The sequence below is a fragment of the Synechococcus sp. CS-1326 genome, from assembly GCF_025128115.1.
Classification (GTDB): domain Bacteria; phylum Cyanobacteriota; class Cyanobacteriia; order PCC-6307; family Cyanobiaceae; genus Regnicoccus.
This window is the reverse complement of sequence record NZ_JAHLYV010000030.1, coordinates 1-54,848: the sequence shown is the minus strand read 5'-3', so window position 1 is coordinate 54,848 and position 54,848 is coordinate 1. Positions and strand designations below refer to the sequence as shown.

General features: G+C 67.2%; 59 protein-coding genes, 1 tRNA gene and 1 pseudogene (1 of these 61 running past the window's edge). 42 read left to right on the top strand and 19 right to left on the bottom strand.

Annotated features, from left to right (window positions below; all coding sequences use genetic code 11):
- Both rsmH and KQ307_RS11905 read left to right on the top strand, forming a co-directional pair.
- Positions 1–399, top strand: partial view of a 16S rRNA (cytosine(1402)-N(4))-methyltransferase RsmH gene (rsmH, locus tag KQ307_RS11910; RefSeq protein ID WP_259728068.1) — the final stretch only. The gene continues 501 nt to the left of window position 1, outside the view; the window shows 399 of its 900 coding nt (coding positions 502–900); the start codon falls outside the window, past its left edge; its stop codon occupies positions 397–399.
- The gene (locus KQ307_RS11905) at positions 399–944 is read left to right on the top strand and encodes a DUF456 family protein (protein ID WP_259702832.1); all 546 of its coding nucleotides are present in this window, start codon (positions 399–401) and stop codon (positions 942–944) included. Before rsmH ends, KQ307_RS11905 begins: the two co-directional genes overlap by 1 nt.
- Here the strand turns inward: KQ307_RS11905 and KQ307_RS11900 are convergent.
- The gene (locus KQ307_RS11900) at positions 922–2,121 is read right to left on the bottom strand and encodes a cysteine desulfurase family protein (RefSeq protein ID WP_259728067.1); all 1,200 of its coding nucleotides are present in this window, start codon (positions 2,119–2,121) and stop codon (positions 922–924) included. The two genes, KQ307_RS11905 and KQ307_RS11900, sit on opposite strands and share 23 nt — an antisense overlap.
- A gap of 167 nt (positions 2,122–2,288) precedes the next feature.
- Here KQ307_RS11900 and KQ307_RS11895 point away from each other — a divergent pair, with 167 nt between their 5' ends.
- From KQ307_RS11895 to KQ307_RS11885, 3 genes are read left to right on the top strand one after another with little or no spacing between them, the layout of a single operon-like run.
- Complete coding sequence (locus tag KQ307_RS11895) at positions 2,289–2,786, top strand: hypothetical protein (RefSeq protein ID WP_259702834.1); 498 nt, start codon at positions 2,289–2,291, stop codon at positions 2,784–2,786.
- A gap of 38 nt (positions 2,787–2,824) precedes the next feature.
- Positions 2,825–3,577 (top strand): response regulator transcription factor, encoded by a 753-nt coding sequence (locus tag KQ307_RS11890; protein ID WP_259728066.1) that lies wholly within the window; start codon positions 2,825–2,827, stop codon positions 3,575–3,577.
- Positions 3,570–4,595: an RluA family pseudouridine synthase gene (locus KQ307_RS11885; RefSeq protein ID WP_259728065.1), complete on the top strand. Its 1,026-nt coding sequence runs from the start codon at positions 3,570–3,572 to the stop codon at positions 4,593–4,595. Before KQ307_RS11890 ends, KQ307_RS11885 begins: the two co-directional genes overlap by 8 nt.
- A 38-nt stretch (positions 4,596–4,633) precedes the next feature.
- Here KQ307_RS11885 and cutA read toward each other — a convergent pair whose 3' ends face one another.
- The 3 genes from cutA to KQ307_RS11870 are packed head-to-tail and all read right to left on the bottom strand — an operon-like array spanning position 4,634 to position 7,252.
- On the bottom strand, positions 4,634–4,945 hold the full coding sequence (cutA, locus tag KQ307_RS11880) for a divalent-cation tolerance protein CutA (protein WP_259702837.1): 312 nt from the start codon (positions 4,943–4,945) through the stop codon (positions 4,634–4,636).
- Between the two features lie 21 nt (positions 4,946–4,966).
- Positions 4,967–6,604 (bottom strand): 2-isopropylmalate synthase, encoded by a 1,638-nt coding sequence (locus KQ307_RS11875; RefSeq protein ID WP_259728064.1) that lies wholly within the window; start codon positions 6,602–6,604, stop codon positions 4,967–4,969.
- Positions 6,605–6,643: 39 nt separating this feature from the next.
- Positions 6,644–7,252: an NYN domain-containing protein gene (locus KQ307_RS11870; RefSeq protein WP_259728063.1), complete on the bottom strand. Its 609-nt coding sequence runs from the start codon at positions 7,250–7,252 to the stop codon at positions 6,644–6,646.
- Between the two features lie 121 nt (positions 7,253–7,373).
- Here KQ307_RS11870 and KQ307_RS11865 point away from each other — a divergent pair, with 121 nt between their 5' ends.
- Both KQ307_RS11865 and KQ307_RS11860 read left to right on the top strand, forming a co-directional pair.
- Positions 7,374–8,966 (top strand): glycoside hydrolase family 57 protein, encoded by a 1,593-nt coding sequence (locus KQ307_RS11865; RefSeq protein ID WP_259728062.1) that lies wholly within the window; start codon positions 7,374–7,376, stop codon positions 8,964–8,966.
- Positions 8,967–9,075: 109 nt separating this feature from the next.
- Positions 9,076–9,519, top strand: coding sequence for a universal stress protein (locus KQ307_RS11860; protein WP_259702840.1), 444 nt, complete (start codon positions 9,076–9,078; stop codon positions 9,517–9,519).
- Positions 9,520–9,534: 15 nt separating this feature from the next.
- Here the strand turns inward: KQ307_RS11860 and crtL are convergent, their stop codons facing one another.
- Both crtL and gyrA read right to left on the bottom strand, forming a co-directional pair.
- Positions 9,535–10,770 (bottom strand): lycopene beta cyclase, encoded by a 1,236-nt coding sequence (gene crtL, locus KQ307_RS11855; protein WP_259728061.1) that lies wholly within the window; start codon positions 10,768–10,770, stop codon positions 9,535–9,537.
- Positions 10,771–10,779: 9 nt separating this feature from the next.
- A complete protein-coding gene (gene gyrA / locus KQ307_RS11850; RefSeq protein WP_259728060.1) occupies positions 10,780–13,389 on the bottom strand; it encodes a DNA gyrase subunit A in 2,610 nt (869 codons plus the stop codon).
- Positions 13,390–13,480: 91 nt separating this feature from the next.
- On the opposite strand from gyrA, the gene KQ307_RS11845 reads away from it, so the two are divergent.
- From KQ307_RS11845 to rsmD, 7 genes and pseudogenes are all read left to right on the top strand, one after another.
- Positions 13,481–14,635: a homocysteine biosynthesis protein gene (locus KQ307_RS11845; protein WP_259728059.1), complete on the top strand. Its 1,155-nt coding sequence runs from the start codon at positions 13,481–13,483 to the stop codon at positions 14,633–14,635.
- A gap of 275 nt (positions 14,636–14,910) precedes the next feature.
- Positions 14,911–15,327 (top strand): CAAD domain-containing protein, encoded by a 417-nt coding sequence (locus tag KQ307_RS11840; RefSeq protein ID WP_259728058.1) that lies wholly within the window; start codon positions 14,911–14,913, stop codon positions 15,325–15,327.
- Between the two features lie 85 nt (positions 15,328–15,412).
- Positions 15,413–16,576: a GuaB3 family IMP dehydrogenase-related protein gene (locus tag KQ307_RS11835; protein ID WP_259728057.1), complete on the top strand. Its 1,164-nt coding sequence runs from the start codon at positions 15,413–15,415 to the stop codon at positions 16,574–16,576.
- Between the two features lie 211 nt (positions 16,577–16,787).
- A complete protein-coding gene (gene trxA / locus KQ307_RS11830) occupies positions 16,788–17,111 on the top strand; it encodes a thioredoxin (RefSeq protein WP_259702846.1) in 324 nt (107 codons plus the stop codon).
- A 49-nt stretch (positions 17,112–17,160) separates the two neighbouring features.
- Positions 17,161–18,177, top strand: a complete 1,017-nt coding sequence (locus tag KQ307_RS11825) for a TIGR00730 family Rossman fold protein (RefSeq protein ID WP_259702847.1) — start codon at positions 17,161–17,163, stop codon at positions 18,175–18,177.
- 13 nt (positions 18,178–18,190) lie between these two features.
- The gene (gene hisH, locus KQ307_RS11820) at positions 18,191–18,820 is read left to right on the top strand and encodes an imidazole glycerol phosphate synthase subunit HisH (RefSeq protein ID WP_259728056.1); all 630 of its coding nucleotides are present in this window, start codon (positions 18,191–18,193) and stop codon (positions 18,818–18,820) included.
- Positions 18,817–19,365: pseudogene (gene rsmD / locus KQ307_RS11815) on the top strand (16S rRNA (guanine(966)-N(2))-methyltransferase RsmD); the annotation flags it as partial. The gene hisH and the pseudogene rsmD, both read left to right, overlap by 4 nt.
- Positions 19,366–19,378: 13 nt before the next feature.
- Here the strand turns inward: rsmD and petG are convergent.
- Positions 19,379–19,489, bottom strand: a complete 111-nt coding sequence (petG, locus tag KQ307_RS11810) for a cytochrome b6-f complex subunit V (RefSeq protein WP_259702849.1) — start codon at positions 19,487–19,489, stop codon at positions 19,379–19,381.
- Between the two features lie 75 nt (positions 19,490–19,564).
- Here petG and KQ307_RS11805 point away from each other — a divergent pair, with 75 nt between their 5' ends.
- The 13 genes from KQ307_RS11805 (at position 19,565) to KQ307_RS11745 (ending at position 30,845) form a co-directional block, all read left to right on the top strand.
- Positions 19,565–19,954: a c-type cytochrome gene (locus tag KQ307_RS11805; RefSeq protein WP_259702850.1), complete on the top strand. Its 390-nt coding sequence runs from the start codon at positions 19,565–19,567 to the stop codon at positions 19,952–19,954.
- Entirely contained in the window at positions 19,951–20,682 is a 732-nt protein-coding gene (locus KQ307_RS11800) for an RNA methyltransferase (protein ID WP_259728055.1), read from the top strand. The genes KQ307_RS11805 and KQ307_RS11800 overlap by 4 nt, the downstream gene beginning before the upstream one ends.
- 33 nt (positions 20,683–20,715) lie before the next feature.
- Positions 20,716–21,804, top strand: a complete 1,089-nt coding sequence (locus KQ307_RS11795) for a serine hydrolase (RefSeq protein WP_259702852.1) — start codon at positions 20,716–20,718, stop codon at positions 21,802–21,804.
- 11 nt (positions 21,805–21,815) lie between these two features.
- Entirely contained in the window at positions 21,816–23,321 is a 1,506-nt protein-coding gene (locus KQ307_RS11790) for a DUF3370 domain-containing protein (protein ID WP_259728054.1), read from the top strand.
- Positions 23,318–24,406 (top strand): magnesium chelatase ATPase subunit I, encoded by a 1,089-nt coding sequence (gene bchI / locus KQ307_RS11785; protein ID WP_259702854.1) that lies wholly within the window; start codon positions 23,318–23,320, stop codon positions 24,404–24,406. The genes KQ307_RS11790 and bchI overlap by 4 nt, the downstream gene beginning before the upstream one ends.
- A gap of 6 nt (positions 24,407–24,412) precedes the next feature.
- Positions 24,413–24,874: a crossover junction endodeoxyribonuclease RuvC gene (ruvC, locus tag KQ307_RS11780; protein WP_259702855.1), complete on the top strand. Its 462-nt coding sequence runs from the start codon at positions 24,413–24,415 to the stop codon at positions 24,872–24,874.
- Positions 24,871–25,473 (top strand): 5-formyltetrahydrofolate cyclo-ligase, encoded by a 603-nt coding sequence (locus KQ307_RS11775; RefSeq protein ID WP_259728053.1) that lies wholly within the window; start codon positions 24,871–24,873, stop codon positions 25,471–25,473. Before ruvC ends, KQ307_RS11775 begins: the two co-directional genes overlap by 4 nt.
- 61 nt (positions 25,474–25,534) lie before the next feature.
- Complete coding sequence (locus tag KQ307_RS11770; RefSeq protein ID WP_259702857.1) at positions 25,535–25,792, top strand: hypothetical protein; 258 nt, start codon at positions 25,535–25,537, stop codon at positions 25,790–25,792.
- Positions 25,793–25,859: 67 nt separating this feature from the next.
- Positions 25,860–26,423 carry a hypothetical protein gene (locus KQ307_RS11765; RefSeq protein WP_259728052.1) on the top strand — a complete coding sequence of 188 codons (564 nt, stop codon included), beginning with the start codon at positions 25,860–25,862 and terminating at the stop codon, positions 26,421–26,423.
- Positions 26,420–26,845, top strand: coding sequence for a SufE family protein (locus tag KQ307_RS11760; protein ID WP_259702859.1), 426 nt, complete (start codon positions 26,420–26,422; stop codon positions 26,843–26,845). The genes KQ307_RS11765 and KQ307_RS11760 overlap by 4 nt, the downstream gene beginning before the upstream one ends.
- Positions 26,846–26,872: 27 nt before the next feature.
- A complete protein-coding gene (locus KQ307_RS11755) occupies positions 26,873–28,177 on the top strand; it encodes a homoserine dehydrogenase (protein ID WP_259728051.1) in 1,305 nt (434 codons plus the stop codon).
- A 230-nt stretch (positions 28,178–28,407) separates the two neighbouring features.
- On the top strand, positions 28,408–29,829 hold the full coding sequence (locus tag KQ307_RS11750) for an ABC transporter substrate-binding protein (protein WP_399235619.1): 1,422 nt from the start codon (positions 28,408–28,410) through the stop codon (positions 29,827–29,829).
- Positions 29,826–30,845 carry an ABC transporter permease gene (locus tag KQ307_RS11745; RefSeq protein ID WP_259702861.1) on the top strand — a complete coding sequence of 340 codons (1,020 nt, stop codon included), beginning with the start codon at positions 29,826–29,828 and terminating at the stop codon, positions 30,843–30,845. The genes KQ307_RS11750 and KQ307_RS11745 overlap by 4 nt, the downstream gene beginning before the upstream one ends.
- Positions 30,846–30,862: 17 nt before the next feature.
- Here KQ307_RS11745 and KQ307_RS11740 read toward each other — a convergent pair whose 3' ends face one another.
- The gene (locus KQ307_RS11740; RefSeq protein WP_259728049.1) at positions 30,863–32,452 is read right to left on the bottom strand and encodes an alpha/beta fold hydrolase; all 1,590 of its coding nucleotides are present in this window, start codon (positions 32,450–32,452) and stop codon (positions 30,863–30,865) included.
- A 35-nt stretch (positions 32,453–32,487) separates the two neighbouring features.
- Between KQ307_RS11740 and KQ307_RS11735 the strand changes: the two genes are divergently transcribed.
- Positions 32,488–33,669 carry an MFS transporter gene (locus tag KQ307_RS11735; RefSeq protein ID WP_259728048.1) on the top strand — a complete coding sequence of 394 codons (1,182 nt, stop codon included), beginning with the start codon at positions 32,488–32,490 and terminating at the stop codon, positions 33,667–33,669.
- Here KQ307_RS11735 and KQ307_RS11730 read toward each other — a convergent pair.
- A complete protein-coding gene (locus tag KQ307_RS11730; protein WP_259702864.1) occupies positions 33,625–33,855 on the bottom strand; it encodes a hypothetical protein in 231 nt (76 codons plus the stop codon). The genes KQ307_RS11735 and KQ307_RS11730 overlap by 45 nt on opposite strands.
- A 90-nt stretch (positions 33,856–33,945) precedes the next feature.
- Between KQ307_RS11730 and KQ307_RS11725 the strand changes: the two genes are divergently transcribed.
- From KQ307_RS11725 to KQ307_RS11715, 3 genes are read left to right on the top strand one after another with little or no spacing between them, the layout of a single operon-like run.
- Entirely contained in the window at positions 33,946–34,767 is an 822-nt protein-coding gene (locus KQ307_RS11725; RefSeq protein WP_259728047.1) for an N-formylglutamate amidohydrolase, read from the top strand.
- 36 nt (positions 34,768–34,803) lie between these two features.
- Positions 34,804–35,739 (top strand): transglutaminase family protein, encoded by a 936-nt coding sequence (locus KQ307_RS11720; protein ID WP_259728046.1) that lies wholly within the window; start codon positions 34,804–34,806, stop codon positions 35,737–35,739.
- Between the two features lie 18 nt (positions 35,740–35,757).
- Entirely contained in the window at positions 35,758–36,486 is a 729-nt protein-coding gene (locus tag KQ307_RS11715) for a peptidase (protein WP_259728045.1), read from the top strand.
- Between the two features lie 20 nt (positions 36,487–36,506).
- On the opposite strand, the gene ychF is transcribed toward KQ307_RS11715, so the two are convergent.
- A complete protein-coding gene (gene ychF / locus KQ307_RS11710) occupies positions 36,507–37,598 on the bottom strand; it encodes a redox-regulated ATPase YchF (protein ID WP_259728044.1) in 1,092 nt (363 codons plus the stop codon).
- Between ychF and KQ307_RS11705 the strand changes: the two genes are divergently transcribed.
- Entirely contained in the window at positions 37,597–38,898 is a 1,302-nt protein-coding gene (locus KQ307_RS11705) for an efflux RND transporter periplasmic adaptor subunit (RefSeq protein ID WP_259728043.1), read from the top strand. The two genes, ychF and KQ307_RS11705, sit on opposite strands and share 2 nt — an antisense overlap.
- Here KQ307_RS11705 and wecB read toward each other — a convergent pair.
- Complete coding sequence (gene wecB, locus KQ307_RS11700) at positions 38,895–40,025, bottom strand: non-hydrolyzing UDP-N-acetylglucosamine 2-epimerase (protein ID WP_259728121.1); 1,131 nt, start codon at positions 40,023–40,025, stop codon at positions 38,895–38,897. The two genes, KQ307_RS11705 and wecB, sit on opposite strands and share 4 nt — an antisense overlap.
- Before the next feature lie 121 nt (positions 40,026–40,146).
- On the opposite strand from wecB, the gene KQ307_RS11695 reads away from it, so the two are divergent.
- Positions 40,147–41,319, top strand: a complete 1,173-nt coding sequence (locus KQ307_RS11695) for a type IV pilus twitching motility protein PilT (RefSeq protein ID WP_259728042.1) — start codon at positions 40,147–40,149, stop codon at positions 41,317–41,319.
- Between the two features lie 22 nt (positions 41,320–41,341).
- On the opposite strand, the gene KQ307_RS14910 is transcribed toward KQ307_RS11695, so the two are convergent.
- Complete coding sequence (locus KQ307_RS14910; RefSeq protein ID WP_399241686.1) at positions 41,342–41,611, bottom strand: hypothetical protein; 270 nt, start codon at positions 41,609–41,611, stop codon at positions 41,342–41,344.
- 28 nt (positions 41,612–41,639) lie between these two features.
- Positions 41,640–42,722, bottom strand: a complete 1,083-nt coding sequence (gene tsaD / locus KQ307_RS11685; protein ID WP_259702870.1) for a tRNA (adenosine(37)-N6)-threonylcarbamoyltransferase complex transferase subunit TsaD — start codon at positions 42,720–42,722, stop codon at positions 41,640–41,642.
- Between the two features lie 76 nt (positions 42,723–42,798).
- Here tsaD and KQ307_RS11680 point away from each other — a divergent pair, with 76 nt between their 5' ends.
- Positions 42,799–43,278, top strand: a complete 480-nt coding sequence (locus tag KQ307_RS11680; protein WP_259728041.1) for a Photosystem I reaction center subunit III — start codon at positions 42,799–42,801, stop codon at positions 43,276–43,278.
- Positions 43,279–43,289: 11 nt separating this feature from the next.
- Complete coding sequence (locus tag KQ307_RS11675) at positions 43,290–43,406, top strand: Photosystem I reaction center subunit IX (protein WP_259702872.1); 117 nt, start codon at positions 43,290–43,292, stop codon at positions 43,404–43,406.
- Positions 43,407–43,464: 58 nt separating this feature from the next.
- Here the strand turns inward: KQ307_RS11675 and gmk are convergent, their stop codons facing one another.
- Positions 43,465–44,094, bottom strand: a complete 630-nt coding sequence (gene gmk, locus KQ307_RS11670; RefSeq protein ID WP_259702873.1) for a guanylate kinase — start codon at positions 44,092–44,094, stop codon at positions 43,465–43,467.
- A gap of 58 nt (positions 44,095–44,152) precedes the next feature.
- Here gmk and KQ307_RS11665 point away from each other — a divergent pair, with 58 nt between their 5' ends.
- Positions 44,153–45,874: an NFACT RNA binding domain-containing protein gene (locus KQ307_RS11665; protein WP_311133734.1), complete on the top strand. Its 1,722-nt coding sequence runs from the start codon at positions 44,153–44,155 to the stop codon at positions 45,872–45,874.
- Positions 45,871–46,662, top strand: coding sequence for a twin-arginine translocase subunit TatC (tatC, locus tag KQ307_RS11660; protein ID WP_259728039.1), 792 nt, complete (start codon positions 45,871–45,873; stop codon positions 46,660–46,662). Before KQ307_RS11665 ends, tatC begins: the two co-directional genes overlap by 4 nt.
- On the opposite strand, the gene KQ307_RS11655 is transcribed toward tatC, so the two are convergent.
- Positions 46,657–47,043, bottom strand: a complete 387-nt coding sequence (locus KQ307_RS11655; protein WP_259728038.1) for a DUF3067 family protein — start codon at positions 47,041–47,043, stop codon at positions 46,657–46,659. The genes tatC and KQ307_RS11655 overlap by 6 nt on opposite strands.
- Before the next feature lie 112 nt (positions 47,044–47,155).
- On the opposite strand from KQ307_RS11655, the gene petC reads away from it, so the two are divergent.
- Genes petC through cobM form a run of 4 tightly spaced genes read left to right on the top strand, consistent with a single transcriptional unit; the run spans position 47,156 to position 50,368 of the window.
- Complete coding sequence (gene petC / locus KQ307_RS11650; protein WP_259702877.1) at positions 47,156–47,692, top strand: cytochrome b6-f complex iron-sulfur subunit; 537 nt, start codon at positions 47,156–47,158, stop codon at positions 47,690–47,692.
- Between the two features lie 44 nt (positions 47,693–47,736).
- A complete protein-coding gene (gene petA, locus KQ307_RS11645) occupies positions 47,737–48,684 on the top strand; it encodes a cytochrome f (protein WP_259702878.1) in 948 nt (315 codons plus the stop codon).
- Positions 48,681–49,565, top strand: coding sequence for a prolipoprotein diacylglyceryl transferase (gene lgt, locus KQ307_RS11640; RefSeq protein WP_399241683.1), 885 nt, complete (start codon positions 48,681–48,683; stop codon positions 49,563–49,565). Before petA ends, lgt begins: the two co-directional genes overlap by 4 nt.
- The gene (cobM, locus tag KQ307_RS11635; RefSeq protein ID WP_259728037.1) at positions 49,562–50,368 is read left to right on the top strand and encodes a precorrin-4 C(11)-methyltransferase; all 807 of its coding nucleotides are present in this window, start codon (positions 49,562–49,564) and stop codon (positions 50,366–50,368) included. The genes lgt and cobM overlap by 4 nt, the downstream gene beginning before the upstream one ends.
- A gap of 22 nt (positions 50,369–50,390) precedes the next feature.
- On the opposite strand, the gene KQ307_RS11630 is transcribed toward cobM, so the two are convergent.
- Positions 50,391–51,284, bottom strand: a complete 894-nt coding sequence (locus KQ307_RS11630; protein WP_259728119.1) for an EamA family transporter — start codon at positions 51,282–51,284, stop codon at positions 50,391–50,393.
- A 75-nt stretch (positions 51,285–51,359) separates the two neighbouring features.
- On the opposite strand from KQ307_RS11630, the gene KQ307_RS11625 reads away from it, so the two are divergent.
- A tRNA-Val gene (locus KQ307_RS11625) sits at positions 51,360–51,431 on the top strand.
- Positions 51,432–51,563: 132 nt separating this feature from the next.
- Here the strand turns inward: KQ307_RS11625 and KQ307_RS11620 are convergent.
- From KQ307_RS11620 to KQ307_RS11610, 3 genes are all read right to left on the bottom strand, one after another.
- Positions 51,564–51,770, bottom strand: a complete 207-nt coding sequence (locus tag KQ307_RS11620; protein WP_259728036.1) for a YqaE/Pmp3 family membrane protein — start codon at positions 51,768–51,770, stop codon at positions 51,564–51,566.
- 25 nt (positions 51,771–51,795) lie between these two features.
- Complete coding sequence (locus tag KQ307_RS11615; protein WP_259728035.1) at positions 51,796–52,497, bottom strand: M23 family metallopeptidase; 702 nt, start codon at positions 52,495–52,497, stop codon at positions 51,796–51,798.
- Positions 52,498–52,617: 120 nt separating this feature from the next.
- The gene (locus KQ307_RS11610; protein WP_259728034.1) at positions 52,618–54,327 is read right to left on the bottom strand and encodes a methyltransferase domain-containing protein; all 1,710 of its coding nucleotides are present in this window, start codon (positions 54,325–54,327) and stop codon (positions 52,618–52,620) included.
- Between the last annotated feature and the right edge of the window lie 521 nt (positions 54,328–54,848).

Genomic DNA, 54,848 nt, shown 5'->3' with positions numbered 1-54,848 from the left:
ATCGTCGAGCAGCGCCCCTGGAGTTCTGGTGCCCGGGCGGCGGGCGGTGGCGGCACCGCCGCGCTCGCCTACCTGGTGGCGGGCTGCTACCCACCGGCCGCCCGGCGCGGCCGCCTGCACCCCGCCACCCGCACCTTCCAGGCGCTGCGGATTGCCGTCAACGACGAGCTGGAGGCACTCGAGACCCTGCTGAGCCGTGCCCCTGACTGGCTGGCCCCCGCCGGTCTCCTGGCGCTGATCAGCTTCCATTCGCTCGAAGACCGCCGCGTCAAGATGGCGTTTCTCGGTGATGACCGGTTGGAGCGGATCACCCGCAAGCCCCTGGTGGCCGATGCGGTGGAGCAGGAGGCCAATCCCCGCAGCCGCTCCGCCAAGCTGCGGGTGGCGCGGCGGAGCTGATGACTGTGCTTGATGGCTTCTGGTGGCTGGCCTTCACGCTGCAGGCGCTGGCCGTTCCAGGCACCCTGCTTCCCGTGTTGCCGGGGCTGGTGTTTCTGCCGCTCGGGGCGGGGGTGTGGGTGTGGGCAGCGGGTTGGAGCACCGCCTGGCCGACCCTGCTGTTCGCCAGCGTGATCCTGCTGCTGGGTTGGGGGGCGGAAGCACTCGGAGTGGTGCTCGGGGCAGCCCGGCTCCAGGCCACCCGCTGGGCCTACATCGGTGCGGGGATCGGCTTGCTGGTGGGCCTGCTGGGGCTGCTGCCGGCCCTGCCCTTCGGCGGCCCGCTGCTGGGCGCCCTGCTGGGGCCGCTGCTGGGGGCCGCCCTGGGGGAACTGCTGAGCGCGTCTGGCGAGCTGGGGCCCTTCGGTTTCCTGCGCCTCAAGCGTTCGCTGATCGTGGGGCTGGCGGTGGTGGCAGGGATGCTGGTGAGCCGGCTGGCGCAGTTTCTGTTGGCGCTGCTGGGGGTGGTTGGGTTCGTTCTGCTCAGCAGGCTGCTGGGGCTCTGAGCTGCTCGGCTGGAGCGTCCGCCGTGCCCGCTCCCATGGCCGCCGCGGGCATCCTGAGCTCCCGCACCGCATCAGCCACCACCTCGATCGCCTGATCGATCTCGGCTGTTGTGGTGCCCCGGCCAAGCCCGAAGCGCACCGAAGCCGCCGCGGCGGCGCGGTCCAGCCCCAGGGCGGCCAGCACATGGGAGGGGCTGCCGGCGCTGCAGGCCGAGCCGCCGCTCACCGCCAGGCGGCGCCGCAGCAGGCTGTGCAGCCGGTTGCCATCCACCCCGGCGATGCGCACATTGAGGTTGTGGGCCAGGCGCTGCACGAGGCTGCCGTTCACCGCCACGCCATCGATCGCCCGCAGGCCGCTGAGCAGCCGCTGCCGCAGGGCGCCGAGCCGCTCCTCGCGCTCCTCCCGGTCGGCGAGGGCCAGGGCGGCGGCCCTGGCCATGCCCACGATCAGTGGCACCGCCAGGGTGCCGGCCCGCAGCCCCCCTTCCTGGCCGCCGCCGTGCTGCTGGGGTTCGAGGCTGATCCCTTCGCGCACCACGAGGGCACCGATGCCCTTGGGTCCGTAGAACTTGTGGGCGCTGAAGCTGAGCAGATCGATGCTCAGATCGTCTGGAACCAAGGGCAGGTGGCCGAAGGCCTGGGCGGCATCGCAGTGAAAAATCACGCCGCTGGCCCGGCAGAGCGAGCCGATCGCCGCCAGGGGCTGGAGCACACCGATCTCATTGTTGGCGGCCATCACGCTCACCAGGATGGTGTCGTGGCGGAAAGCGGCCACCAGATCGCCCAGATCAAGCAGGCCATCGCGGCCCACCGGCAGCACGGTGAGACTGAAGCCGCGGCGCTCCAGGGCACGCATGGTGTCGAGCACCGCCTTGTGCTCCGTGGCCACGGTGATCAGGTGGCGGCCCAGATGCTGCCGGGCTTCCGCCAGCCCCTTGATGGCCAGATTGTTGGCTTCGGTGGCGCCGCTGGTGAACACCAGTCGCCCGCTGGCAACTCCCAGCTGTGCCGCCAGCTGCTCGCGGGCCTGCTCCACCGCCGTGGCCGCCTCCAGCCCAGGCCGGTGCAGGCGGCTCGACGGGTTGGCGAACAGCTCGCTCCAGTAGGGCTCCATCGCCACCACCACCTCCGGCGCGCAGGGGGTGGTGGCCTGGTAGTCCAGGTAGGGGATCGTCACAGGCTCGGCGGGGGGGGGTGTCTTCGGGATGGAAGGTTCCACACCCCAGCTTCCCTTGTAGCAGCGGGACCGCTGGCTGGCCTGGAGCCGCCAGTTGTGACGGCGGATCGCTGCGAGCCGCGCCAGGCTTCAGATCACGGATTCTGAACGGACCTGTCCCCCTGGCCATGACTCGATCCGTGCTGGTTGCCTGCCTCCTGCTGATCTCCGCTTCGGCAGCCCATGGCCAGGGGGCAGAGGTCCGCATCCCTTCCGAGAACAGGCCGCCGGGGATGGCTCTGCTGTTCGAGCGCACCATTCCCGGCGGCCCCCAGGCTCTTGGGGTTTACGGGATCACAGCCGACCCTGCCGAGCCCGGCCTGATGCGGATCAAGGTCTGGGAGGAGCTGCCCAATGACGTGAAGGTGCGCAGCGAAACGATCCGCTGCTCCACCGCGTCGCCGACCCGGGTCACCAACGACGGTCGCCACCTGATCCTGCGGGAACTCAATCCAGGCGGCGCCATCTCCTCCGCCAACCGCATCGACCATCTGGTCTGGTGGGCCACCTGTTTCCCGGAGCAGGCCGGCAAGGATCCGGCCGGTCTCAGGCCCCTGGCTCTGCAGCTCGGCTACAGCGGGTTTCGGGTTGAGCGGGAGGTGATCCTGCCTGGCGGCCTCCGCTGAACCGGGCTGGATAGATTGCCCCCATCACAGCTGGGTTCATGAGTCAAGACCTCCCTGCCACCGCGGCCAGCGCCGCCGATGATCAGCCGACCGCCCCGCCGGCGCCGCCCCGCCTGCTGCTGGTCGATGACGAGCCCGGTCTGCGCAATGCCGTCCAGGCCTACCTGGAGGAGGAAGGGTTTGCGGTCAGCACCGCTGCCGATGGTGATCAGGGCTGGACCGCTGCCCAGGAGTTGCTGCCTGATCTGGTGATCAGCGACGTGATGATGCCCCGCTGTGACGGCTACGAATTGTTGCGGCGGCTGCGGGCCGATGAACGGCTGGGAGGCACCCCGGTGATCTTCCTCACGGCCAAGGGGATGACGGCCGATCGGATCGAGGGTTTCCAGGCCGGCGTCGACGACTACATCCCCAAGCCCTTCGATCCGGATGAGCTGGTGGCACGGGTGCGCAATGTGGTGCGCCGTCAGGAGCGTCTGCTGGCTGAAGCGGCCCGCTATGCCGACGCCGACATCGGCCAGATGGCCAGGCAGATCACCGAGATCCGCTCGCTTCTGCAACTCGGCGGCGGCAAGAAGGCGGTCGCTCCCGTTCACCATGAATTCACCCCCCGCGAGGCCAGCGTGCTGCAGCTGGTGGCCGAGGGGTTGATGAACAAGGAGATCGCCAGGCAGCTGGAAACCTCGATCCGCAATGTCGAGAAGTATGTGAGCCGGCTGTTCATCAAGACCGGCACCACCAGCCGCACCGAGCTGGTGCGCTACGCCCTGGAGAACGGACTGGTTGTCTAGCTGGCCGCCCGGGTGCCCCTGTCCACCGGGTTGGCTGCCGGCCGGCCTCAACAACGGCTGGAGCTACCGCGACCGAATCGCTCCGGGTGATGCAGGCAGGAGCCTGTGCGCTTACTACGCCGGTCGTTACCGCCATTCCAGCCAGGCGCTCTGGCAGGCGCGCCTGGCGGCTGGTGAGATCCGCTGGAACGGCCAGCGGCTCCTGGTGGATCGCCGCCTCGCCACCGGCGACAGATTGGAGTGGGATCGCCCCCCCTGGGAGGAGCCGCCGGTACCGGAGCACTGGTGCACGGTGTTCGATGACGGTGACCTGCACGTGATCAACAAGCCCAGTGGCCTGCCGGTGGTGCCGGCGGGGGGCTATCTGGAACACACACTGCAACGGATGCTGGAGCGCCGGTGGGTGGAGCGTGGCGGCGGCGTGCCCAGGCCCGTGCACCGGTTGGGGCGATTCACCTCCGGGCTGTTGGTCTGCGCTCGTCAGCAGGCCACCCGCGCCTGGCTGAGTGCCCGGCTGCGGCAGACCACGGCCAGCCCGGCCAGTGGTCCGGGCGACGGCGGGCAGCCCTGCCGGAAGATCTACCGCGCCCTGACGGTGCCCGCCGCCCTCCCGCTTGAGCCGGGAGAGTGGCTGGAGGTCAGCACGGCGATCGGTCGCAGGCCTCACCCGCTGTTGGGTGAGGTCTGGTGTGCCGCTTCAGCGGACTCCCCCGGTGCCCTGGCGGCCCGCAGTGTCGTCCGGCTGCTGGAGCGCCGCGCCGATGGCGACCGGGTGGAGGTGACGATCCACTCCGGCCGGCCCCACCAGATCCGTATCCACCTGGCCAGCCTCGGGGCACCGCTGTTGGGCGATCCGCTCTATCTCCCTGGCGGCGGGGCACGGGTTGAGGGGTTGCCGGGGGAGGGGGGCTACCACCTGCATGCGCACCGGCTGCTGATCCGAAGTGAGGGGCAGGGGCATGACCTTGACCTGACGGCCCCCCTGCCGCAGTCGCTCACGGTGGCGAAGGACGGCTGATGGCTTGCCGCGGCGACCCCGCGCCGGGCCGATCGTGATCAGCCCAGGCAGGCCTGCACCCATTCGGCATAGGAGCTGTTGACCTCAGTGGTTTCGACGGCATAGATCGCCGGGGTTTCGTAGGGATGATGGTTCAGCAGGGTGTCGTGAAGCGCGGTGTAGTGATCTGGGCTGGTTTTGAACAGAATCCGGATCTCTGATTCGTGTTCCGTCGTTCCCTTCCAGGCAAAGAAGCTCTCGATCTGCTCCAGCTGGACGCAGGCCGCCAACCTTGCGTCGATGGCCAGCTTCGCCAGGGAACGGGCGTCGTCCAGATTGCCGACGGTGGTGTAGACGGCGAGAAGCGTCATGGGACCCCTGGTCGAGCGCCCTCAGACCCGGGGCCGCTCGGCCAGGGGAAGATCACCCACCGGCAGCGGGGCCAGCTGGGGATGCAGCGGTGGGCGCTCCGTTCCCTGCACCAGTCGGTTGAGGGCATGAACGAAGGCCTGGGCCGCCGCCACCACGATGTCGGTGTCAGCGGCGTGGCCGGAGTAGAGCACCCCCTGGTGGCGCAGCCGGATCGTCACTTCGCCCATGGCGTCGATCCCCTCGGTGACCGACTTCACGCTGAACTCCACCAGCTCATTGGGCACCCTTGCCAGGGAGTTGAGCGCCCGGCAGACAGCATCCACCGGCCCGGTGCCGATCGCCGCCCCGGTGCGCTCGGCGCCATCGGAGCTGATCAGGGTGACGGTTGCGGTGGGCTGCAGGTTGGTGCCGGTGCTCACCTGCACCAGCTTGAGGGTGTAGCGGGCTTCTGGCTGCTGGGCCTGCTCGCTCACAATCGCCTCCAGATCCCGGTCGGTGATCTCCCGCTTGCGGTCGGCCAGTTCCTTGAAGCGGGCGAAGGCGTCATCGAGATCCCGGCGCTCCAGGGTGTAACCGAGTTCCTCCAGCCGCACCCGGAAGGCGCTTCGACCGCTCAGCTTGCCCAGGGAGAGGCGGGTGTCGGTGAGCCCGATCGTGCGGGCGTCGATGATTTCGTAGGTGAGGCGGTTCTTGAGCACACCGTCCTGGTGGATGCCTGATTCATGGGCGAAGGCATTGGCACCCACGATCGCCTTGTTCGGCTGCACCACCATGCCGGTGAGGTTGGAGACAAGCCGGGAGGTTTTGGCGATCTCCTCGGTGCGCACGCTGGTGAGCGGCTCGGTGCTGGCGGCGGGACGACCCAGGAACGGGTTGAAATAGCTGCGGCGCACGTGCAGCGCCATGACCAGCTCCTCGAGCGAGGCGTTGCCGGCCCGCTCGCCGATGCCGTTGATCGTGCACTCCAGCTGGCGGGCGCCGTTCTTGACGGCCTCCAGGAAGTTGGCCACGGCCAGGCCGAGATCGTTGTGACCGTGGACGGAGATCACCGCTTGGCCGATGTTGGGCACGTGCCGATCGATGCCGGCGATCAGGGATCCGAACTCGGCCGGTGTGGTGTAGCCGACCGTGTCGGGAATGTTGATCGTGGTGGCGCCGGCCCTGATGGCGGCCTCGATCACTTCATAGAGATAGTCGGGGTCGCTGCGGCCGGCGTCCTCGCAGGAGAATTCCACGTCGTCGACGAGGGAGCGGGCATAGGCCACCATTTCGGCGGCGATCGCCACCACTTCGGGGCGGCTCTTGCGCAGCTTGTGCTCCAGATGAATGTCGCTGGTGGCGATGAAGGTGTGAATGCGGCGACGGGCAGCGGGGGCCACGGCTTCGGCGCAGGCCTTGATGTCGCCGGGGGTGGCGCGGGCCAGGCCACAGATCACCGGCCCTTCAGGGGTGCCCACCGAGGCGGCAATCCGCTGGACGGCATTGAAATCGCCGGCACTGGCAAAGGGAAAACCCGCTTCGATCACGTCGACCCGCAGCCGGGCGAGCTGGTGGGCGATCGCCAGTTTCTCTTCCAGGTTGAGGCTGGCCCCAGGGGATTGCTCCCCGTCACGGAGCGTGGTGTCGAAGATCAGAACCCGGCCGGGATCGCTGGCCATGACCGCTGCAACTCGAATTGACTATGAGTTGGGGCCACTCTAGGCCGAGGAGGCGATCACGACCTCGCGGCGGGGTGGTTCGGGAGTGCCCGGCAGGTTGCGCAACGACTCAGCCCGTGACGGGTCATGGGGTCGGAGCGCTTCCGATTTCTCGAGGATCGGGCGGAGTTGGTTGAGGTCGACAAACTGATCAGCGGCGTTGCGCAGTTCCCGGGGGGCCAGGCTTTCAGCGTTGAACAGGACGGTCTTGAGGCCAAGGCTGCGCTGCGTCTCAACCAGGCGCTCCAGGTCGCGGCTGCCGCTCATCAGCCAGACCTCATCGGTTCGGTGGGCCACGGCCATCAGGTCGAGGCAGATCTCCACGTCCAGGTTGGCCCGGCCGAACTGGCGTAGCTCCGGGTCAGTGCCGAACTCGCGCAGGGGCTTGGTTCGGACCGTGAAGCCGAGGCTGGTCAGGGCATCACGAAAGGGACGCTGATCGCCGGCATCCTTCAGACCCGCATACCAGTAGGCACTGCTCAGATCCACGCCTGGATCACGGCTGGCGAACTCGATCAGATGGCGGGGGTCGAAGAACCAGCCCAGCTTCTGCTGGGCATAGAACATGCCATGCCCATCGACAACAAGGCACCGTCGGATTTTTTCCATTCCCATGGCCACAACCCTAAAAATCGGTCGGGGTGGTTGGGGCAGGAACAGGTTGAGAAGATTCGACCGGATGTGACTGGTTGCTGAGAATCCTCCCAACTCCGGCCCGTAAGATCAACTGATGGATCGATCCGGGACGATCAACGGCTCGCTGGCCCTCGTCCTCCACGCCCACCTCCCTTACGTTCGCAGCAGTCAGCCGGGCTCCCTGGAGCAGGACTGGTTCTTTCAGGCCCTGCTGGAGTGCTATCTGCCTTTGCTGCGTCTGCTCGAGTGCAGCCAGGCCGATGCCCAGCAGCTGCCTAGGCTCAGTCTCGGGCTCTCGCCCACCCTGCTTTCGCTGCTGAGCGACCCGGATCTGCATCGCCGCTTCCCTGCCTGGCTGGAGCAGAGGCAGAGTCTGCTGGTCAAGGTGCCGCCCGTTCATCTCCCAGCGGCAGAGGCCCTGGGCCGTCAGATGGAGCAGGCCCAGAGCGACTGGTCCAGCCAGGCCGGGGATCTGTTGCGCCGTTTCCGTCTGCTTCAGCAGGCTGGTGTGCTCGACCTGCTCACCTGCGCCGCCACCCATGGCTACCTGCCGCTGCTGCGGCAGACGCCGGAAGCGGTCCAGGCCCAGCTCCTGACCGCCGTTCGGGAGCACGAGCGCCTGCTGGGTGAGCGGCCGCTCGGCCTCTGGCTTCCGGAGTGCGCCTACTACGAAGGTCTTGATCAGCTGCTGCTGAGCTGCGGCCTGCGCTACGCGGTGCTGGATGCCCATGGTCTGCTTCACGGTCTGCCTCGCCCCCGTTACGGGGTGTACGCACCGATCTGTTCGCCGGCCGGGGTGGCGTTCTTCGCCCGTGACAGCAATGCCACGTTGCCGGTCTGGTCGGCCAGTCATGGCTACCCCGGGGATGGGGTGTACCGGGAGTTCCACCGCGATCTTGGCTGGGATCTGCCGATCTCCCAGCTCGAAGCCGCCGGAATCCCTTCCCCTCGCCCGATCGCGCTCAAGCTGCACCGGGTCACCGCTCAGGACTGCCCCCTGGAGCGGAAGCAGCCCTACGACCCCGCCATGGCAGCCAGGCGGGCCGGTGAACACGCTGCCGACTACCTCGGCCAGCGGGTCCGGGAGCTGGAAGGCCTGACGCCGGTCATGGACAGACCGCCGCTGCTGGTGGCCCCGTTCGACGCCGAGCTGTTCGGTCACTGGTGGTACGAGGGACCTGTCTTCCTGGAGGAGTTGTTCCGCCAGGCCCCGGCTGCGGGCCTCAGCTTCACCACCCTGCGGGCGGTGCTTCAGGAACCCCATGCCCTGCAGATCTGCCGACCTTCCCCCTCCAGCTGGGGACAAGGGGGATATCACCATTACTGGCTCAATGAAACCAACGCCTGGGTGGTGCCGGAATGGGATCGGGCTTCAGCGGCGATGGTGCGTCGCGTCAACGAAGGGGTGGCGACGAAAGAGCAGCGGCGGATGCTGACCCAGGCGGGGCGGGAGCTTCTGCTGGCCCAGTCCTCCGACTGGAGTTTCATTCTCCGGGCCGGCACCACCACCGACCTGGCCCGGGACCGGATCCGAACCCACCTGGATCGGTTCTGGCGGCTGCTCCATGCCATCGAATCCGACCAGCCCTTCCCCCTCGGTTGGCTGGTGGCGCTGGAAAAGGAGGACGGCCTGTTCCCGCTGCTGAACACGGCCGACTGGTCCTCGAGCCTGGTGGGTGCCGTCTGATCGGGATCGGGCGCACCGGTTTCAGCCGCCGCTGGTGGTTGGCTGGCTGAATCGCCGGAGTGCCCGATCGCCGGGGGTACGCTGCTGGCTGGAGCGGTGAGATGGGGCCATGTTTGAGCATCTGCTGGTTCCCATCGATGGCTCCCCGCAGTCGCTCAGAGCCGTGGACGGAGCGGTGGCCTTCGCCAGGGAACGGGGAGCGCGGATCACCTTCTTCCACGCCCGCTCGAACGTTCCGATTTCGATCTATGGCGTCGGCGAGCTGATCAATCCCGACACCCTGCAGGATCTGATCAACGCGGCAAAGGAAAGCTCCGATCAGATTCTGGGGCAGGCCCTGGAAGTGGCGAAAGCGGCGGGTGTCGCCGCCACGGCTGATGGGGTCGTTGACGATCTCCCTGCCGAAGCGATCCTGGCCGCCGCTGAACAGCACCGGCCCGATCTGATCTTCATGTCGTCCCATGGCCGACGAGGCCTCTCCGCTCTCCTGCTCGGCAGTCAGACCCAGCGGGTGATCACCAAAGCCTCCCTGCCGGTTCTGGTGTACCGCTGAGCCTCGCTGCTGGCATCAGCCGGCCAGCACGCGCCACAACAGCTCCACTTCCTTGCCCTGCTGCCGCATCAGCCCCCAGCGCACCGGGTTCGGCGCCTGGGCGAACAAACGCAGCATGGCCAGGGTGAGCTCGGGAACCGTGAGGCTGTTCGCCAGGAAGCCATGCCACTGGTGCAGCGGCAGATCGAAGAAGGTGGCGAAGAACTGGCGCAGCTGCGGTTCCGAGAAACGCATCAACTTCTCCAGCCCGAATTGGTACAGCGCCCGTTTGCGTACCAGATCGGCCGGCCAGACCGCTGACCAGGCCGCCTGAGCCACCTGTTCGGCGCCGGAGTCGGGGACGTTCAGCGCCATGGCGATCGCCTTCGCCACGCCCGGCGCCCGGCGCAGCAGCGACCCCACCAGGTATCCCGAGGCGGGGTGAACCATGCTGGCCGCACCGCCGAATCCCACCACCCGCTGCTGCAGATCCGGCAGGGGCAGGTTCATCGGGAACAGGCAGTGCTCCTCCGCTTCGATCGTCTCGATCGCCACACCCCGGAAGTTCAGCCGTTGCTGCAGGCGGCGCTTCAGTTGCCCCGGTGGAAAAGCCGGTGCCAGGGCCAGGGAGGTTTCCTCGACGAAGAACACCCCATCGCCCAGGTCCATGGCGTAGAGGAAGGTGGGGGGCTCCGTTTGCCGCTCCAGGTCGCTCAGGTGATCCGAGCGGAAATCCATCAGCACGAACTGGCCGGGATCCACAGGAGCACCACGGAAGCGGCCGACGATCCCGTAGGCGGCCTGGTAAGCCACCGGACCCAGGCTGGGACGCTGCACGAACACGGGCTGATGGCCACTGGTGTCGACCACCAGCCGGGCCGTGTGCTCCTTGCCCTCCCTGGTGGTGACGCAGGAGCTGTGGGGACCGTGGACAATCGATGCGGCCGTGCCCCGGTGCCAGTGCAGGCCGCCCCGCGCGCAGCCCTCCAGCCAGTGGGCCTGGAGCCTGGCCTTGTCGAACAGGCCATAGGCGTGCTGGTGGGCCACCGGCTCGGCGCCGAAATAGCTGACGCAGTTGGACCAGCGGTGCTCCAGCAGGTGGTCGATCCCATCGGCTTCGAGCTCGCTGGCCCAGACGCCGTAGGTGTTGGGCCAGGCCCGGGTCGGTTCCACGGCGGCCAGCGCCTCGACGGCGAGGCCCTCAGCGCAGAGAGCGGAGGCGATGGCCAGGGCGGCAGGGCCGCAACCGATCACCAGGGCATCGGCGGTCAACTGGCTGCCTCAGGCAATGGGGCTGCCATCGGGCTCCTCGGCCGCCTCTGGATCGGTCGGTTCCCCATCGCTGCTCAGGGCAGGTGGGATCAGCACCACTTCGCTGAGGCGATCACCGCTGTCAAGTTTCTGCAGCCGGACCCCGGTGGCGGCACGGGACTGCTGCGGGATCGCATCGGAGGGCATCCGCACGATCACACCCCGCTCGCTGACCAACAGCAATTCCTCGCCGGCGCCGAGCACCTTGAGGCCCACCAGCACATCACCGGGGCGGCGGAACTTGATCGCCCGCAGGCCCAGGCCCGCCCGCCGCTGCAGCCGGAACTGGTTCACGGGCACCCGTTTGCCAAGGCCGCTGGCTGAGGCAACCAGAACCCAGGGTCCCTCGCTGGCGGCAACCTCCTCGCTGTCAGTTTCCTCATCGGCGGTTTCGGCCTCGCTGCTGGCGATCTGATCGGCCAGCTCGGCCGGCAGCACATCCATGCTCACCAGCTGATCAGCTGGCCGGAGCGCCATCGCCCGCACACCCCGGGCCGTGCGGCCGAGGGGGCGCAGCTCCGCGTCAATCAGACGGAAGTGGATCGTCATGCCCTTGAGCGAGCCGATCAGCACGCTGTCGCCTGGGACGGCCAGCCGCACCCAACGCAAGGAATCGCCCTCCTCCAGAGCGATCGCGATCAGCCCGTTGGAGCGGATGTTGGCGAAGGCGGAGAGGCGGGTGCGTTTGATGTAGCCGCCGCTGGTGAGCATCAGCAGCTGCACATTGTCTTCGAAGGCACTCACCGCCAGCACGGAGGTGATCTGTTCTTCGCGGGGAATCGGCAGCAACTGCACCACGGGGGTGCCCTTGGCGGTCCGACTGGCCACCGGAACGCGATAGGCGGGCACGGCATAGACCACGCCGCGGTCGCTGAACAACAACAGGGTGTCGTGGTCGTTGCAGCTGATGAACAGCCGCACGGCTTCCTCGCCCTGGCTGCGGGTGCCTGATTTGCCGCGGGTGCCGCGGCTGGTGGCTTCGAATTCGCTCACCGGCATCCGCTTGAGATAGCCGTTTTCGGTGAGCAGCACCACCGAGCGTTCGTTGGCGATCAGATCGATGTCTTCAAGGCCGCCCTCGAGATCGAGGATTTCGGTGCGACGGGGTGAGTCGTAGCGCTCGCGCAGTTTTTGCAGTTCGCCTTCGATCAGGCCAAGCACCCGCTCGCGGCGGCCGAGGATGTCCTGGTAGTCGGCGATCTTGGCGACAAGATCCTCATGTTCCAGGCGGATCTTGTCGGCCTCCAGGGCCGTCAGCCGCCGCAGCTGCATCTGCAGGATGGCGTCCGCCTGGATCTCGCTGAGCCCGTGGCGCTCCTGGAGTTGCTGCCGGGCCGTGGCGGCGTCGGCGGCGGAGCGAATCAGGGCAATGATCGGATCGAGCTGGTCGAGGGCGAGCAGCAGGCCGAGCAGGATGTGATCACGCTCTTCGGCCTTGCGCAGCAGATAGCGGGTGCGCCGCTCGATCGTTTCAATCCTGAAGGTGAGAAACACCTGCAACATCCTGCGCAGGTTGAGCAGCACGGGCTCGCTGTTGACCAGCGCCAGCATGTGAGCGCTGAAGTTGGATTGCAGCGGCGTGAGTTTGAACAGATTGTTGAGCACCACCTGGGGGTAGGCATCGCGGCGCAGCTCGATCACGATCCGCATGCCGTCGCGGTCGCTTTCATCGCGGATATCCGAAATGCCATCAAGCTTCTTGTCGTTGACCATTTCAGCGATGCGCTCGATCAGCGCCGCCTTGTTGGTCTGATAAGGAAGTTCGGTGATGATCACCGCATCCCGGTCGGGACGTCCGGTGACTTCAATGGTTTCGATCGAGGCCACACCCCGCATCGTGATCGAACCCCGACCGGTGGCATAGGTTTCGCGGATGCCGCTGCGGCCGAGAATCTGGCCACCGGTCGGGAAATCAGGCCCTGGAATGATCGCCATCAAGGCGCGATCCTCGATTTCGGGATCGGCGATCAGGGCGAGCAACCCGGTGATCAGCTCGGTGAGATTGTGGGGGGGGATGTTGGTGGCCATTCCCACGGCGATGCCGGAGGAGCCGTTGAGCAGCAGATGCGGCACCCGAGCCGGCATCACGGTGGGTTCCTGCTGGGAGCCGTCGAAGTTGTCGATGAAATCGACGGTTTCCGCTTCGATGTCCTCCAGCAGGCTGTCGGTGGTGAGGGCCTGCAGCCGCGACTCGGTGTAGCGCATGGCGGCCGGCGGATCGTTGTCCACAGAACCGAAATTGCCGTGTCCGTCGATCAGCGGCATCCGCATCGAGAAGTCCTGGGCCATGCGCACCAGGGCGTCGTAGACCGCTGTGTCGCCATGGGGGTGGTACTTGCCGAGCACTTCCCCCACCACCCGGGCGCATTTGCGGTAGGGGCGGTCGCTGGTGAGCCCCAGCTCATACATGGCGTAGAGGATGCGGCGATGCACCGGTTTCAATCCGTCGCGAGCGTCGGGCAGGGCCCGGCCCACGATCACGCTCATCGCGTACTCCAGGTAGGAGCGCGACATTTCGATGCGAAGGTCGGTCTGGATGATCCGCCCGTCCGATTCACCGGGCCCTGCTGGATCCGCCATCTCGTAACCCACTGCCTTCTTCCAGGTTAATCGAGCCCGGGCTGGTCGTTTCCGCCGCTGCTCTCCTCACCCTCCCAGACCCTGGCCTTCGATGACCCTGGAGCCCCGCAGCGAATCCGAACTTCAGCAGCGGCAACGATCCGGCGACCTGCGGGTCTGTAGCGGCCCGGTGTTCCGGGCCCTGGTGGCAGCTGAAGGCCTCGCCGCCGCCTATGCCGCCACCGATGTGGTGGTGGCGGCCAATGCCGAGTTCACCGATCAGGCCACCCTGCAGCTGAACCTCGGTCCCGTTGATCCACCGATGCGGATGCGCCAGGTGCAGCTCGACCAGGTGGCCGGCCTGGCGGCGAGTGGCAGCGGCGGCATCACCCTGCCGATCGGCGGGGGGCTGGTTCAGCCGCTGCGGCGTGGCGGTGCCCAGGTGCTGGGAACCCTGCTGGCCGGTGGCGAGGTGGAGCTGCTGGCCACGGGTGAAGCCACCGTTCTTCATCCCAGACGGGAACTGAGGGCCCGCCTCTCGCTCGAGCGGATCGGTTCGGGCCAGTTGCTGCTGCACCGTGGGATCAGTGAGAACGGGGTGGTGGCGATCAGCAGCGGGTCTGGGATCACCCACAGCCCCTACGGACCGTTGCTGGGTCCCTACGCCACGGCGCTCTACAGCAATGGCGGCAGCCGCAGCATCGGGTTGACGATGCCGCGGCTGGCTCTGCTGGGACCCGGGTCGCCGCTGCTGGTGGGAGGCGCGATCGGCTGGGTGGTCGGCGCCGGCCAGGGGCATCAGCCCCAGGCCCGACGCCTGCCCAGTGGCCAGGCGCGCTCACCGGGAGCGGTGGCTGCCATCAGCGTCGATCTGCACCGCCTCCGGCCGGAATGGGTGAGGCCCTGTTTCCTGGAAGGGCAAGGCAGTGGGCTGGTGGTGGCGATCGCGGCGCCGATTCCATTGATCAACAGCACCGTGGCCAGCCAGGCAGCCCTCAGTGACGCGGAACTGGAGGCGCCGGTGCTGGATTTCTCAATCCCGCGCCGCATCAGACCGAGTTTCGGCGCCGTGCCCTACAGCCAGCTTCTGGCGGGGGAGATCGTGGTGGATGGCCGGCGTCTGCGCTGCTTCCCGGCCCATAGTCCGCGCCTGGCCGAGGCCATGGCTGAACAGCTTGTCGAGCAACTCAGAAGCGGCCACTTTCCGCTGCGCCTGCCGCTTCAACCCCTGCCCCGGCGCAGCGGACTGATTCCGCTTGATCCCTGACTGCAGCTCTGAAGCGCCGTAAGCTCACCCGTCGGTTGCGAAGCCAGTGAGCGATGGTTGAACCCTTCACCCCTTCCACCCCACCGGACCAGGGCGGCTGGACCGTCCCTCTTCCCCCTGAACCAGCACCTGAACCAGCACCAGAACCTGGCCCCGAACTAAGCACTGAACCAGGCCCCGACGTCATCAACGACCTGGTCGTCGAGGCCTTGGCTGCCGAACCAGTCGTCGAAGCTGTCGCGGAGCTGAGTTTGCCTCAGGCTCAGGCTGCGGAGGTGATCCCTCCGAGCCTGCCTGGGGGCGAACCAGCTGGTTTCACTGAGCCGGCGGTGGCGGCCACCCTGCTTGCTCCCGCCAGCACAGCCGAGTCTGGGCCGGGGGGAGAGTGGGCCCTGCTGGTGGCAAAGGTCCAGGAGTGGATCGGCGGCGGCGGCCTTGAAGGCACCTTCGAGCGCTACCGATCTCCCCTGAAGATGCTCGGAGCCCTGGTGGGCATCGTGCTGGTGTTGCGGCTGTATGGAGCCGTGATCGGAGCGATCGAAAGCCTGCCCCTGCTGCCGGGGCTGCTTGAGCTGGTGGGGGTTGTCTGGCTGGCCAACTTCTCCGCCACCAAACTGACGCGCGCCCAGGAGCGTCGTCGCCTGATCGAAGGCCTTGAGAAGAAGTGGCAGTCGTTCCGCGGTCACAGCTGAGCGCCGGCCCGATCTGGGTCGCGCCAGGCACGGAGCCCCGCCCCAGTCAGTTGATAGCTTGGCCCGACTGTGACAAGGCCCAGCGGTGACCATTCTGTTAGGCCGCAACCGAACCATCCGGCGCGCTTACGGCATCGATGAGATCGCCCTTGTTCCTGGCGGCCGCACGGTGGACCCTGAGGTCACTGCCAGCCACTGGAGCCTCGGGGGCATCGAGCGCGAAATTCCGATCATCGCCAGTGCCATGGATGGGGTGGTGGACGTGCGGATGGCGGTGGAGCTCTCGCGACTCGGAGCGCTGGGAGTGCTCAATCTGGAGGGCGTCCACACCCGTTACGACGATCCCAATCCCGTGCTCGATCAGATCGCTGCAGTGGGCAAGGACGCCTTTGTTCCGCTCATGCAGTCGATCTACAGGCAGCCTGTCCGGGAGGATCTGATCCGGCTTCGCATCGCCGAGATCAAGCAGCAGGGTGGGATCGCTGCGGTCAGTGCCACACCGGTGGCGGCGATGCGGTTCGCGCAGGTGGTGGTGGAGGCCGGGGCGGATCTGTTCTTCGTGCAGGCCACGGTGGTTTCTACCGAGCACATCGGCCCGGCAGGCCGCGAGAGCCTCGATCTCCAGGCTCTCTGCTCTGGCCTGGGGATTCCCGTGGTCATCGGCAACTGCGTCACCTATGACGTGGCTCTTGAGCTGATGCGGGCAGGAGCCGCCGGCGTGCTGGTGGGGATCGGCCCCGGTGCCGCCTGCACATCCAGAGGTGTTCTGGGCGTCGGCATCCCCCAGGCCACCGCCGTCGCCGATTGCGCCGCCGCCAGGGACGACCATGAACGGGAGAGTGGTCACCGGGTTCCCGTGATCGCCGATGGTGGCATCGTCACCGGTGGAGACATCTGCAAGTGCATCGCCTGTGGTGCCGATGCCGTGATGATCGGCTCGCCGATCGCTCGGGCGGCAGAGGCACCCGGCCGTGGATTCCACTGGGGGATGGCCACCCCAAGCCCCGTTCTGCCCCGCGGAACGCGCATCAAGGTGGGCACCACGGGAAGCCTGGAAACCATCCTTCGCGGTCCGGCCAGCCTTGATGACGGCACCCAGAATCTGTTGGGTGCCCTGCGCACGTCGATGGGAACCCTGGGGGCCCGCACCCTGCGGGAAATGCAGGCGGTGGAGGTGGTTGTGGCCCCCTCGCTGCTCACCGAGGGCAAGGTGTACCAGAAGGCTCAGCAGCTCGGCATGGGCAAGTAGGCGACCAGCGCCTGGCGGTTGTCCAGGGTTGGGTCCAGGCCGGATACTGCTGGACAGGTATTACGCTGAAGCTGTGGGGGCTTCGGCTCGCACACTCCTCACACCTCCCCGCCCGGCGCGTCCGGGCGTTTTGTCTTCCAACGTTCGCGGGCCCGGCGGTAGGGATCGGAAAGCCCGTTGCTAGATTCCGTTCACCTTGTACTTTCCTCGGATGTCCAGCGCTGCAGCCGTCACCGATGCCTCCTTCGAGCAGGATGTGCTCAAAAGTGATGTGCCCGTGCTGGTCGATTTCTGGGCCCCCTGGTGTGGTCCCTGCCGCATGGTGGCGCCGATTGTCGATGAGATCGCCAAGGAGTTCGAGGGGCGCCTCAAGGTGTGCAAGCTCAATACCGATGAGAATCCCAACGTCGCCAGTCAGTACGGAATCCGCAGCATTCCAACCCTGATGGTCTTCAAGGGTGGACAGAAGGTGGACACCGTCGTGGGCGCCGTGCCCAAGAACACCCTCTCCGGCACGATTTCCAAGTACCTCTGAACGGTCCTGATCTGTTCGTCGAGCCTCTTCCTCGCCGCCTCCCCTGGTCATGACCCCGGCGAGCCATAGCCAAAGTCTGCTGATCCAGCAATCTCTGGCCACCATTGAGCGGCTGGGTGATCTGAGTGTCGAGCACGAAGACTGGCTGTTGATCCTCGGCACACTCCAGGACATCGAAGAGGCCATCAGCGTTTTTCAGCCCCACCGCCGCACCCGCAAGATCACGGTGTTCGGCTCGGCCCGCACGGCCCCTGGTACCCCCGCCTACAGCCTGGCCGAGCAGCTTGCCGCTGCAGCCACCGCAGCCGGATTCGAGGTGATCACGGGGGCGGGAGGCGGCGTGATGGAAGCGGCCAATCGCGGCGCCGGTGCTGGACGCAGCTTCGGCCTCAACGTGCAGTTGCCCTTCGAGCAGGAAGCCAATCCCTTCATCAGCGATGCCGAAGGTCGCCTGGTGCACTTCCGCTATTTCTTCACCCGCAAGCTCTTTTTTCTGCGCGAGAGTGATGCCCTGGTGGTGCTGCCTGGCGGCTTCGGCACCCTCGATGAGTTGTTCGAAGCCCTCACCCTGATTCAGACGGGCCGCACTCCGCCCATCCCACTGGTGCTGCTGGCTCCCGAGGACGATCACTTCTGGGGGCAGTGGCAGCGGCAGCTCCAGGCAGGTCTGGCCCAGCGGGGGCTGATTGCCCCTGAGGATCTCCAGTTGCTGCGCCAGGCGCATAGCGCCTCCGAGGCCGTTGCGCTGATCCGGGGCTTCTACCGGGTGTTCCATGCCCTGAGGTCATCGGACCATGGCGTGGAGTTGTTCCTGCATGCCCCGCTGCCCGGGCCGGAGCTGGTTCAGATTCAGCAGCGGTTCGCCGACCTGTCGACCAACGGCCGGATCGAAGCTGCCGAGGGCCACGATGAAGCCGGCGCGATTCGCCCCTGCCTGCGCCTGGATTTCGATCAACGCAGGGTCGGGCGGCTGTACCAGCTGATCGACCACCTCAACGGACTTGATCTGCCGCGTTGCCCGGATCTCCAGCACCCTGAACAGCGCCTCTGCTCCCTTTCCACCTGAGCTTGCCCCCGCCATGAGCCGGATCGGATTGATCGACTACGGAATGGGCAATCTGCACTCCGTGGCCAGGGCCATCGAACGCCTGGGGGGCGAGGTGGCACTGATCCAGAGCGGCGCGGCGATGCAGGGCTGCCATGCCCTGATCCTGCCGGGGGTGGGAGCCTTCGATCCCGCCATGCAACGTCTGGAGAGCTCCGGTCTGGTGGAGCCCATCCTGGCCTGGAGTGATCGGAGCCGGCCTTTGCTCGGCATCTGCCTCGGCCTCCAACTGCTGTTCGAGGCCAGTGATGAAGGCGACGCCAGGGGGCTGGGTCTGCTGAAGGGCCGCGTACGGGCCTTGCCAAGCCAGCCCGACCAGCCGGTCCCCCACATGGGCTGGGCACCCCTGATCGCCTGCCGCCCGACCCCACTGTTGCCGGACGGCAGTCCACCCGCCTGGGTCTACTTCGTGCACTCCTATGCGGCAGTGCCCGAGCAGCCCGCCTGCCTGGCTGCCGCCGTTGCCTTCGGCGACACGGTGGTGACGGCAGCCGTCTGGCAGGACCATCTCGCCGCCTGCCAGTTCCATCCGGAGAAGTCCGGACCCCAGGGTCAGCGCATGCTGCGCCGCTGGCTGACCTGGGTGGAGCGCGAAGACCGGTGACCCTCCGTCTCAGTGGGGGGCGGAAGCTGCTGAGTCCTCAGGGGAACACGGCCCGGCCCACCACCGCTCGGGTGCGGTTGGCGGTGATGAATCTGTTCGCCGCCGACCTGGCCGGCTGCCGTTGGCTGGATCTCTGCTGCGGCAGCGGGGTGATGGGCTGTGAAGCTCTGCAGCGCGGTGCCGCGGCAGTGGTGGCGGTGGATCAGGACCGTCGGATGGCGGCAACGGCCCTGGCGAACCTCACCGCTGTCCAGACCGGGACCGCGGCCACCAGCACGGTGAGAGTGGTCTGCCGGCCGCTGCCAGCCTGGCTGCTGGAGATGACCCCGGCCCGACGGCCCGCAGAGGTGGGCCACCGGGATTTCGATCTGATCTACGTGGATCCGCCCTACCGCTCAGGTCTGCAGGAAACGATCTGCGCGGCGATCGACCAAGGTGACTGGCTGGCCCCTGCCGGGCGGCTGATCCTTGAATGTGGCAGTGAGCTGTCGGCTCAAGCGCCAACCGGCTGGATGCTGGAGGATCGACGCCGATACGGCAGCACCAGCCTGATGCTGCTCAGCCGAGGGCACTGCCCCGGCGGTACTGGTTCCATGCCGCCACGAACAGGCCCACGATCGTGATCGGCACCAGACCCAGCACAATGCCGCAGAGAAGGGGTTCAATCATGGGGAGAAGTGGTTACACGCCTTGGTAGGGATTGTTTCATGATGAGGGCAGCAGTCCTGAAGTTTTGAACGATTCGTGACCGGTGAGATCTCTCCACCTGCGCCAGACAGCACCCCCCGTCAGGGTCTGATCACAGCTCTGGTGCTGCTTGCCGCCTGTGCCTGCGTGCTGCTCTCACTTGTGGTGCTGCCAGCGGCCCGCAGCGACCCCTACACCCGTCAGACCCTGGAGCTCGACGGTTCGGCCGAGAACGGCGGGCGCCTGTTCCGAATGAACTGCGCCGGTTGCCATGGCATCGCCGGCCAGGGGCTGGTCGGACCGAATCTGCAGGGAATCAGCAAGCGCAAGAATGATCGCCAGCTGGTTCGCCAGGTGGTGAGTGGCCGCACGCCGCCCATGCCCCGCTTTCAGCCGGATCCCCAGGCGATGGCTGATCTGATCGCCCATCTGCACGCCCTGGCGTGAGCGCACCGCCGGTTGTCGTGCTGGTCGAGCCGGCCGGCCCGATCAACATCGGGAGCGTGGCCAGGTTGTGTGCCAACTTCTCGATCAACGACCTGCGTCTGGTGGCACCCCGTTGCGACCACCTCGGAGCGGAGGCAAGGCGAATGGCGGTCCATGCCCAGCCTCTGCTGGAGCGGGCGCAGCTCTATCCGGATCTGGCCGCGGCGATCGCTGATTGTGGCCGGGTGGTGGCGACCAGCGGACGTCTGGAACCGGAACCCATGCCGACCGCTCCTGCCGCCGAGGTGCTGGCCTGGCTGCAGGGCGGCCCGGAGCCGGGCGGGAGAGGAGCCCTGGTGTTCGGGCGGGAGGACCATGGCCTCAGCAACGCTGAACTGCTTCAGGCGGGTCGGATCCTGCGCATCGACTCCGACCCTGGCTACCCCTCCTTGAACCTTTCGCACGCCGTGGCGATCAGCCTGCACGGTCTGGCTCAGCGGCAGGCCCCCAACCGGCCATCGGCCGCGGGGCGGCCCGAGCCCGCCGAGCGGGGAGCCCTGGAGAGAGCTTTGCTCGATGCCGAAGCGCTGCTGCTGGAGGTGGGTTTCCTCCTGCCCCACACCGCCCAGGCCCGCATGGCCAAGCTAAGGGGTTTGCTGCAACGGGCCGAGGCCGGCAACGAGGAGGTGGCCCTGCTTCGCGGCATGGTGAGCCAGCTGCGCTGGGCCTGCCGCGCCCGGACCCCTTAACGTCCTGCCAGATCCCTGCGCTTCTGAGCCGCCGTGCGTTCGGGCCGTTCTTCCCGTCCAGGTTCCCCCGGCTGGCTTCAGCCCCTTGCCCTGGTCCTCCGACTCCTGGTGCTGGGCGTCGGTCTGGGGGTGCTCACCGGCACGGTGTTGAAGCAACTCGCCCCCCGCCTGGCCCAGGATGCGATGAACACCCCCAGGCTGAACACGGCCACCAGTCCGGTGGCGTTGCCGCAAAGGGGCCTGCCCCTGGGTCGGTTCGAGCCGAAGCGGGAACTGCCCGCCCTCAGCCAGCGCTGGAAGGCCCTGGCCGCGGCCCAGAAGGATCTCAAGGTGGGCGGTTATCTGCTGGTGCTCGATGACGGCCGCTTCGCCCAGCTCGATCCGGACGTTCCCCTGCCGGCCGCCAGCGCGATCAAGACACCGATCCTGCTGGCGGGCCTGGAGGATCTCGATGCCGGCAAGCTGCGCTGGAACGATCCGCTCCCCCTCACCAAGGAGGTGATCGGGGGCGGGGCGGGCTGGATGGCCAGTCGACCGATCGGCACTCGCTTCCCCTTCTCGGAAGCGGCCACCGAAATGATCCGGGTCAGCGACAACACGGCCACCAATCTGCTGATCAGACGGCTGGGCGGCAAGCTCGCCCTCAATGCCCGCTTCCAGGCCCTTGGCCTCGATGCCACCGTGCTGAACAACTGGCTGCCCGACCTGGAGGGCACCAACACCACCAGCCCCCGCGACCTCGCCCGCTCGATCGCTCTGGTCGATACCGGCGAGAAACTCAGCCCCCGGGGCCGGGACCACTTCCGATCGATCCTCGCCACCTCCAGGACCAACACCCTGCTGCCCCTCGGCCTGCTCAAGGGCCTTGGCCTGGATTCGAGCGACCCGGACAGCGAGCTGTTGGCCCGGGGGATCGCCGTGCTCAACAAGACCGGCGATATCGGCATCGCCTACGCCGATGCCGGCCTGATCGAGTTGCCGAATGGCCAGCGGGCCGTGGCGGCCTTCATGGTCAAAGGTCCCTTCAATGACCCCCGTTCCGCGGAGCTGATCCGCGCGATGGCCGCCGCCGCCAGCGAAACCCTGGTGGGACGAAGCGCTTCTGTTCCCCAACCCCGCTGATCTTCCCTGCCATGCTGCGTCTCCTGCCTGGCCTGTTGCCGGCCCTGCTGCCTGTTCTCCCTGCTGTCTTTCTGACGTCCTTCTTGCCGAAGGCTGAGGCGGTGGCACAGCCCACTTCGCAGCCCACTTCGTCGCCCGCTCTCTCCTCGACGCTCTCGCCCACGGTGTGGCGTCCCCAGCAGGTGAGGCCCCTGCCTGGAGGGCTGGATCGGCTGTTGGTTGTGAATGACAACAACCCAGAGCTGATCATCCAGCCGGGCATCCTGCTCTCCACGTTCAACGGCACCGGCCGGTTGGCCGGCGAGGCTTTTCAAGTGCCGACGGCCCATCTCAATCTGCCCCTTCAGGGTCATTTCGAGCTGTTCAGCCACCACGTGTATGCCGGCAGACCGGAGCAGCTCGACTCCACCCTCTGGCTGGGGGTGGTGGCGGCGCCTGCAGGCGACAGGCCGGTGCGCCTGCGGCTGATCAGCGGCTCCACGGCCCTGTCCCAGTCCACCGATCCCAGCCAGCCTGGAGCACCGTTCCTGCCCCTGCCGGCGGTGGTCGCCCACGACGGCAGCACGGCCTTCTCCGGACCGGGCAGCCGGGTGGCGGCGGAGCTGCTGCTGAATCGGCGCAGCCCCCTGTTCCCGAGCGAGTGGCGGCTTGCCGCCGACCAGCTCACCACCCTGGTGGCGCTGCCGATCCCGGTGAAGGGCCTTGACCCGTTGCTGAATGGCCGCAATCTTCAGCTGCGGCTGGAGAGTGACGGCCCTGTTCAGATCGCCACCCTGGCGGCGTTCGGCAGCGACCAGCCCCCCGACGCCCGCACCTGGGCCAGCCTGTTGCGGGGGGGGCTCAGCCCCAGGGAGCACAGTCCAACCCCGAGGGGGCAGAAGGGGGGGATCATCTATTCACGGGTGAGCGGAGTGCAGCAGGGCAGTCGCTGGCGGGGCCAGCTGATCGATCCCTGCCCGCTCCAGCCCTGCCGGGCCCAGCTCTCGGTGCAGAGCGCCCCGGTGTCCTGGCCGATCAGTTCCCTGGAGCGCGGCAGCCTCGGCACCGGCCAGGTTCAGACGGCCGAGCTGGCCGCCTTCTACCCGGGAACCGCCTGGGCTGCCCATGGCAACTATGGCGTTGAGTACGACCTGGGGATACCCCTGATCAACGACACCGACCGACCCGTGGCGCTTGATCTCGCCATCGAATCCCCCCGCAAGAGCGATCAACCAAAGGGGGGGCTGAGCTTCAACCGTGAGCCGGCCCGGCCGGTGATGTTCCGGGGCACCGTCGAGGTGAGCGGCCTCGATGGCGAGGCGGGCCGTCCCAGCGGCCGTCGCTGGTTCCATCTCGTGCAACGACAGGGGCAGCAGGGCCCGGCGCTGGGTCGGATCAGCCTGGCCCCCGGGCAGAGGCGACAGGTTCGGGTCAGGCTGATCTACCCCGCTGACGCCACCCCACCCCAGGTGCTTTCCCTGCTGCCGGCCGCGTCAGTTGTGAAACAATCCGAATCCGTGCCGGCCCCTCGCCCGTGAGTCAGACCCGCCAACGCAGGGTGTTCCCTTTCACCGCCATCGTCGGGCAGGAGGAGATGAAGCTCGCCCTGCTGCTCAACGTGATCGATCCCCGCATCGGCGGCGTGATGATCATGGGCGATCGGGGCACTGGCAAGTCCACCACGATCCGGGCCCTGGCCGATCTCCTGCCGGAGATCGACGTGGTGGCTGGTGACCCCTACAACAGTTCGCCGACCGATCCCGACCTGCAGAGCACGGAGGTGCAGGCCCGGGCCGAGCAGGGCGAAGTGTTGCCGATCGTGCCTCGCCAGGTGCCGATGGTCGACCTGCCCCTGGGCGCCACGGAAGATCGCCTCTGCGGCACGATCGACATCGAGAAGGCACTCAGTGAAGGGGTGAAGGCCTTCGAGCCGGGTCTGCTGGCCAAGGCGAACCGCGGTCTGCTCTATGTCGATGAGGTGAATCTCCTCGATGACCACCTGGTGGATGTGCTGCTCGATTCGGCCGCATCGGGCTGGAACACGGTGGAGCGGGAGGGCGTTTCGGTGCGGCATCCGGCCCGCTTCGTGCTGATCGGCTCCGGTAACCCCGAGGAGGGCGAACTCCGCCCGCAGCTGCTCGACCGCTTCGGCATGAGTGTGGAGGTGCGCACCGTGCGGGAAGCCGAGCTGCGGGTGCAGGTGGTGGACCAGCGCACCAGCTTCGATGCCGACCCCGAGCGCTTCTCCGCCACCCACCAGTCCAGCCAGAGCGCACTGCAGGAGCGGGCCGTGCGCGCCCAGGCCCTGCTCCCTTCGGTGCAGATCGACGACGACCTGCGGCTTCGCATCTCATCGGTCTGCGGTGAGCTGGATGTGGATGGCCTGCGCGGCGACATCGTGATCAACCGGGCGGCCAGGGCACTGGCCGCCTTCGAGGGGCGCACCGAGGTGGACGACGCTGATGTGGCCCGGGTGGTGGCCTGTTGCCTGCGCCATCGGCTGCGCAAGGACCCGCTCGAGCAGATCGACTCCGGTGACCGGGTGATCAAGATGTTCTGCAAGGTGTTCGATCGGGGAGAGCCCAGCGATCGCAGTGCATTCCAGCTGGCCCTGGCCGGCTGAGCCGGCATGCGCATCCTCGGCATCGATCCTGGTCTGGCCCGCCTTGGCTATGGCCTGATCGAAACCGGCCCACCTCTGTCCCTGCTCGACTGCGGCATGATCCAGACCGCCGCTGGCCAGCCCGAGGGCGACCGACTCGTTGAGATCGCCAGGGATCTGCGCTGGGTGGTGCGGCGCTGGCGGCCCGCCCTGGCCTCGGTGGAGAAGTTCTTCTTCTACCGCTCCAGCACCACGATTTCGGTGGTCCAGGCCCGGGGCGTCGTGATCATGACCCTGGCTCGCCTGCAGGTACCGGTTGTGGAGGTCCCGCCGATGCAGGTCAAGCTGGCCCTCACCGGCTCGGGCCATGCCGGCAAGGATGAGGTGCTGGAGGCGGTGATGCGGGAGCTTGACCTGGAGCTGCCGCCGCGACCCGACGACGCCGCCGATGCCCTGGCCGTGGCCCTCACCGGCTGGTTCCAGCGGTGACAGGCTCACCGCCTGAAGCTTCGGACAGCAAGCCGACCTGGCGTCGCCATTGGCGCCGCCGCCGCGAGGCTCTCTGCGTCTTGGCCCAGGCCCCGCTGCTGGAGGCGGCGATCCGCCACCTGCCGGAGCTGGTGGGGCCTGCGCAGCGCCTTGGGCTGTTCTGGCCGCTGGCCGGGGAGCCGGATCTGCGAGGGCTGGCTGCTCCCCTGCCCGAGCGGCTGGCCCTGCCGGCCATCCGTCAGTCTTCCGCCACCCGGACACTCTGCTACCAGGCCTGGAGGCCTGGCCTGCCCCTGGCGATCGACGCCTGCGGCATTCCCGCCCCGCTCGAGTCCCCTGCCGGCGAGCTCCGGCCCGCTTCCCTGGCCCTGCTGCTGGTGCCCGCCCTGGCCTTTGATCGGGCCGGTTTCCGCCTGGGCTACGGCGGTGGCTGGTATGACCGCCTGCGCAGCGACCCGCTCTGGCGGGCGGTTCCGGCTGTGATCGTGGCGCCAGCCGGATGCCAGGTGGAGCATCTGCCACGCGATCCCTGGGATGTTCCCTTCGATGGCTGGCTCACCGAGCGGGGCCTGGAATGGTTGCAACCTGTTGAGCCCTGAGGCCAAGGGCCACCAACTCCAGCTCGATTTGCCAGGATCAAGCTGCGCGACTTTTCCCGTTTTGAACGTCTCTTCGAACGCTTCGTTCAGGTCCGAGCCGTTCCAGTCCCCCGGTTTTCTTCCCCAGCGCCCCTCCCCGGCCTCCCGCACCGGGGCCCGGAGCCACGGTGGCGAATCCGCGCCGGAGCGGGTCATGGCCGCCGAGCTGGGCCAGCGCGCCGAGCCGAGCGAGGCCCTCTCGATGATGGTCAGTTCGATGGTTCGGATGGTCCAGGCCGGCAAGGGTCAGTCGGCGGCCAGCCGCTGGTCCGCGTCCTGATCTGCCTTTAGCCTGCCTTCCTCTGGCTTCCTCCCCCCGGGCCGGAGGTCCTGGAACCAAGCGCACCATGAACGCTCACTCCTTCCGCTCCCGCCTTGCCCAGTGGCGCCATGGCCAGGTTCAAGCCTCCATGCTGGTTCGTCGCACAGCTTTCACGGCCGCTGCTGCTGCCACTCTGCTGAGCTCTGTCCGGCCGGAGCCGGCCAGGGCCCATGCGATCGAAAGCAGCCTGGATCGGCTGCAATCCCTGCGGGACGGGCTGGTGCTGGAGAGCCGCTTCTCCACCGGTGAGCCCGTTGTCGGAGCCAAGGTGCGGCTGGTTCCCCCCGGGGGCGGGGAGGGGGTGGAGCTGGGCCAGATGGACGCCAGCGGACGACTGGCCTTCAACCTTCCCAAGTACGCGGATGGCACCTGGGAAGTGCAGGTCGATGGCGGGCCTGGCCATCGCGACTTTCTCGACCTGCCCGTGAGCAAGGGCAAGCCCCAGATCGATCAGGTCAGCGAGGGGCCGTTATCCCCCCCCCCGACCTCCCCGATCCTGCGCCATCTTCTTCTGCTCGGTGGTCTCGGCAGCCTCGGGTGGACCCTGGCCGCCATGGCCGGTTGGCGCTTCCCCTCTCGGCGCCGATGAGCAGCGGCAGTGCGGCCCTCGATCAGATCGTGGAAAAGCTGCGGGGCACCAGTGATCCGAAGCGCCGCTACGAATACGTGCTCTGGCTGGCGCGCAAGTTGGCCCCCTTGCCCGAGGAGTTTCGCCAGGATGCCTTCAAGGTGAAGGGTTGCGTCTCCCAGGTGTATGTGGTGGGTCAGCTGCTCGAGGGCAGGCTGCACTGGCAGGGCGATTCCGACGCCCAGATCACCAAGGGGCTGCTTGCTCTGCTGATCACGGGGCTCGAAGGGCTGACCCCCCAGCAGGTGAGCGGCCTGGATTCCTCCTTCCTGGCCGAAACCGGTCTGCAGGCCAGCCTCACCCCATCGCGGGCGAATGGATTTCTCAACATCCTGAGGATGATGCAGAGCCAGGCGGCCGCCCTCACGCCTGTTGATTCATAGGATCAACGGCTTCATGGCAATCCAGGCATGACCATCGGCATCGGTTTGCTTGGGCTCGGCACCGTCGGAGCCGGTGTGGCCGAGATCCTTTCCACGCCGGAAGGTCGTCATCCCCTGGTGGCTGAACTGAAGTTGCGGCGGGTGGCGGTTCGCGATCCGTCCCGCTCCCGGCCGATCGCCCTGGCCGCCGAGTTGTTCAGCACCGACCCCCTGGCCGTGGTGAACGACCCTGCCGTCGACATCGTCGTGGAAGTGATCGGCGGCCTGGAGCCAGCCCGCAGCCTGATCCTCGCGGCGATCGCGGCGGGCAAATCAGTGGTGACAGCCAACAAGGCCGTGATCGCCCGCCATGGCGAGGAGATTGCGGCGGCGGCGGCGGCCCGTGGGGTGTATGTGCTGATCGAAGCGGCCGTGGGTGGCGGCATCCCGATCATCGAACCCCTGAAGCAGTCCCTGGGTGGGAACCGGCTGGTGCGGGTGAGCGGCATCATCAACGGCACCACCAACTACATCCTCAGCCGCATGGCGGCGGAGGGGGCGGCCTATGCGGCGGTGCTGGCCGAGGCCCAGGCGCTCGGTTACGCCGAGGCCGATCCTGCCGCCGATGTGGAGGGCGGTGATGCCGCCGACAAGATCGCCATCCTGGCCAGCCTGGCCTTCGGCGGCGGTGTGGAGCGCGCTGCCATCCCCACAGAAGGCATCAGCAGCCTGGAGTCGAGGGATATCGACTACGCCGCCCAGCTGGGCTTCTGCGTCAAGCTGCTCGCCGTCGCCGAAAGCATCGGCACCGATCCCGACGGGACCCAGCAACTGGACGTCCGGGTTCATCCCACCCTGGTGCCCAAGGCCCACCCTCTGGCCGGGGTCCACGACGTCAACAACGCCATCCTGGTGGAAGGCGATCCGATCGGCCGGGTGATGTTCTACGGGCCTGGTGCCGGGGCGGGCCCCACCGCCTCGGCCGTGGTCGCCGACATTCTCAACATCGCCAGCATCCGCCAGGTGGGGGGACCCGGCGCCGGCCTCGACCCGCTGCTGGCGGCCGGCTCCTGGCGTCGCTGCCGCCTGGTGGATGGCGCCCAGAGCCGCCACCGGAATTACCTGCGGCTGCAGACCAGCGATCAGGCCGGGGTGATCGGGGCCATCGGGCGATGCTTCGGCGCCGAGGAGGTCTCGATTCAGTCAATCGTGCAGCTGGAAACCTCGGCCGGCCATGCCGAGATCGTGGTGATCACCCATGCGGTGCCCGAAGCCCGTTTCCGGGCTGCCCTGGCCACGATCAGCGAGCTGGTTGAAGTGAAGCGGGTGGCCGCCTGTCTGCGCGCCCTCTGAGCTGCGCCGAGCCGGCAGACCATCCTGGTTTTGAATGGCCCTTGCTGATCCCGGGGTTCATCGTCGACGGCTTGCCTGTTCTGAAGCGTCTGGTTTCCCTCTCCCTGGCGGCGGTGCTGCTGCACGGGCTGAGCGCCTGTCAGGTCTCCAGGCCCTCCGGCAGCCTGGTGGTGGCAGCCCGCAGCCGCATCGATTCGGCCGATCCGGCCGCCGGTTTCAGTTTCGGCGCCATGCAGTTGCTCAGCGCCCTCGGCGATCCGCTCTACGCGATCGACAGCGACGGCAGGCTGCAGCCCCGCCTGGCCACCGCCCCGCCGCGGCTCAGTCCGGATCGGCTCACCGCCTGGGTGCCCCTGCGCCGGGGCGTGCGCTTCCACGACGGCACCCGCTTCGACGCTGCCGCCATGGTGTTCAGCCTGGAGCGGTTCCTGGCGATCGGCAAGCTCAGCTACCTGCTGGGCGATCGGATCGCCGGCGTGAGGGCCAGTGGCCCCTATGAGCTGGAACTACGGCTGCGGCGCCCGTTCACGGCCTTGCCCCAGTTGTTGAGCGCCGTCAACCTCACTCCGCTTTCGCCAACGGCCTACCGGAACCATGCCCGTTCCTTCCTCAATGAGCGCTTCGTGGGCACCGGGCCTTACCAGCTGACCTTTTTCACCGATCAGCAGCAGCGGCTCAAGCCATTCCCGGGCTACTGGGGCCCGGCTGCCGCCAATCGGGGCATCGATCTGATCAATCTCAGCAATTCCACCGCCCTCTACGGCGCCCTGCGCAGCGGCGAAGTGGACGTGCTCCTCTCCACAAGCCTGGAGGGAGATCAGCAGCGCGCCCTGCATCGCTCGGCCTCAGCCGGCACGTTGCGCGAGGCGGTGGGACCGGCGCTGGAGATCGGTTACCTCACCCTGCTCACCGACCAGGCGCCCCTGAACAACCCGTTGGTGCGCCAGGCCCTGGCCCACAGCCTCGATCGCCGACTGATCAGTGAGCGGGTCAGCCATGGATTGCGCAGCCCGCTCCGGCAGCTGATCCCACCCAGCCTGCCGGGGTCGCTGCCGGAAGCCTGGCCGGCCTTCGATCCCGAGCGGGCCCGGAGTCTGTTTCGCCAGGCGGGCTACTGCAGTGGCAAGCGGCTTACTCTGCCGCTCACCTTCCGCTCCAACATCCCAGCCGACAAACTCTTCGCCCTCACCTGGCAGGGCCAGCTGCAACGGGATCTGGCCGATTGCGTGACGCTTGAGATCTCGGGAATGGAGTCCACCACCGCCTACCGTCAGCTCGGCGAAGGAGCTTTTGCCGCGATTCTGCTCGAATGGATGGGTGATTTCCCCGACGCTGACAACTATCTGATTCCCTTGCTCGGTTGCGACAAGAGTGAGGGCAACCGTTGTCTCAAGGGGGCGAGTGCCGCCAGCGGCAGCTTCTGGACCCGTCCTGGCCTCGATGCCGAGCTGCGGCGCAGCGAAAGCCTGGAGGGAGATCAGCGGCTGAGCCTGCTGCGCAGCCTGCAACGGGAAACCGCCCTGGCCTCCCCCTACATCCCCGTCTGGCTGGTGTCGCCGCGGGCCTGGGCCCAGCTGAGCCTGCGGCAGCCGGTTTTCGATGGATCCGGCCGGCTGGACTTCAGCCGCCTGAAGCGGGAGGAGAAGCGGTGAGCCGTCGACGTCAGTTGGCACGGTATCTGGCCAGCCGTCTGCTGCTTGCCCCTGTGATGCTCTGGTTGATCGCCACCCTGGTGTTCCTGCTCCTGAGGCTGGCTCCGGGTGATCCGATTGATGCCTTGCTGGGGATGCGGGCGCCGGAGGCAGCCCGCGCTGCCCTGCGCCAGCAACTCGGCCTTGACCTCCCCCTGATCGTTCAATACGGCCAGTTTCTGCTGAATCTGCTGCAGGGGAACCTGGGGCTGTCGCTCACCAACGGCACCCCGGTGGCCCAGATCATCGGCCAGAGCCTGCCCGCCAGCCTGGAACTGGGGATCTGTGCCCTGTTGATTGCGGCCCTGCTGGGTCTGGCGGTGGGGTTCAGCGCCATCGCCAGACCAGAGGGGAAGGTGGATCTGGCCGGGCGCCTCTATGGCATCGGCACCTATGCGCTGCCACCTTTCTGGGCGGCGATGGTGGTGCAGCTCGTCTTTGCTGTCTGGCTGGGCTGGTTGCCGGTGGGTGGCCGCTTCCCCGCCAGCCTGGTGGCTCCCAGCGGCACGGGCTTCTTCCTGTTCGACAGCCTGCGGAACGGCAACTGGCAGCAGTTCAGCGGCAGTGTGCGCCATCTGGTGCTGCCCGCGGCCACCCTCGGCCTGCTGCTGAGCGGCATCTTCGACAACGCCCTGCGGCTCAACCTGCGCCGGGCGTTGCGCTCCGACTACGTGGAGGCGGCCCGGGGCCGGGGCCTGAGTGAAACCAGGGTGGTGCTCCGCCATGCCCTGCCCAACGCCCTGCTGCCGGTGCTGACGATCACAGGCATCACCGTGGCCTCCCTGATCGGCGGCGCCCTGCTGATCGAGGTCACCTATTCCTGGCCGGGCATCGCCTTCCGGTTGCAGGAGGCGATCGGTCAGCGGGATTATCCCCTCGTGCAGGGGATCGTGGTCGTGGTGGCGGGGCTGGTGGTGCTGGTCAGCGTGGCTGTTGATCTGCTGGTGGCCCTGCTGGATCCCCGCATCAGCTTCTGAGCCGATCAGGCTGTCGGTCAGCGCCTGAGGCGCCTGCTCCAGAGCTGTGCCTCGGCCTGATCAAGCACGTAGGCGCGGACCCCGTCCTGCCGCCGTTGCTGGGGGGGAAGGGCGGTGCCGGTTTCCAGCGCGAGCAGGAAATCAGCGCTGAGGCCAAGCAGCAGCTCCTGCACGCGCAGGGGCTCCTCCCCGACGAACTGCTCGCCGAGCTGAAGCATGGCTTCCTTCCGGTCGGTGATCCGCACCGGCGAGAAATGGCTGCCCCCCTCCACCAGCGCCAGCCTGCTGCGGGGATCGCGCTGCTGCAGGAACAGACCCAGCTGCTCGCTCACCGGTGGGGTGACCAGATCGAGGCTTCCCCCCACCATCAACAGAGGAGCCTTCAGCTGATCGAGGCCCCGGCCCGGCCAGAGCAGGCTGCCGAAACCGTTCAGGCTCACCACCGCCTCCACCGGGGTGACCTGCCGTTGGGGTGGGGTGGGGTCCGGCAGGTTCACCTGGGCCAGCTGGCACTGGAGCAGCCGGGAGAGATTGATCAGCGGGATCCCCTTGAGGGCGCGCTTGCAGCGCTGCTCCAGTCCGGGCACCGGACGTTCACCCGTCGCCATCAGGGCCGACAGGCCGCCCAGGGAGTGGCCCATCAGCACAACCGATCCGCCCAGGCGCGGCAGTTCTCCACCGGCTTCGGCCCTGAGCACCGCCTCCACATCGGCCAGGCGATCGGGCAGGGTTTCAGCCCCGGGTGGTGGGCGCCGACCATCGAGGAGCTGGCGGACGGCTTTCTCGTCGCTGCCGGGGTGTTCCACCAGCAGCACGGGCCAGCCCCGCTGGGCCAGCCCCTCCGCCAGCCAGCTCAGCTGGGTGCTGCTGCCACCCAGACCGGGCATCAGCAGCACCCAGGCGCGCCGCCGCGGCGCCGCCGCCCCCCACAGGTCCAGCTCCAGGGGCTGATCGCGGTGGGCCACCTTGAGCAGGAGACGCCGCTGCGGCACGGACCGATTGAGGGCTGCCAGCCGCTGAGCCGCCGCTGGACCTTGCTGAGCCGGCAAGGGCAATTGGCGCAGACGCCGAAGCGCAACAGTCTGTTGCTCGAGTTGCTGCCGCCAGCTCGCAGCCAGGGCCAGCACCCCGTCGAGGTCCAGGGAAAGCCGCCGGGCCGGCACCGCCAGCAGCAGGTCGATCGCCGTGAATGGCTCAGGCTTCTGCAACTGGCTGCGCAGGGTGGAGAGCAGCAGGGCGCCGCTGCCGGGTTGATCGGTGCTCAACAGCTCCCCCACCTCATCAAGCACCTGGCGGCCCGACCAGCTCTGCAGCAACTGGAGGGCGAGGCCGCGATCCGGCAGGAGGGGGCTGTTCAGCAAGAGGACCAGGTCAGCGCGGCTGCGGTCGTCGAGCAGTTCCAGCCAGATGCCCAGCTCGGTGCGGGAGCGGCGTGGATTCCGGCTCCAGGCCTGCAGCTGATCCAGTTCGATCGGCAGGACGAGGCCATCGAGCCGCACCTCCAGCTGCCCGGCCGCCCCAACCGGTGGCGGGGCCATCAGCAGCAGACTGGCCAGCAGGACGGGCAGCCAACGGCAGCGGTTTGACACACCTTCGAACGGGAGCAAGCAGCCTCAGCTGGTTCCTCCAGTTTCCCGCGCCGTTGCGCGAACTCAGCCTGATTCGTCTTGTGGCGAGCCTGGGAGCCGGCGGCGTGCTTTATCTCACCCCCGTGGTGTTCCACCAGGAGGCCTTCAGCGCCACGGCGGTGGGCCTGGGCCTGGCGGCGGCTGCGCTGGCGGGCACGGCCGGACGGCTGCTCTGCGGCCTGCTGATCGACAGGGGGCTGAACACCACGAAACCCGTGCTGGTGGCGGCTGTTGTGTCTGTGCTGGCCGATGGTCGCCTGCTCACGGCCACCACGTTCGCGGCCTTCGTCGTCGGTCAGATTCTGCTGGGTGTGGCGATGGGGATCTACTGGCCCGCCATTGAGCTGGCGGTGCCCCTGAGCTGCCCACCGCTGCCATCCAGCCGCGCCTATGCGCTGGTGCGCACGGCCGATGCGATGGGGATCGCCCTGGGGGTGCTGCTGGGCGCGGTGCTGGCCAGCTTCGATCACCTGCGGGGGATCTACCTGGTGGACATGGTCTGCATGGCGGTGCTGCTGGCTCTGCTGTTGCGCTACCCGTTGCCAACAGCGGCACCCCTGCCACCCGGCGGCCGCCAGCTCCCCAGGCGGCGCTGGATCCTGCCGCTGCTGCCCCTGCTGGGGGTGACGGTGTTGAGCACCGCCATGGTGGTGCTGCTGCAGAGCGCTCTGCCGCTTGATCTGGTGCGGGGCGGACTGGGCCGCCCACCCCTGCCGAGCAGCCTGGGAGCCCTGCTGATGGGTCTGCAGCTCACCCTGCTGCTCAGCTTTCAGTGGCCGATCGGGCGCTGGCTTGCCGATCGGCCGGTGGCGCTCGGGCTGGGTTGGAGCCTGGTGGGCTTCGCTCTGGGCAGTGCTCTGCTGGCGCTCTCCAGCCTGGGCTGGCAGAGCACCGGTGTGTTGATCGCCGCCCAGTTCCCCCTGGCTGCCGCTGAAGCCGCCTTCCTGCCCACCGCCAGCGAAGCGGTGCTGGAGCTCGCCCCGCTCGCCCACCAGGGAATGGCGATGGCCCTGTTCTCGCAGTGTTTTGCGATCAGTGCTCTGGTGGCACCGCTCCTGGGCGGCCTGCTGCTGGACAGCCAGGGCCATGGGGCCGGGCTGTGGTCGTTGATGGCGGCCCTGGCTCTGCTGGGTCTGCTGCTGGTCTCCCAGCTAGGTCGCCTTCACCCCCGGCCCCGGGGACTGCGGCCCGGCTGAGCTGGGCTCTGAGCTCGGCGATGGCTTGGGGTGTGCCACCCAGCCCCCCTGCTCCTGGGGCAGGGGCTCGGTGCCGTATTCCCAGTCGTCGTAGTCGGGGTCGTTGCGGATGCGCTGGTGCAGCTCTTTCTGAGCGGCGAAATTGTGGGGCGTTTCGGCCGGGGGGGGGTCCTGGGCTGGAGTCATGGCAGGCACCGCGTGGATCTCGATTCTCGCCGATGCCGGTCCCCCTGGCCTTGCACCAGTCTGCTGAATGAACAAGAGAGAATTCTTGCCATGTCGGAATCGCTCAGCCCCGGCCTGGCCAAGCTGCTGGCCGATGACGACCCAGCGGTTTTTCAGCTCCTGCGTCCCCAGGGTCGCTCGGCCTGCCTGCTCACCTGCGACCACGCCGGGCGGGCCATTCCGCGCCGCTTGGGGCGGCTGAGCCTTGGTGACGCTGAACTGGCCACGCATGTGGCCTGGGATCTTGGGGTGGCCGAACTGGGCCGCAGACTTGCGGCCCGCCTTGATGCGGTTCTCCTCCTTCAGAACTATTCGCGGTTGGTGATCGATGCCAACCGACCCCCTGGGGTTTCCGACTCGATTCCGGTGCTGAGTGAACGCACCAGAATTCCAGCCAATGAAAAGCTCACGGCGGAGCAGATCCGCCAGCGGGTCGAGGAGGTGTTCGAGCCCTACCACCGGCGGCTGGCCGAGGAGCTCGATCGACGGGCCGTTCGGGGCCACCCCACCGTGCTGGTGGCTCTGCATACGTTCACACCGCTGTTCATGGATGAGCAGCGGCCGTGGCAGGTGGGTGTGCTCTACGGCCGCGATTCCCGGTTGGGGCGGCTGATGCACGACCGGCTCCGCCGCGATCGGGCCCTGGTGGTGGGGGACAACCAGCCCTATGCCGTGGGCGATGAATCCGATTACACGATCCTTGTCCATGGCGAACAACGGGGCATTCCCCACGTGGAACTTGAGGTGCGCCAGGACCTCCTCGACCACCAGGCCGGTCTGGAGGCCTGGACGGAACGCCTCGCCGGGGCGCTCGAAGCCTGCCTCCCCGCCGTGATCGGCAACGCTGCCGGATCGTCGCGGCAAGTGGGCTGAGAGCCACCAACCGACTTAGGATGAATCGATAGACAGATGAATCCAGTCGATATCCCCGTTCCAGGCGAGAGCCGACCGATCCCCGCTGAGGCCCCAGCCTTGCAGATTCAGGTGGGCTACGCCTTGGTCTACCGATGTCCCACGCCCACGCCGATGATCCTGACGTTGAGCATCAACGACAGCCGCGCTGCCGATCTGATCCAGCCCGATCGTCTGGTGCTCACACCCGAGGTTCCCGTTCAGACCTACCGGGACTCCTATGGCAACTGCTGCAGCAGGATCCTGGCCCCCGCCGGCCTGATCACGCTGCGGGGCAACGGTGTGGTGGCCGACAGCGGCCTGCCTGATCCCGTGTTGCCCTGGCTGGATCAGGAGCCTGTGCAGACCCTGCCGGAGGAGGTGCTGCTGTTTCTGCTGGGCAGCCGCTACTGCGAAACAGACCTGATGTCGGAAACGGCCTGGCAGCTGTTCGATGGTGTGGCCCCGGGCTGGCAGCGTGTGCAGGCCATCTGTGATTTCGTGCACAGCCACATCAGCTTCAACTACGGACAGACCAGCCCCACGAAAACGGCCCATCAAGTGTTTCGGGATCAGGAGGGTGTCTGCCGTGACTTTGCCCATCTCGCTGTCACTCTTTGCCGCTGCATGAACATTCCAGCCCGCTATTGCATGGGCTACATCAGTGACATCGGTGAACCTGAGCCCTATTCGGAGATGGACTTTGCGGCCTGGTTCGAAGCTTATCTTGGCGGAGGTTGGCACGTCTTTGATCCTCGCAACAACAAGCCAAGGATCGGGCGGATTCTGATCGCCCGCGGTCGGGATGCGGCCGATGTCGCCCTGACCACCAGTTTTGGCCGGGCAACGCTGGAATCCTTCAAGGTCTGGACCGACGAACAGAAGGACGAAGAGAAAGGCGAACCGACGGATCAACGGGCAGCTGAAGCCGGTCAGGCCAACCTGTCAAACTGAGACCTAAACAGACAAGCAATGACCTACTGCGTCGGCATCCTGCTGAAGGAGGGCATCGTGTTCGCTTCCGATTCCCGGACCAATGCCGGGGTGGATGATTTCGCCAAGTTCTGCAAGATGACCTGTTTCGAGCGTGAGGGTGATCGGGTGATCATTCTGCTCAGTTCAGGAAATCTGGCGGGAACGCAGGCCGTGGTGAGCCTGCTGAAGCAGCGGGGATCTCTGCAGGATGGCTCTGAAAATCTCTTCACCGCAGGCACCATGTTTGACGTGGCCCGCATCGTTTCTGATGCGATGCGCGAGATCGAACAGCGCGACAGCGCTTTTCTGGAGGGTGCCCCTGTGAAGTTCAACGCCTCCTTCATCCTCGGCGGCCAACTCAAGGGAGAAGCGCCGCGTTTGTTCCGTCTCTATAGCGAAGGCAACTTCATTGAAGTGGGAGAAGATACTCCATTTCTGCAGACTGGCGAAGCAAAATATGGCAAGCCGATCATCGATCGGGTCCTCACTCCCAGTACATCGATGGCCGATGCAGCCAAATGTGTGCTGGTTTCCTTCGATTCCACGATGCGCAGCAACCTCTCGGTTGGCATGCCGATCGATCTGGTCTGTTATCAGCGCGACAGCCTCCAGATTCGCCATCGTCGCCGCTTCCTGGAGGGCGACCCCTATTTTCAGGCCCTGAGCGCCGGATGGAGCACGGGGGTCCGGGAGGCGTTCCGCAATCTCCCCGAGCTGGTCTGGTGAGTTGAACCGCTCTGCCTGGCTCACACGTTGAACAGGAACTCCATCACATCCCCCTCGGCCACCACGTAGTCCTTGCCTTCACTGCGCAGCCAGCCGCGGGTGCGACCTTCAGCCAGGGAGCCGGCCTCCATCAGCTGCTGGCAGCTGATCGTCTGGGCGCGGATGAAGCCCCGCTCGAAATCGGTATGGATCACGCCAGCGGCCTGGGGTGCGGTCATGCCGGCGGTGATCGTCCAGGCGCGGGTTTCCTTCTCGCCGGTGGTGAAGTAGGTGCGCAGGCCCAGCAATTGGTAGGTGGCGCGGATCAGGCTGCGCAGGCCCCCTTCGCTCACCCCCAGTCCCTGCAGGTAGTCGGTGCGCTCGGCTTCGCCCAGCTCGATCAGCTCCGCTTCCACCTGGGCGGAGATGCGCACGGTTTCAGCGCCCTCGCGGGCCGCCAGGGCTTCCACCGCCAGGCAGAAGTCATTGCCCTGGGCCAGGTCGTCTTCGCTCACGTTGGTGGCATAGATGATCGGCTTGAGGGTCAGCAGGCCGAGGGGCCGGATCTGGGCCAGATCCTCCTCACTGAGCTCGACGCTGCGGGCGGCGCCGCCCGCTTCCAGGCTGGACTGGATCCGTCCGAGTGCCGTGTCCTCCGCCTGGGCCTCCTTGCTGGTTCGGAGCTGTTTCCTGAGCCGCTCGCGCCGCTTCTCAACCTGGCCCAGATCGGCGAGCCCCAGTTCCAGGTTGATGATCTCGGCGTCCCGCACCGGGTCCACACTGCCCGAGACATGAATCACGTCGTCGTCTTCAAAGCAGCGGACCACATGGACGATCGCGTCCACCTCGCGGATCGTGGCGAGGAACTTGTTGCCCAGCCCCTCACCCTGGCTGGCCCCTTTGACCAGTCCGGCGATGTCGACGAACTCCACCCGGGTGGGGATGATTTCCTTTGAGGCGGAAACATCCGCCAACATCTTCAGCCGGGGGTCCGGCACCGCGACGATGCCCACGTTGGGCTCGATCGTGCAGAAGGGGAAATTGGCTGCCTGGGCCTGGGCATTGGCCACCAGCGCATTGAAGAGAGTGGATTTGCCCACGTTGGGCAGGCCCACGATTCCGGCTTTTAGCATGAACAGCAATCTAGGGCTGGGCCCTCCGGCGGCCGGAGACGTCACAGTTTCCGCCCTCACCAGGAAGACTGGAGGCAGCGACCGGAGCGCCCCCATTTCCACCCGCACCCTCGATCCCGCCCCACCGGCGGAGCAGACCGCCGGCCAGCCCGCCCAGGCCAGCCCGCCGCCGCCCGGGCGCCGGCCCGTCAAGCCCGGCCGCCAATCCCGCCGTCGCCTCTGGGCAGGCCTGGCTGTCGCGATCGTGCTGGCGGCTGGCTTTGGCCTGTGGCAGCGGCAGCGCGCCTCGGCCCAGCGCAATCTCTCCGCCTTCACCGTTCTTGCCGAGCGGGGAACGCTGCCCGGCACGGTCACCGCCACCGGCGAACTGGAGGCGGCCCGCAGCGTCAATGTGAGCCCCAAGCGCGGCGGTGTGCTGGAGAAGCTCTATGTGGTGGAAGGGGACACGGTGCGGCAGGGTCAGCCGATCGCCCTGATGGACAGTGGTGATCTGCGGGATCGAGAACAGGAATTGCAGGCCCAGGTCCGCCAGGCCGAAGCCGAGTACGCCCGCAGCCGATCCGAATTCGAGCGCCGTCGTGCTCTGTACACCCAGGGGGCGATCAGCCAGGACGACTTCGCCTCGTTCGGCACCCGCCTGCTCACCAGCCAGGCCGCCCTGGATGCCGCCCGTCAACGCAGCGGCCAGCGCGGCGTGGAACGCGGTGAGCTGACGATCCGCGCCCCCTTCGACGGCGTGATCACCCAGCGCTTCGCCGATCCTGGCGCCTTCGTCACCCCCACCACATCCGCATCCGCCAATGCCGGTGCGTCCAGTTCCTCCGTGGTGGAGCTCGCCCAAGGGCTGGAGGCGGTGGCCAGCGTGCCGGAGAGCGACATCGGCAGGATCAAGCAGGGCCAGGCCGCCAGTGTGCGGGTGGATGCCTTTCCCGATCGACGCTTTGCCGCCCGGGTCCGGCAGATCGCCCCGCGCGCCGTCAAGACCAACAACGTGACCTCCTTCGAGGTCAAGCTTCAGCTGGTGGATCCCCAGGGCGAACTGAGGATCGGCATGACCGCAGACATCGACTTCCAGACCGGCACCCTGGCGGCCCAGACCCTGGTTCCCACCGTGGCGGTCGTCACCCGCAACGGACGGCCTGGAGTCCTGCTGGTCGGCAAGGACGATCAGCCCACTTTCCAGCCGGTCAGCCTCGGGGCGAGCAGCGGCCGAAACTCCCAGATTCTGGATGGCCTGAAGCAGGGCACCCGCATTTTCATCGACCTGCCGCCATGGGCGAAGAAGTCGAAAGACGACTAGCCCGGCTGCAGGCTTTGATCGGCCAGGAAGGCCCGGCAGGCCTCCAGGATCCGGCCACTCGCCTGGCCGTCGCCGAAAGGGTTGCGGGCCTGGGCCATCGCGGCATAGGCCGCCGGATCGTCCAGCAGCAGACTCGCCTCCCGCACGATCGCCTCCGCAGCGGTGCCGATCAGCCTGGCGGTGCCGGCGCTGACCGCTTCGGGACGTTCGGTGGTGCGGCGCAGCACCAGGACCGGCTTGCCCAGGGCCGGGGCCTCCTCCTGCAGGCCCCCGGAATCGGTGAGCAGCAGGGTGCAGCCACGGATCGCCGCCACCAGCCGGTCGTAATCGAGGGGCTCGGTGAGAAAGGCGCGCGGATGTCCCCCCAGCAGGGCTTCGAGGGGTTCCCGCACCGTGGGGTTGCGGTGCAGGGGCAGCAGCAGGGCTGTGTCGGGATGGAGGTCCAGCAGTTCCAGGAAGCCCCTGCCGATCGACTGGAGCCGTTCACCCCAGTTCTCGCGGCGATGCACGGTGGCCAGGATCACCCGCTGCCGTTGCCAGTCGAGGCCGGGCAACTCCAGCTGGGGAGCGGATTCGGCCATGCGCAGCAAGGCATCGATCACCGTGTTGCCGGTGACCAGGATCCTCCCCACCACTCCCGAGGCCTTCAGGTTGGCCTCGGAAACGCTGGTGGGGGCAAAGTGAAGCTGGCCCAGCTGGGAGATCAAGCGGCGGTTCGCTTCCTCCGGGAAGGGATCGAGCAGATTGTCGGTACGCAGTCCAGCCTCCACATGGCCCACCGGGATCTGCTCGTAGAAGGCCGCCAGGGCGGAGGCGAAGGCGGTGGTGGTGTCCCCCTGGACAAGCACCAGGTCGGGGCGATGCTCGCTGAACTCGTCCCGCAGGCCCTGCAGCGCCGCGCAGGTGACGTGGGTGAGCGTCTGGCGCGGCGCCATCAGGGCGAGGTCGCGGTCGGCGTTGAGGCCGAACAACTGCATCACCTGGGCCACCATCTCGCGATGCTGACCGGTGAGCACCACCCTGGTGCGCAGGTCGCTTGCCGCCTGGAAGGCCAGAATCACCGGTGCCAGCTTGATCGCTTCAGGCCTGGTGCCGAGCACGATGCTGACCAACGGTGCAGGGGCGATCAAAAGGACCGGGGCAGAGGTGGAAATCCTAAGGAAGCATGCGGCGGCCACTGGAGGGAGCGATGACAGATGGGCCGATCCGAGCAATGCTGTCTGTCATGCGCGTCCTGCCTTGAGCCCCATGCCGGAGTCGGTGATTCCTGGCGTTCCGAACGCCCCGCCCCTGCCGCCCTCGCCGCCGCCGCCGCCGCCGCTTGTCGCGGCCACTCCGGTCGGTGTCCAGGCCTCCCAGCTGCCGGCCAGCCTGGAGGAGATCGTCCGGATCGCCCATACCAACGGCTTCTCCGATGTGCACCTGGGGGTGGGGGAGGAGCCCCGTTTTCGCGCCCGGGGGGAAATGCGAGCCACGGGCTGGCCGCTCACCGAACTGGCTCAGTTCCAGAGCTGGATGCGGGAGATTCTTAGCCCGGTGGAGCTGGATCAGTTCCTCCACACACAGGACTACGACGGTTCCCACGCCTTTTCGTTCGCTCGGCTGCGGATCAACCTTTTCGATGGGTTGCGGGGGGCCGGCATGGTGCTGCGGCTGATTCCCCAGGTCATACCGACCCTTGATGCCCTGCAGATGCCGGAGGTGCTCAAAACCCTGACCACCTATCGCAAGGGAATGGTGCTGGTGACCGGCCCCACGGGCAGCGGCAAGAGCACGACCCTTGCGGCGATGATCCAGTGGATCAACACCACGCAGAACAAGCACATCATCACCATCGAAGATCCGGTGGAGTTTGTGCACACCAGCCAGCGCTCCTTGATCCGCCAGCGCGAGGTGGGACGCCACACGGCTCAATTCAGCACGGCGCTGCGGGCGGCGATGCGGGAAGATCCCGATGTGATCCTGATCGGTGAGATTCGTGACCGGGAAACCCTGTCGACGGTGATGGAGGCGGCCCAGACCGGCCACCTGGTGCTGGGTACCCTGCACACCAATTCAGCGGTGAAGACGGTTGAGCGGGTCATGGGGATGTACCCACCGCAGGAACAGGACAACATCCGGCAGGCGATCTCGGAATCGTTGCTTGCCGTGATCTCGCAGGGACTGCTGAAATCAAAGGACGGAAAGATGGCCTCCTTCCATGATATTTTAGTCAACAATGATGCTTGTCGTGACTACATCAGACGCGCCGAGCTCGATGAGGTGGAGCAGATCATGGCCCGAAGCGCCTTTGACGGCATGCATACGATCAATCAGTCCCTCGCGGAGCTGGTGCAGAGCGGCAGGGTGGCGGCAGAAGCGGCACTGGTCATGAGCAATCGGCCGAACGAACTCGCCCAGATTCTGAGGGGCCGGGTCTGAGGCTTGACCTGGTCTGCCCGGCTCAGGGCTGGGTGAGCAGCCTGATCAGCAGAAGCGCCGCGATGCCCAGGGAGAGCCCGAGCATGGCCAGTCGTCCGTTCCAGATCTCGGCCTGAGGGGTGAATCCCCGCCGCCAGGCATTGAGCTCGTCGGGACCGACCAGAAGGCTGTGCTCAGCCTGGCTTTCCGGGGTTCCGGCATGGGGCTGCTCCGGGTTCTGGGCCTGGTTATCGCTTCTGGCCTGGTCCGGGCCGGCGGCGAGACCCTGATCGCTGGTCTCAGCTGCAGCCATCAGAGCCTCCCAACATGATGGTTTCACCTTACGGGAAACCAAAAGAACCAGAGGGGTTGTATAAGCAATCGGCTTCCTCCAATGGCAGCCTTGCCGCCACCCCCAGGGCCGTGGAGCTGCGGGCACCGGAGGCGAAGCGCTCGGCCGCAGCCACGCCGATCATCGCCGCATTGTCGGTGCAATAGCTCAGCGGGGCCACGCGCCAGGCCAGGCCCAGCTCGCCGCAACGGCGCTCCAGCTTCTGCCGCAGGCGGCGGTTGGCAGCCACGCCGCCCACCAGCACCACCGTGCCGAGCCCATGGTCGTGGGCGCAGCGGCAGCTGCGCTCCACCAGCACTTCGGCCACCCCATGCTCGAAACTGGCGGCCAGATCGGCGATCGGCAGGAGATCGGACGCCCCGCTCGCCCGGTTCTCCGCCTCCAGCTTCTGAACCAGCCGCAGTACCGCCGTCTTCAGACCGCTGAAGCTGAAGTCGTAGGGATGGAAGCCTCCTGCCGGGCGGGAGACCCGTCCCTGGGGCAGGCGGAAACGCAGGGGATCGCCGCCCACAGCGGCGGCTTCGATCGCCGGTCCGCCGGGGTAGGCCAGTCCGAGAAGGCGGGCCACCTTGTCGAAGGCTTCGCCGGCGGCATCGTCGTGGCTGCGGCCAAGCCGGCTGTAGGAGCCAGGGCCGTCCACCCGGATCAGTTCCGTGTGTCCACCACTGACGAGCAGCACCAGGTAGGGGCCTGGTGGGAGCGGCTCCCCCAGCTGCACCGAGCAGAGGTGACCTTCCAGATGATGGATGGCCAGGTAGGGGAGCCCATGCAGCCTGGCGAGGGTCCGGCCGGTGATCGACCCCACCAGCAGGGCGCCGACCAGGCCAGGAGCGGCGGTGGCGGCGATCGCGTCAAGCTCGCGGTAAGCCAGGCCGGAGCGGGCCATCACCTCGGCGATCAACTGCGGCAGGGCTTCGACGTGGCGGCGGGAGGCGATTTCCGGCACCACGCCACCCCAGCGGGCATGCTCCTCGATCTGGGAAGCCACCGCACTGGCCAGCACCTGGCGATCGCGCACCACGGCAGCCGCCGACTCGTCACAACTTGTTTCGACGGCCAGAACCGTGGGCATGGTCTCCCTGGAACTCTCTTACTGTCCGCCAGTGACATCCTGCCCTGCGGCAGGTCATTCCCAGGTACCGGACACGATGCGCCGCCTCTTCGCCGTTCTGATTTCCGCCTTGCTGATCATCGGCTTCGCCCCAGCGGCCCATGCCGATATCGCCGGGTTGACCCCCTGCGCTGAAAGCCCTCGCTTTCAAGCCCGCTCCAGTGCCGCCAGCACCCCCCAGGCCAAAGCTCGCTTCGAGAACTACAGCCAGGCCCTCTGTGGCACCGATGGCCTGCCTCGCCTGATCGTGGATGGTCGCTGGAGCCACGCCGGTGATTTCCTGATCCCTGGCCTCCTCTTCCTCTACATCGCCGGCACGATCGGCTGGGCCGGGCGCAGTTATCTGATCGCCATCCGCGGCAGCAAGGACGCCACCATGCGGGAAATCCAGATCGATATGCCCCTGGCGTTCAAATCCACCCTCGGCGCCGCAGTGTGGCCCCTGGCTGCTTTCAAGGAGTTTGTCGGCGGAGCCATGGTGGAAGCCGACTCCAAAGTGACCGTTTCCCCCCGCTGATCCCTCGAACCATGAAGAAGTTCCTCACCACTGCCCCCGTCGTGGCCGCCATCTGGTTCACGTTCACCGCCGGTCTCACCATCGAGATTTTCCGCCTCTTCCCCGACCTGATCATCCACCGCCTCTGAGCTCGGCAAAGCCATCCCTTTGAAGCGGCCCGCGGGCCGCTTTTTTCATGAACAGCCCTCAGGCGCTGGAGGAGGCCGCCGGCTCAGCAGGCAGCCCCAGCAACGTTTCCAGTTGGAGCAGGGCCTCATCGAGAACGCCGTTCAGCAGCACGGCATCGAATTCGGCCTCGGCCTGCAGCTCCAGGCGCGCCCGGGTCAGCCGTCGCTCGATGGCCTCGACGCTCTCGGTACCGCGGCCGCGGATGCGCCGCTCCAGTTCGGCGAAGGAAGGCGGCTTGATCAGCACCTGGAAGCCCGCCGGGAAGCTGCGGCGCACCTGCCGGGCCCCCTCCAGCTCGATTTCAAGCAGCACGGATCGGCCGGCGGCCAACTGCTGCTCCACCGGCTGGCGCGGGGTGCCATAGAGGTTGCCGGCGAATTCGGCCCACTCCAGCAGTCCGTCCTGCTCCACCAACTGCTCGAAGCGCTGCCGCGGCAGAAAAAAGTAGTGCTCGCCTTCCCTCTCACCAGCCCGGGGAGCCCGGGTGGTGGCGGAAATCGACAGCCAGAGGTTCGGGTGTCGTTGGCGCAGGGCGGCGATCAGGGTGCCCTTGCCGACACCGCTCGGGCCGGTGATCACACTGAGCCGACCGGGCACAGACGGCTCGACCATCCCCGCCGCCATCCCCGCTGCGATTGCTGCCGCCATGGCCTGCCTGTGCCGTTCAGACAGCAGAGTAGGGAGCCCGTGCCGCGTCGCCGCTCCGTTGAACGCCACGACCCTCCAGGCCATCGATCTCACCACGCTGCGGGCGGTGCTGGCGGAGTTGCGGCCGCTGCTGCTGCCCAGCCGCTTCGAGAAGGCGCAGCAACCCACCCCCCACAGCCTGCAGCTGGGGTTGCGCAGCCAGCAGGGTCGGCATTGGCTGGAGATCAGCTGGCTGGCTGAGGCGCCACGCCTGCTGGCGATCGATCCGCCGCCCCGCCAGGGTCAGGGCAGCACCCTGGCCCAGCAGTTGCAGCATGGCCTGGCCGGCCTGGCCCTGGTGGCCTTGGTCCAGGAGGGCTGGGAGCGGGTGGTTGACCTCCAGTTCGCCCCCAGGCCGGGTGAGCCGATCAGCCGCCATCTGATCGTTGAATTGATGGGCCGCCACAGCAATGTGTTCCTGCTCGATGGCCAGCGCCGGGTGATCACCCTGGCCCGGCAGGTGCGTCAGCAGCAGTCGCGCTTGCGGCCGATCGGCAGCGGTGATGCCTACGGACCGCCGCCACCCCTGCAGGCGGACCGGCCCCGGAGTGACGAGAGCATGGCTCACTGGCGCCGTCGCCTTGCGCTCGTGCCGGTGAGCCTGCAGAAGGCCCTGCAGCAGACCTACCAGGGGGTCAGCCCCGCCCTGGCGCTGCAATTGGCCGGAGATCAGCCTGGTGAGGCGGCCCGTTTGCTGGCTTCGCCTGTGACCGAGCTGCGTGAGAGCGAGTGGGCGGAACTCTGGAGCCGGTGGCAGCAGTGGCTCGGCGCCCTTGAGCAGGAGCGCTTCGGCTTCGCCAGAGGTGGTGCCACCGCTTACCGCTGCTGGGGCGCGGCGGCTGCCCCGGGCGGTCTGAACCGATCGCTGGCTGCCTACTACGGGCCGCTGCTGGCACAGCAGGAGGCGATCAGGCGACGCCATCGCCTGGAGCAGCGGCTGCTCGCTGCCCGCACGCGGCAGGAGCGCCAGCGGGACGAACAGCAGGCCCTGCTCGACCAGGTGGCAGGCAGCGATGCCCTGCAGCAACGGGCCGATGTCCTGCTCTGCAGCGCCAGCCCCAGCCGGGAGCAGATCAGTGAGGCCCAGGCCCTCTACAAGCGCGCTCGCCGCCTGAGGCGCTCCGTGGAGGCGATCAGGCCGCGACTGGAGCTCCACAACCGCCACCTGGAGCGGATCGAAGCCAGTCTGATCTTCCTGGAGCAGCACGCCGAGCAGCCCGGCGACCTGCTGGCCCTGGAGCAGGACGTCGAGGCGATGCTGGCTCGCCGCGGTGCTGACCAGCAGGGCCGCCGCCGCCGCTCGGCAGTGCCGGAATCGGCCGCCACCCCCCAGCCCCTGGAGCTGCTCACCCCGGGGGGGGTGCGGGTGCAGGTGGGCCGCAACCACCGCCAGAACGACTGGATCAGCCTGCGGCAGGCCCGTCGGGGCGACATCTGGTTCCATGCCCAGGAGTGTCCGGGCAGCCACGTGATCCTCAAGGGATCGGAGACAGCCACAGGGGAAGGGGATCTGCAGGCAGCCGCCGACCTGGCGGCCCACTTCAGCCGGGCCCGGGGCAACCGACGGGTGGCCGTGGTGATGGTGCCGAGCGAGCAGCTGCAGAGAATCGCCGGGGCTGGACCCGGAACGGTGCGCCATCGCGGTGGGGAGGTGATGTGGGCCGACCCCGGCCGCGCCCCGGGCCTGCTGAACGCAGCACGGTCTCTGCTCCCTAGCCTGACGGCAGGATCAGCCCCATGAACGAACCAGTCCTGCAGCCGCCGTCACCCCCACTCCGCCGCCTCGATGAGTTCCCCGGCGAGGTGGAGATGAGCCTGGTGGAGCACCTCGAGGAATTGCGGCGGCGCGTCCTGCGCAGTCTGCTGGTGCTGCTGCTCGCGGCTGCCGGCTGCCTGGCCCTGGCACGGCCCCTGGTGCGGCTGCTGGAGGTGCCTGCCGAGGGGATCCGCTTTCTGCAGCTGGCCCCGGGGGAGTTCCTGTTCGTGTCGATCAAGGTGGCGGGCTACGCCGGGCTCAGCCTGAGCCTTCCCTACATCCTCTACGAAGTGCTGGCCTTCGTGCTGCCCGGTCTGACCCGCCGCGAGCGTCGCCTGGTGGCGCCGGCGGTGGCGGGCTCGGCCGTGCTGTTCCTGGCCGGTCTCGCCTTCGCCTGGTGGGCCCTGGCGCCGGCGGCCCTGCGCTTTCTGATCAGCTATGGCGCCGATGTGGTCGAGCCGCTCTGGTCGATCGAGCGCTATCTGGATTTTGTGCTGCTGCTGATGGTGGCCACCGGCCTCGCCTTTCAACTGCCGGTGCTGCAGCTGCTGCTCGGGGCCTTCGGCCTGATCCGTGCCACCACGATGCTGGCGGCCTGGCGGTCGGTGCTTCTGGTGGCGGCCCTGGCCGGCGCGGTGCTGACCCCCTCCACCGACCCGGTGACCATGCTTCTGCTCACCGGAGCGATCTCGGCCCTGTTCCTGCTGGGGGTGGCCCTGGTGGCCCTGGCCGAACGCTTGCGGGGAGAGGCGCCGCCACCGGCCGCCTCATAACAGAAATTCCCTGCTGCGGCCTCCCACCATCGGCTCCAAGGTGAGGCTCATCGCCTTGCCGAGCCGTGGCTTGTCCCGGGTGGTGCGCAACCACTGGCGCACCTGTTCGGCCACCCCCAGCCCGTTGACCACCTCCAGCAGGGCCTCGAGCTTGTTGGCGTAGGCCTCGGCATCGAGTGGAAAGGACTGTTGCTCCAGATAGGCCCACATCACCTGGAGATGGAGCCGGCCCCGGCGTTGGACCAGCTGGAGGTCGTAGGAGGCCTGCCATCGGGATTGCAGCAATTGCACCAGTTCCTCGAATCCAAGCGGCCCTTCGGCTTCGGAGCGATCGGTTCTGGGGCTCGGATCGGCTGGGATCACGGCAGCGGGAAGCTCCATTCCACAACAGCATGTTGCGCGGCGCGGGCGGATCCCTGTCGGGACAAAGCAAGGCGGGAAGCGCAAAGGTCATAATGGGCGCCACGCCTGACTGGCTGCAAGGAACGTCCCTATGACCCAGATCCCAGCGAGCGACGTGCCCGGAATGGGTCGTCGGCAGTTCATGAATCTGCTGACCTTCGGTTCCGTCACCGGGGTGGCCCTGGGGGCTCTCTATCCCGTGGCCCGCTATTTCATCCCGCCCCGGCCAGCCGGCAGTGGTGGCGGCACCACCGCCAAAGACGAGCTGGGCAACAGCGTCACGGCCAGTGGCTGGCTCTCCACCCATAAAGAAGGTGATCGCAGTCTTGTTCAGGGCCTGAAAGGGGATCCCACCTATCTGTTGGTCGAGGGCCCCGAGGCGATCGGCAGCTACGGCATCAACGCGATCTGCACCCACCTGGGCTGCGTTGTGCCCTGGAACAACGGCGCCAACAAGTTCGTCTGCCCCTGCCATGGCAGCCAGTACGACGCCACCGGCAAGGTGGTGCGCGGGCCCGCGCCCCTCTCCCTGGCTCTCGCCAACGTCACGGTCGAGAACGACAACGTCTTCCTGAGCCAATGGTCCGACACCGACTTCCGCACCGGTGACAAGCCCTGGTGGACTTGATCGTCCGCGTTCATTCCTCCCTTCCCCGCCCGTCCGCTCCACCCATGCGCCGCACCCTCTCCCCGCTGCTGCCCTCCCTGCTGGCGTCCACGCTGCTGCTGTTCAGTGTGCTGCTGGCAGCTCCCCAGGCGAGCTGGGCCTATCCCTTCTGGGCTCAGCAGAACTACGAGAATCCCCGGGAAGCAACGGGCAAGATCGTCTGCGCCAACTGCCACCTGGCCAAGAAGCTCTCCCAGGTGGAGGTGCCCCAGGCCGTGATGCCTGACACCGTCTTCAAGGCTGTCGTCAAGATCCCCTACGACACCGCCGTTCAGCAGGTGGGGGCGGACGGCAGCCGCAGCGGCCTCAACGTCGGAGCGGTGGTGATGCTTCCCGATGGCTTCAAGCTGGCCCCTCCGGAGCGGCTCAGTGAGGAGCTCAAGGAGGAAACCGCCGGTGTGTATTACACCCAGTACAGCGAGAACGATCCGAACATCCTCCTGGTGGGTCCCCTCCCCGGCGATCAGCACCAGGAGATCGTTTTCCCGATTCTCTCTCCAGATCCAGGCGCCGACAGCAGCATTCACTTCGGCAAGTATTCCATTCACGTCGGTGGCAACCGCGGCCGCGGCCAGGTGTATCCCACCGGTGAGAAGAGCAACAACACCGTTTACAATGCCTCCACAAGCGGCACGGTGAGCGCGATCAGCCCTGGCGATAACGGAGCCACGGTGGTGGAGATCAGCGCTGCCGATGGCACCAGTGTCAGCGATACGGTTCCCGCAGGCCCTGCCGTCCTGGTTGCCGTCGGCGATGCCGTGGAAGCAGGAGCACCGATCTCTGATGATCCCAATGTGGGCGGTTTCGGCCAGCTTGATGCTGAAATCGTGCTGCAGAACCCCGTGCGGATCTACGGAATGCTGGCCTTCTTCGCAGCCGTTGTGCTCGCCCAGATCCTGCTGGTGCTGAAGAAGAAGCAGGTGGAGAAAGTGCAGGCCGCTGAAGGGATTTGATTCTCTCCCCTGTTGATCTGGCCAGCTTCAGTTCCCCGGGCCCCCTGCTGTTCAAGCTGGGGCCCATTTATCTGCGTTGGTATGGCCTGCTGATCGCCATCGCCGTGCTGGTGGGCTTGCTGCTCGCCACCCGGCTGGGCCGGCGCCGCGGCATCGATCCAGCCCTGATCGCCGACCTGCTGCCGATCCTCGTGCTGGCGGCCGTGATCGGTGCCCGCCTCTACTACGTGCTGCTGGAGTGGCGCCAGTATCAACTCAACTGGCTGAGCGCCCTGGCGATCTGGCAGGGCGGTATCGCCATCCATGGCGCCCTGCTCGGCGGCACCTTGGCGGTGATCGTCTATTGCCGCTGGCGCAAGCTGGCCTTCTGGAACCTGCTGGATGTGCTGGTTCCCTCCGTGGCCCTCGGCCAGGCGATCGGCCGCTGGGGGAACTTCTTCAATTCCGAAGCCTTCGGGGTTCCAACCGATCTGCCCTGGAAGCTCTCGATTCCACCGATGAACCGGCCGGCGCCGTTCATCGATGAACCTTTCTTCCACCCCACCTTCCTGTACGAGTCGATCTGGAATCTGGGGGTTCTGGCCCTGTTGCTGGTCCTGTTCCGCCTGGGTGAGCGGGGCAGGATCCCCTTGCCGAACGGTGCCCTCAGCTGCGTCTATCTGATCTCCTACAGCCTGGGGCGGTTCTGGATCGAGGGGCTCCGCACCGATCCGCTCTGCCTGTTCTCCTTGCCCCCCTTCTGCGAGGGCGGCCTGCGGATGGCCCAGTTGATGAGCCTGCTGCTGGTGGCGATCGGTGCACTGGGCCTCTGGTGGCTGTACGGCCGCCGCCGCGCCCTTCCCGATCCAGGCCTGGCAGCTCCGGAAGGGGGCGGCTCTTGAGTCACCCCGTCCTGATTGTCGGGGCAGGACCGGGTGCTCCCGATCTGCTCACCCTGCGGGCGGCGGCGGCGATCGCTGCGGCCGATGTGCTGGTTTGGACCGATTCGCTGGTGTCACCCCAGATTGCCGCCCTGGCCCCGCCCCATTGCGAGCGGATCCGCACCAGCAGCCTCACCCTCGAGCGGGTGATGGAGCTGCTGATCGACCGGGCCCGAGCCGGCCTCAAGGTGGTGCGGCTGCATGACGGAGATCCCTGCCTGTATGGCGCCCTGGCCGAGCAGATCTGCCGTCTCAACGAAGCCGACCTGGCGGTGGAGGTGGTGCCGGGCCTGAGCGCTTACCAGGCCACCGCCGCTGCCCTCAACGCCGAGCTCACCATTCCGGGGCTGGTCCAGACGATCGTGCTCAGCCGCGCTTCCGGCCGCACCGGCGTGCCCGAGCGTGAATCCCTGCAGCGGCTCGCTGCCCTGCGGGCCTCGCTCTGCCTCTATCTCAGTGCCAGGCATGTGGAGGAGGTTCAGGAGATCCTGCTGGAGCACTACCCAGGCGACACACCTGTGGCGATCGGCTATCGGGTGAGCTGGCCCGACCAGTGGCTGACGGTGGTGCCGCTGCGGGAGCTCGCCGCCACCAGCCGGGAGCGCCAGTTGATCCGCACCACCCTCTACGTGGTCAGTCCGGCCCTGCAACAGCCCGGCCAGGCCCGCTCCAAGCTCTACTCCGGGAGCCATGATCATCTGTTCCGCCCAGCCACACCGGCTGTGTCCCTGATTCCAGCCTCCCCAGCTCAGCCTTCCAGCTGAGGCAGAGGGTTGAGCCGGGGGGTCACCAGCCACCGGCTGTGGCGAGCAGGCTCACCGCTCCCGCCAGCATCAGGCTGGCCCCTGGCAGGCGCAATCCAGCCCGCGTTTCCCCCAGCCAGACCACCCCGACGACGGCACTGAACAGGGTGCTGAGCCGCTTGATCGCAATCACGTGCACCACGGCGGTGGATCGCAGGGCCTCCATCTGGCTGACCATGCCCACCGCGCCGACCAGACCGCAGAGCAGCAGCAGGCCGCAGAGCAGCAGCAGCCGCTGCGGGCCGACTGGCTGGCCAGCAGCGGCGCCGGCCACCGGATCCACGCTCCCCTGTTTCCGCCCGGATTGCAGCCAGGCCGGGGTGAGCAGCCCCGCCGCCACCACCAGGTTGAACAGGGCCACCCAGGTGAGGCTGCCGCTGGCCTGAACACCGACCTTGTCGAAGGTGGCAGCCACTCCCCAAAGCACGGCCACGAGCAGCATCGGCCGTGCCCCGGGGCTCTGCAACAGCCGGACACCAGGCTCAGCGCCGCGGGCCAGCAGCAGGGAGCCAAGCACCAGCAGGGCCACCCCGACACTGGAGCCCGGGGATGGACGCTCTCCCAGCAGCCACCAGCCGCTGAACAGCAGGACCAGGGGGGAGAGGTTGATCAGCGGCAGGACCAGGCTGAGATCGCCGCGGGCCAGGGCCCTGCCGTAGGCCCAGAACGCCACGCTGTTCACCAGCCCGCTGGCCGCCAGGGCCACCAGCAGCTTGACCAGATCGGGCGTCTGGGGTGCCAGCAGCAGCAACGGCAGGTTGAGCAGGGCCGAGATCAGGCAGCTCAGCCCCATCACCAATCCTGCCGACCAGCCGCTGCGGCGCAACAGGCTGCGGGTGGCGATGTCGCGAGCGGTTTCGCAGCAGGCAGTGAGCAGGGCCAGGGCCGGCCACAGGGTCAGCGCTGGGGCGTCGAAGGGGGCTGCTGGCAGTGTTTTAAGATCAGGAGGTGCGGGCGATTAGCACAGCGGTAGCGCACTTCCTTCACACGGAAGGGGTCACTGGTTCGAATCCAGTATCGCCCATTCATGGCTGGTGGAATCCGTGCATCGCGATGCCGTTGATTCGACCATCCGGTGGGCCTGAATGCCTGAGGCTGGATGACATCAGGCTTCTGTTTTTTCGGAGAACTCCTGAAAGGGTCTGGAGGGATCAGCTCATTTGCGCGTCACGATGATGTAGATCGCATGAATCACCGCCACGGGCCACATCACGCCCAGCAGGGGCAGGCCAAAGAAGCCGAGGCTGAGCAGCCAGAACAGCAGATTCAACCAGAACGCTCCACTGAAGCCCACCTGCGTGGCTACAGCGAACGGGGGCAGGATGAAGGCAAGAATGATCCGGAAAATGTCGCCGACAGTCATGAACGGGTCCGCTCAGGCGTCCCATTCAAGGTGGAGGATCGGAACTGATCCAAGCTTTTGTGATGGTTTCCAATGGTGCCTGCAGCAGGGGCCCCGGATCCACCGCCACCCTTCGGCCCTCCCGCAGGCGCCGCAGCTCGAAATGCAGATGGGCCGTCGTGGCCCGTCCGCTCTGGCCCACCCGGCCCAGCGGCTGAGCGGCGTTGATCGCCTCGCCTGGTTGCACCGTGGCATCCAGCAGGTGGGCATAGAGGCTCTGCCATCCCCTGCCGTGATCGATCACCACGGTGAGGCCATAGCCACTGATCTCTTCCACCAGCTGCACCCGGCCCGGCAGAACAGCGCGCACGGCCGTTCCTTCTGCCGCGATCAGGTCAACGCCGGTGTGCAAGCGCCAGGCCTGGCGGGAGGGGGAGAACCGCCAGCCGAAGGGATCGCTCTCCGTGGCGGGGCGTGCCAGGGGATAGGCAAGGCTGAGCATCTGGCCGGGAGCTGGCAGGCCGGCCGGCAGGCCCCGATCGGCCCGATCGCCGCCGCCCAGGTCGGCTACCTCCGTCTCGGGTGGAGTGATCAAGGGCCGTGGCGGCTGGGGCTCGATCCCGTCTGTTGGTTGGGCCTGAGCAGGGATATCCAGCAACAGCCCGGCCACGAACAGCCCGACCACGAACAGGCCGGTGGTGATCACGGCAGCGGCAAGCCTTCTTCTTCGGTTGGTTGGGGCCGTCACCGAGCTGCATCAACGCCTGGATTTCGAACGTAACGTTGATTCGCTGCATGCCAAGGGGGCAAGGCGGCGGTGAAGGGAGTGGGTCATCGGGGCGCTGGAAGCAAGCTGGCTGAACGGCCCTCAGCCCTGGAGTTCCGGCACGCGCTCCAGCAGGAGCCTGGTGAGTTGTTCACGCCGATCCCAGAGGCTTCTGTACCAGGCCTCCCGCGCCGCAACCTGGTGATGAAGCATCCTGTTTTCGCCCACCCAGCTTCTGGCCCCCTGGCCCAGCTCGCGCATCGCCAGGGGGTCGGCCCGCCAGCTGGTGAGGGCTTGCCTGAGCTGGTCCGCCGTGGTGAACACTTGGCCGTTCAGGCCCGCCTTGAACGTGGCGGCATACACCGTGGGGCTGGCCAGGATCGCCAGGCCGTGGGCAGCGGCTTCGAGGGCTTTGAGGTCTGATTTGCAGCGGTTGAAGGGCGTATCGGCAAGGGGCAGCCAGGCGATGTCGCAGCTGCCCATCAGCCGCCGGTAGGTGGGGTAATCGCAGGTGGGCGTGAAGGTCCGGCCAGGGATGGCCAGGGCCTCGAAGAAGGCCCGGTCGTGAACCACCTCCACTTGCCAGCGATCGGGGTCGGCCCTGAGCACCTCGTTCAGCGGCCCGATCCAGGGGGTCCAGTCGGCCTGGCGGTTGAGGGCGCCGAAAAAAAGCCGCAGGGGGCGCCGCTGCAGCTCCGGCTCCGATTCCGCCGGCCGGGGAGCCGGAAGCGCCTCGATGGCATTGGCGAACACGGCCAGTTCCGGATTGAACGGCTGAATCCGCTCCGCCAGAGGCTGGGTGGACACCTGCACGGCATGCAGGCCGGTGAAGCAGAGATGGCGATTCTCGGCAATCGCCGGCCAGTGCCCGGGATCGTCGTCGTATTCGCTGACGATCACATAACCGTTGCGCAGCAGCTGGCGCAGCGACTCAAGGGAATCGGTGAGTGAGAGCATCGGTCGCTGCCAGATCAGCAGCCTGGGCAGCGTGGAGGTGGCCGGCAGCAGGGTGAGGGGCCCTGAACTGGAGCGGATGCTGATCGCCGGCTGGCTGGAGAGGGCCTGCAGCGGCTGTGTCATCCGCACATCCACCATGCCGGCCTGGGGGCGCAGCGTGAGCGCATCAAGGTGGAGGGGCTGGCGGGGACGGCGGCTGGCCCGCAGCAGGTACTGCAGCGGCGCCACCCCTGCAAGCAGCTCGTTCGGATCGATCTTCATGGCGCCGAGGGCCGGGGCGAGCGCTCGCACGAAGGACTGGGCTTCCTCAGGGCGAAAAATCCGCGGCGTCAGTTCATGGAGGTGCAGGCCGCAACCGGCCACAAGGGCCTCGATGCTCTGACGGGTGAACCAGCGCAGGTGGGTGCGATCAAACAGTCCTTCTTCCGCCACGGGCCAGCGACCATGGAGCAGCTCCGCCAGCACCGACCAGTGCTGCACGTTGGGGATGCAGGCCAGCAGCACCCCATCTCGATCCAGCCAGGCCAGATGGCGGGGGAGTGTGGCCCAGGGGTCCTGGAAATGCTCGATCACATCGCCGTAGATCAGGCAGTCGATCGGCGGCAGGGACGGCAGGCGCAGCTCCGGATCTTCCGCATCGGACCTGATCACAAGGTCGAGGCGTTCGATGGCCCGCTCGGCCGGCCCGCTCTGTTGCTCCACCCCCACATAGAACGTGCCTGGGTTGCGGGCCTTGAATGCCGCGCCAAGGGCGCCGGCGCCGCAGCCCACCTCCAGCACGGCTCGGGCCTGCAGCGGAATTCTGCTGAGCAGATCGGGATTGATTCGGTCGTGGTACCCAGGGTTCTCCGTCATGCGAGGGGGGCGGCTGAATCAGCAGAACAGCTCTTGCCACACAAAGACTCTCGCAACCATCCACCCAGATCCCCCCATCGTGACGACAAGACCCTGGATTGCCACAGGTGTGATTGTTCCGATGTGCCGGTGAGCGGGGGCATCGCTCAAGGCAGTATCCAGAATGCCTGAAGTTCTCAGCGTTTACCAAGGCTGTTCTCATTGAATTCCGACCTGCTTTCAGTCGGTTTGCTTTAAATCTCAGTTGGTCTCTATGACAAAATGTGACTGGCTCGTATATTTGCATCAAATTGAACTATTTGTTTGGTAACCCTAAATTTTATCATTATATCCAATGACTCAATCAATCCTTGCTGATCGCCGCACTTCCATTCATTCTTTGTATCTGTTCAGAGGGCGAAACTTGAGGCAGTCATCGGCGCGATAGATCCCCTGTCGACATGTCTTCGCGGGCTCACGACGGACGACCTTCATCGGCTTGGTGGTCGTGGCCTACGCACCCTGCGGAATCAAGCTCGGCA

Bases quoted from the DNA above. Each gene is read 5' to 3' on its own strand.
- KQ307_RS11905 (WP_259702832.1), top strand. From the start codon at position 399: ATGACTGTGCTTGATGGCTTCTGGTGGCTGGCCTTCACGCTGCAGGCG.
- KQ307_RS11895 (WP_259702834.1), top strand. From the start codon at position 2,289: ATGACTCGATCCGTGCTGGTTGCCTGCCTCCTGCTGATCTCCGCTTCG.
- KQ307_RS11890 (WP_259728066.1), top strand. From the start codon at position 2,825: ATGAGTCAAGACCTCCCTGCCACCGCGGCCAGCGCCGCCGATGATCAG.
- cutA (WP_259702837.1), bottom strand. From the start codon at position 4,945: ATGACGCTTCTCGCCGTCTACACCACCGTCGGCAATCTGGACGACGCC.
- KQ307_RS11875 (WP_259728064.1), bottom strand. From the start codon at position 6,604: ATGGCCAGCGATCCCGGCCGGGTTCTGATCTTCGACACCACGCTCCGT.
- KQ307_RS11870 (WP_259728063.1), bottom strand. From the start codon at position 7,252: ATGGAAAAAATCCGACGGTGCCTTGTTGTCGATGGGCATGGCATGTTC.
- KQ307_RS11865 (WP_259728062.1), top strand. From the start codon at position 7,374: ATGGATCGATCCGGGACGATCAACGGCTCGCTGGCCCTCGTCCTCCAC.
- KQ307_RS11860 (WP_259702840.1), top strand. From the start codon at position 9,076: ATGTTTGAGCATCTGCTGGTTCCCATCGATGGCTCCCCGCAGTCGCTC.
- gyrA (WP_259728060.1), bottom strand. From the start codon at position 13,389: ATGGCGGATCCAGCAGGGCCCGGTGAATCGGACGGGCGGATCATCCAG.
- KQ307_RS11845 (WP_259728059.1), top strand. From the start codon at position 13,481: ATGACCCTGGAGCCCCGCAGCGAATCCGAACTTCAGCAGCGGCAACGA.
- trxA (WP_259702846.1), top strand. From the start codon at position 16,788: ATGTCCAGCGCTGCAGCCGTCACCGATGCCTCCTTCGAGCAGGATGTG.
- KQ307_RS11825 (WP_259702847.1), top strand. From the start codon at position 17,161: ATGACCCCGGCGAGCCATAGCCAAAGTCTGCTGATCCAGCAATCTCTG.
- hisH (WP_259728056.1), top strand. From the start codon at position 18,191: ATGAGCCGGATCGGATTGATCGACTACGGAATGGGCAATCTGCACTCC.
- petG (WP_259702849.1), bottom strand. From the start codon at position 19,489: ATGATTGAACCCCTTCTCTGCGGCATTGTGCTGGGTCTGGTGCCGATC.
- KQ307_RS11790 (WP_259728054.1), top strand. From the start codon at position 21,816: ATGCTGCGTCTCCTGCCTGGCCTGTTGCCGGCCCTGCTGCCTGTTCTC.
- ruvC (WP_259702855.1), top strand. From the start codon at position 24,413: ATGCGCATCCTCGGCATCGATCCTGGTCTGGCCCGCCTTGGCTATGGC.
- KQ307_RS11765 (WP_259728052.1), top strand. From the start codon at position 25,860: ATGAACGCTCACTCCTTCCGCTCCCGCCTTGCCCAGTGGCGCCATGGC.
- KQ307_RS11760 (WP_259702859.1), top strand. From the start codon at position 26,420: ATGAGCAGCGGCAGTGCGGCCCTCGATCAGATCGTGGAAAAGCTGCGG.
- KQ307_RS11755 (WP_259728051.1), top strand. From the start codon at position 26,873: ATGACCATCGGCATCGGTTTGCTTGGGCTCGGCACCGTCGGAGCCGGT.
- KQ307_RS11750 (WP_399235619.1), top strand. From the start codon at position 28,408: ATGCAGTTGCTCAGCGCCCTCGGCGATCCGCTCTACGCGATCGACAGC.
- KQ307_RS11730 (WP_259702864.1), bottom strand. From the start codon at position 33,855: ATGACTCCAGCCCAGGACCCCCCCCCGGCCGAAACGCCCCACAATTTC.
- KQ307_RS11725 (WP_259728047.1), top strand. From the start codon at position 33,946: ATGTCGGAATCGCTCAGCCCCGGCCTGGCCAAGCTGCTGGCCGATGAC.
- KQ307_RS11720 (WP_259728046.1), top strand. From the start codon at position 34,804: ATGAATCCAGTCGATATCCCCGTTCCAGGCGAGAGCCGACCGATCCCC.
- KQ307_RS11715 (WP_259728045.1), top strand. From the start codon at position 35,758: ATGACCTACTGCGTCGGCATCCTGCTGAAGGAGGGCATCGTGTTCGCT.
- KQ307_RS11705 (WP_259728043.1), top strand. From the start codon at position 37,597: ATGAACAGCAATCTAGGGCTGGGCCCTCCGGCGGCCGGAGACGTCACA.
- ychF (WP_259728044.1), bottom strand. From the start codon at position 37,598: ATGCTAAAAGCCGGAATCGTGGGCCTGCCCAACGTGGGCAAATCCACT.
- KQ307_RS11695 (WP_259728042.1), top strand. From the start codon at position 40,147: ATGCCGGAGTCGGTGATTCCTGGCGTTCCGAACGCCCCGCCCCTGCCG.
- KQ307_RS14910 (WP_399241686.1), bottom strand. From the start codon at position 41,611: ATGGCTGCAGCTGAGACCAGCGATCAGGGTCTCGCCGCCGGCCCGGAC.
- tsaD (WP_259702870.1), bottom strand. From the start codon at position 42,722: ATGCCCACGGTTCTGGCCGTCGAAACAAGTTGTGACGAGTCGGCGGCT.
- KQ307_RS11680 (WP_259728041.1), top strand. From the start codon at position 42,799: ATGCGCCGCCTCTTCGCCGTTCTGATTTCCGCCTTGCTGATCATCGGC.
- KQ307_RS11675 (WP_259702872.1), top strand. From the start codon at position 43,290: ATGAAGAAGTTCCTCACCACTGCCCCCGTCGTGGCCGCCATCTGGTTC.
- gmk (WP_259702873.1), bottom strand. From the start codon at position 44,094: ATGGCGGCAGCAATCGCAGCGGGGATGGCGGCGGGGATGGTCGAGCCG.
- tatC (WP_259728039.1), top strand. From the start codon at position 45,871: ATGAACGAACCAGTCCTGCAGCCGCCGTCACCCCCACTCCGCCGCCTC.
- KQ307_RS11655 (WP_259728038.1), bottom strand. From the start codon at position 47,043: ATGGAGCTTCCCGCTGCCGTGATCCCAGCCGATCCGAGCCCCAGAACC.
- petC (WP_259702877.1), top strand. From the start codon at position 47,156: ATGACCCAGATCCCAGCGAGCGACGTGCCCGGAATGGGTCGTCGGCAG.
- petA (WP_259702878.1), top strand. From the start codon at position 47,737: ATGCGCCGCACCCTCTCCCCGCTGCTGCCCTCCCTGCTGGCGTCCACG.
- KQ307_RS11620 (WP_259728036.1), bottom strand. From the start codon at position 51,770: ATGACTGTCGGCGACATTTTCCGGATCATTCTTGCCTTCATCCTGCCC.
- KQ307_RS11610 (WP_259728034.1), bottom strand. From the start codon at position 54,327: ATGACGGAGAACCCTGGGTACCACGACCGAATCAATCCCGATCTGCTC.